General features: G+C 59.8%; 55 protein-coding genes (1 of these 55 only partly in view). 25 read left to right on the forward strand and 30 right to left on the reverse strand.

The features are described from left to right. The 7 genes from BEN48_RS04515 to BEN48_RS04545 all read left to right on the forward strand — a co-directional run. Positions 1–748: DNA translocase FtsK (locus BEN48_RS04515; protein ID WP_141764579.1), on the forward strand; the 748-nt coding region annotated here is incomplete at its 5' end. 159 nt (positions 749–907) lie between these two features. After that, positions 908–1,552, forward strand: a complete 645-nt coding sequence (locus BEN48_RS04520) for a LolA family protein (RefSeq protein ID WP_070733348.1) — start codon at positions 908–910, stop codon at positions 1,550–1,552. 147 nt (positions 1,553–1,699) lie between these two features. Further along, positions 1,700–3,001, forward strand: coding sequence for a DUF2851 family protein (locus BEN48_RS04525; protein WP_070733351.1), 1,302 nt, complete (start codon positions 1,700–1,702; stop codon positions 2,999–3,001). Then, entirely contained in the window at positions 2,998–4,374 is a 1,377-nt protein-coding gene (locus BEN48_RS04530; protein WP_070733353.1) for a hypothetical protein, read from the forward strand. Before BEN48_RS04525 ends, BEN48_RS04530 begins: the two co-directional genes overlap by 4 nt. A 72-nt stretch (positions 4,375–4,446) precedes the next feature. Further along, positions 4,447–5,079, forward strand: coding sequence for a NeuD/PglB/VioB family sugar acetyltransferase (locus BEN48_RS04535; protein ID WP_070733355.1), 633 nt, complete (start codon positions 4,447–4,449; stop codon positions 5,077–5,079). An 88-nt stretch (positions 5,080–5,167) separates the two neighbouring features. Beyond that, positions 5,168–6,112 (forward strand): oxygen-dependent tRNA uridine(34) hydroxylase TrhO, encoded by a 945-nt coding sequence (gene trhO / locus BEN48_RS04540; protein WP_070733357.1) that lies wholly within the window; start codon positions 5,168–5,170, stop codon positions 6,110–6,112. Between the two features lie 110 nt (positions 6,113–6,222). Further along, positions 6,223–7,092 carry a nucleoside phosphorylase gene (locus BEN48_RS04545; protein WP_070733359.1) on the forward strand — a complete coding sequence of 290 codons (870 nt, stop codon included), beginning with the start codon at positions 6,223–6,225 and terminating at the stop codon, positions 7,090–7,092. Between the two features lie 36 nt (positions 7,093–7,128). Here BEN48_RS04545 and BEN48_RS04550 read toward each other — a convergent pair whose 3' ends face one another. The 3 genes from BEN48_RS04550 to BEN48_RS04560 form a co-directional block, all read right to left on the reverse strand. Further along, on the reverse strand, positions 7,129–7,347 hold the full coding sequence (locus BEN48_RS04550) for a hypothetical protein (RefSeq protein WP_070733361.1): 219 nt from the start codon (positions 7,345–7,347) through the stop codon (positions 7,129–7,131). A 36-nt stretch (positions 7,348–7,383) separates the two neighbouring features. After that, positions 7,384–7,689, reverse strand: coding sequence for a hypothetical protein (locus BEN48_RS04555; protein WP_070733618.1), 306 nt, complete (start codon positions 7,687–7,689; stop codon positions 7,384–7,386). 106 nt (positions 7,690–7,795) lie between these two features. Continuing rightward, a complete protein-coding gene (locus tag BEN48_RS04560) occupies positions 7,796–8,809 on the reverse strand; it encodes an acyl-CoA reductase (protein ID WP_070733362.1) in 1,014 nt (337 codons plus the stop codon). A gap of 197 nt (positions 8,810–9,006) precedes the next feature. Between BEN48_RS04560 and BEN48_RS04565 the strand changes: the two genes are divergently transcribed. Continuing rightward, entirely contained in the window at positions 9,007–9,357 is a 351-nt protein-coding gene (locus BEN48_RS04565) for a 4Fe-4S dicluster domain-containing protein (RefSeq protein ID WP_070733364.1), read from the forward strand. Between the two features lie 152 nt (positions 9,358–9,509). Here the strand turns inward: BEN48_RS04565 and BEN48_RS04570 are convergent, their stop codons facing one another. Then, complete coding sequence (locus tag BEN48_RS04570) at positions 9,510–10,718, reverse strand: N-acetyl sugar amidotransferase (RefSeq protein WP_262490078.1); 1,209 nt, start codon at positions 10,716–10,718, stop codon at positions 9,510–9,512. Positions 10,719–10,784: 66 nt separating this feature from the next. Further along, positions 10,785–11,705, reverse strand: a complete 921-nt coding sequence (locus BEN48_RS04575; protein ID WP_206599819.1) for a carbon-nitrogen hydrolase family protein — start codon at positions 11,703–11,705, stop codon at positions 10,785–10,787. A gap of 377 nt (positions 11,706–12,082) precedes the next feature. Here BEN48_RS04575 and BEN48_RS04580 point away from each other — a divergent pair, with 377 nt between their 5' ends. Beyond that, complete coding sequence (locus tag BEN48_RS04580) at positions 12,083–14,713, forward strand: valine--tRNA ligase (protein ID WP_070733368.1); 2,631 nt, start codon at positions 12,083–12,085, stop codon at positions 14,711–14,713. A gap of 84 nt (positions 14,714–14,797) precedes the next feature. On the opposite strand, the gene BEN48_RS04585 is transcribed toward BEN48_RS04580, so the two are convergent. The 13 genes from BEN48_RS04585 to BEN48_RS04645 all read right to left on the reverse strand — a co-directional run bounded on the left by BEN48_RS04585 (position 14,798) and on the right by BEN48_RS04645 (position 26,220). Continuing rightward, positions 14,798–15,025: a hypothetical protein gene (locus BEN48_RS04585; protein WP_125932475.1), complete on the reverse strand. Its 228-nt coding sequence runs from the start codon at positions 15,023–15,025 to the stop codon at positions 14,798–14,800. A 108-nt stretch (positions 15,026–15,133) separates the two neighbouring features. Further along, complete coding sequence (locus BEN48_RS04590) at positions 15,134–16,498, reverse strand: dihydrolipoamide acetyltransferase family protein (RefSeq protein ID WP_070733370.1); 1,365 nt, start codon at positions 16,496–16,498, stop codon at positions 15,134–15,136. A 99-nt stretch (positions 16,499–16,597) separates the two neighbouring features. Further along, positions 16,598–16,999 carry a hypothetical protein gene (locus BEN48_RS04595; protein ID WP_070733372.1) on the reverse strand — a complete coding sequence of 134 codons (402 nt, stop codon included), beginning with the start codon at positions 16,997–16,999 and terminating at the stop codon, positions 16,598–16,600. Between the two features lie 164 nt (positions 17,000–17,163). Further along, a complete protein-coding gene (locus BEN48_RS19605; protein ID WP_241502175.1) occupies positions 17,164–17,520 on the reverse strand; it encodes a hypothetical protein in 357 nt (118 codons plus the stop codon). Between the two features lie 77 nt (positions 17,521–17,597). After that, positions 17,598–18,944, reverse strand: a complete 1,347-nt coding sequence (accC, locus tag BEN48_RS04605; RefSeq protein WP_070733378.1) for an acetyl-CoA carboxylase biotin carboxylase subunit — start codon at positions 18,942–18,944, stop codon at positions 17,598–17,600. A gap of 151 nt (positions 18,945–19,095) precedes the next feature. Continuing rightward, complete coding sequence (accB, locus tag BEN48_RS04610) at positions 19,096–19,566, reverse strand: acetyl-CoA carboxylase biotin carboxyl carrier protein (protein ID WP_070733382.1); 471 nt, start codon at positions 19,564–19,566, stop codon at positions 19,096–19,098. A 98-nt stretch (positions 19,567–19,664) separates the two neighbouring features. Beyond that, positions 19,665–20,228: an elongation factor P gene (gene efp, locus BEN48_RS04615; protein ID WP_070725634.1), complete on the reverse strand. Its 564-nt coding sequence runs from the start codon at positions 20,226–20,228 to the stop codon at positions 19,665–19,667. 133 nt (positions 20,229–20,361) lie between these two features. Continuing rightward, positions 20,362–21,366, reverse strand: coding sequence for a beta-ketoacyl-ACP synthase III (locus BEN48_RS04620; protein ID WP_070733384.1), 1,005 nt, complete (start codon positions 21,364–21,366; stop codon positions 20,362–20,364). 150 nt (positions 21,367–21,516) lie between these two features. After that, a complete protein-coding gene (gene plsX, locus BEN48_RS04625) occupies positions 21,517–22,458 on the reverse strand; it encodes a phosphate acyltransferase PlsX (RefSeq protein WP_070733386.1) in 942 nt (313 codons plus the stop codon). A gap of 114 nt (positions 22,459–22,572) precedes the next feature. Then, a complete protein-coding gene (rpmF, locus tag BEN48_RS04630; protein WP_070733388.1) occupies positions 22,573–22,803 on the reverse strand; it encodes a 50S ribosomal protein L32 in 231 nt (76 codons plus the stop codon). A gap of 68 nt (positions 22,804–22,871) precedes the next feature. Beyond that, the gene (locus BEN48_RS04635) at positions 22,872–23,429 is read right to left on the reverse strand and encodes a YceD family protein (protein ID WP_241502176.1); all 558 of its coding nucleotides are present in this window, start codon (positions 23,427–23,429) and stop codon (positions 22,872–22,874) included. Positions 23,430–23,596: 167 nt separating this feature from the next. Further along, positions 23,597–24,628 (reverse strand): 4-hydroxythreonine-4-phosphate dehydrogenase PdxA, encoded by a 1,032-nt coding sequence (gene pdxA, locus BEN48_RS04640; RefSeq protein WP_070733621.1) that lies wholly within the window; start codon positions 24,626–24,628, stop codon positions 23,597–23,599. Positions 24,629–24,762: 134 nt separating this feature from the next. Next, the gene (locus BEN48_RS04645) at positions 24,763–26,220 is read right to left on the reverse strand and encodes a leucyl aminopeptidase family protein (RefSeq protein ID WP_070733389.1); all 1,458 of its coding nucleotides are present in this window, start codon (positions 26,218–26,220) and stop codon (positions 24,763–24,765) included. 201 nt (positions 26,221–26,421) lie between these two features. Between BEN48_RS04645 and rsmA the strand changes: the two genes are divergently transcribed. The 5 genes from rsmA (at position 26,422) to BEN48_RS20035 (ending at position 30,244) form a co-directional block, all read left to right on the forward strand. Then, a complete protein-coding gene (gene rsmA / locus BEN48_RS04650; protein ID WP_070733390.1) occupies positions 26,422–27,255 on the forward strand; it encodes a 16S rRNA (adenine(1518)-N(6)/adenine(1519)-N(6))-dimethyltransferase RsmA in 834 nt (277 codons plus the stop codon). Positions 27,256–27,272: 17 nt separating this feature from the next. Beyond that, on the forward strand, positions 27,273–27,695 hold the full coding sequence (locus BEN48_RS04655) for a hypothetical protein (protein ID WP_125932477.1): 423 nt from the start codon (positions 27,273–27,275) through the stop codon (positions 27,693–27,695). Next, a complete protein-coding gene (locus tag BEN48_RS04660) occupies positions 27,689–28,657 on the forward strand; it encodes an NAD(P)-dependent oxidoreductase (RefSeq protein ID WP_070733395.1) in 969 nt (322 codons plus the stop codon). Before BEN48_RS04655 ends, BEN48_RS04660 begins: the two co-directional genes overlap by 7 nt. A 100-nt stretch (positions 28,658–28,757) precedes the next feature. Further along, entirely contained in the window at positions 28,758–29,234 is a 477-nt protein-coding gene (gene greA / locus BEN48_RS04665) for a transcription elongation factor GreA (protein WP_070733397.1), read from the forward strand. 176 nt (positions 29,235–29,410) lie between these two features. After that, positions 29,411–30,244, forward strand: a complete 834-nt coding sequence (locus BEN48_RS20035) for a nuclease A inhibitor family protein (RefSeq protein WP_070733399.1) — start codon at positions 29,411–29,413, stop codon at positions 30,242–30,244. 83 nt (positions 30,245–30,327) lie between these two features. Here BEN48_RS20035 and BEN48_RS04675 read toward each other — a convergent pair whose 3' ends face one another. The 5 genes from BEN48_RS04675 to aspA all read right to left on the reverse strand — a co-directional run bounded on the left by BEN48_RS04675 (position 30,328) and on the right by aspA (position 38,141). Further along, a complete protein-coding gene (locus BEN48_RS04675; protein ID WP_070733402.1) occupies positions 30,328–31,797 on the reverse strand; it encodes a DNA/RNA non-specific endonuclease in 1,470 nt (489 codons plus the stop codon). 179 nt (positions 31,798–31,976) lie between these two features. Beyond that, entirely contained in the window at positions 31,977–33,575 is a 1,599-nt protein-coding gene (locus BEN48_RS04680; protein WP_070733622.1) for a protein adenylyltransferase SelO, read from the reverse strand. 7 nt (positions 33,576–33,582) lie between these two features. Continuing rightward, a complete protein-coding gene (locus tag BEN48_RS19030; RefSeq protein WP_070733403.1) occupies positions 33,583–35,550 on the reverse strand; it encodes an SWIM zinc finger family protein in 1,968 nt (655 codons plus the stop codon). 124 nt (positions 35,551–35,674) lie between these two features. After that, a complete protein-coding gene (locus tag BEN48_RS04690) occupies positions 35,675–36,541 on the reverse strand; it encodes an alpha/beta hydrolase (RefSeq protein ID WP_070733623.1) in 867 nt (288 codons plus the stop codon). 193 nt (positions 36,542–36,734) lie between these two features. Next, positions 36,735–38,141, reverse strand: a complete 1,407-nt coding sequence (gene aspA, locus BEN48_RS04695; RefSeq protein ID WP_070733405.1) for an aspartate ammonia-lyase — start codon at positions 38,139–38,141, stop codon at positions 36,735–36,737. A 111-nt stretch (positions 38,142–38,252) separates the two neighbouring features. Between aspA and BEN48_RS04700 the strand changes: the two genes are divergently transcribed. Then, positions 38,253–40,058, forward strand: a complete 1,806-nt coding sequence (locus BEN48_RS04700; RefSeq protein WP_241502178.1) for a DUF885 domain-containing protein — start codon at positions 38,253–38,255, stop codon at positions 40,056–40,058. A gap of 173 nt (positions 40,059–40,231) precedes the next feature. Next, complete coding sequence (locus tag BEN48_RS04705; RefSeq protein ID WP_070733406.1) at positions 40,232–40,999, forward strand: YdcF family protein; 768 nt, start codon at positions 40,232–40,234, stop codon at positions 40,997–40,999. Positions 41,000–41,012: 13 nt separating this feature from the next. On the opposite strand, the gene BEN48_RS04710 is transcribed toward BEN48_RS04705, so the two are convergent. Beyond that, entirely contained in the window at positions 41,013–42,407 is a 1,395-nt protein-coding gene (locus tag BEN48_RS04710) for an NAD-dependent succinate-semialdehyde dehydrogenase (protein WP_070733407.1), read from the reverse strand. A gap of 242 nt (positions 42,408–42,649) precedes the next feature. On the opposite strand from BEN48_RS04710, the gene BEN48_RS04715 reads away from it, so the two are divergent. The 4 genes from BEN48_RS04715 to BEN48_RS04730 all read left to right on the forward strand — a co-directional run bounded on the left by BEN48_RS04715 (position 42,650) and on the right by BEN48_RS04730 (position 45,467). Continuing rightward, positions 42,650–43,210, forward strand: a complete 561-nt coding sequence (locus BEN48_RS04715; protein WP_070733408.1) for an RNA polymerase sigma factor — start codon at positions 42,650–42,652, stop codon at positions 43,208–43,210. Positions 43,211–43,215: 5 nt separating this feature from the next. Next, positions 43,216–44,133, forward strand: a complete 918-nt coding sequence (locus BEN48_RS04720) for an anti-sigma factor (RefSeq protein WP_070733409.1) — start codon at positions 43,216–43,218, stop codon at positions 44,131–44,133. Positions 44,134–44,254: 121 nt separating this feature from the next. Beyond that, the gene (locus BEN48_RS04725; RefSeq protein ID WP_070733411.1) at positions 44,255–44,800 is read left to right on the forward strand and encodes a heme NO-binding domain-containing protein; all 546 of its coding nucleotides are present in this window, start codon (positions 44,255–44,257) and stop codon (positions 44,798–44,800) included. A 160-nt stretch (positions 44,801–44,960) separates the two neighbouring features. Next, positions 44,961–45,467, forward strand: a complete 507-nt coding sequence (locus BEN48_RS04730) for a rhodanese-like domain-containing protein (protein WP_241502179.1) — start codon at positions 44,961–44,963, stop codon at positions 45,465–45,467. 12 nt (positions 45,468–45,479) lie between these two features. On the opposite strand, the gene BEN48_RS04735 is transcribed toward BEN48_RS04730, so the two are convergent. Together BEN48_RS04735 and BEN48_RS04740 are read right to left on the reverse strand one after the other, a co-directional pair. Then, entirely contained in the window at positions 45,480–46,850 is a 1,371-nt protein-coding gene (locus tag BEN48_RS04735; RefSeq protein WP_125932478.1) for a glycosyltransferase 87 family protein, read from the reverse strand. A gap of 36 nt (positions 46,851–46,886) precedes the next feature. Next, positions 46,887–47,585, reverse strand: coding sequence for a glycosyltransferase family 2 protein (locus tag BEN48_RS04740; protein ID WP_070733416.1), 699 nt, complete (start codon positions 47,583–47,585; stop codon positions 46,887–46,889). A gap of 136 nt (positions 47,586–47,721) precedes the next feature. On the opposite strand from BEN48_RS04740, the gene BEN48_RS04745 reads away from it, so the two are divergent. Both BEN48_RS04745 and BEN48_RS04750 read left to right on the forward strand, forming a co-directional pair. Further along, positions 47,722–48,177: a peroxiredoxin gene (locus tag BEN48_RS04745; RefSeq protein ID WP_083320763.1), complete on the forward strand. Its 456-nt coding sequence runs from the start codon at positions 47,722–47,724 to the stop codon at positions 48,175–48,177. A 49-nt stretch (positions 48,178–48,226) separates the two neighbouring features. Next, positions 48,227–48,805: a hypothetical protein gene (locus tag BEN48_RS04750; protein ID WP_125932479.1), complete on the forward strand. Its 579-nt coding sequence runs from the start codon at positions 48,227–48,229 to the stop codon at positions 48,803–48,805. A gap of 49 nt (positions 48,806–48,854) precedes the next feature. Here the strand turns inward: BEN48_RS04750 and BEN48_RS04755 are convergent, their stop codons facing one another. From BEN48_RS04755 to BEN48_RS04770, 4 genes are all read right to left on the reverse strand, one after another. Continuing rightward, on the reverse strand, positions 48,855–50,216 hold the full coding sequence (locus tag BEN48_RS04755) for a 4Fe-4S binding protein (RefSeq protein WP_070733421.1): 1,362 nt from the start codon (positions 50,214–50,216) through the stop codon (positions 48,855–48,857). An 85-nt stretch (positions 50,217–50,301) separates the two neighbouring features. Further along, positions 50,302–50,532 carry a hypothetical protein gene (locus BEN48_RS04760; RefSeq protein ID WP_070733627.1) on the reverse strand — a complete coding sequence of 77 codons (231 nt, stop codon included), beginning with the start codon at positions 50,530–50,532 and terminating at the stop codon, positions 50,302–50,304. A 48-nt stretch (positions 50,533–50,580) separates the two neighbouring features. Next, the gene (locus BEN48_RS04765) at positions 50,581–52,464 is read right to left on the reverse strand and encodes a gamma-glutamyltransferase family protein (protein ID WP_070733423.1); all 1,884 of its coding nucleotides are present in this window, start codon (positions 52,462–52,464) and stop codon (positions 50,581–50,583) included. 160 nt (positions 52,465–52,624) lie between these two features. Next, a complete protein-coding gene (locus tag BEN48_RS04770) occupies positions 52,625–53,959 on the reverse strand; it encodes an NAD(P)/FAD-dependent oxidoreductase (RefSeq protein ID WP_070733425.1) in 1,335 nt (444 codons plus the stop codon). 568 nt (positions 53,960–54,527) lie between these two features. Here BEN48_RS04770 and BEN48_RS04775 point away from each other — a divergent pair. The 3 genes from BEN48_RS04775 to BEN48_RS04785 form a co-directional block, all read left to right on the forward strand. After that, a complete protein-coding gene (locus tag BEN48_RS04775) occupies positions 54,528–55,292 on the forward strand; it encodes a DUF547 domain-containing protein (protein WP_070733427.1) in 765 nt (254 codons plus the stop codon). A gap of 109 nt (positions 55,293–55,401) precedes the next feature. After that, complete coding sequence (locus BEN48_RS04780; RefSeq protein WP_070733429.1) at positions 55,402–55,833, forward strand: hypothetical protein; 432 nt, start codon at positions 55,402–55,404, stop codon at positions 55,831–55,833. Between the two features lie 312 nt (positions 55,834–56,145). Then, positions 56,146–56,493 carry the beginning of a carboxypeptidase-like regulatory domain-containing protein gene (locus tag BEN48_RS04785; RefSeq protein ID WP_070733438.1) on the forward strand. The gene runs 387 nt beyond the window's last position, so 348 of the gene's 735 nt are visible here — the first part of the coding sequence; the start codon lies at positions 56,146–56,148; the stop codon falls past the right edge of the window.

Here is a 56,493-nt window from a genome sequence, read left to right on the forward strand (position 1 = left end):
GAAGGAGTACAACGCCAAGTTCATCGAGCGGCGGCTCAACCCCAAGAAGGGCCACCGCTTCCTGCCCTTCATCGTGCTCGTCATCGACGAGCTGGCCGACCTGATGATGACGGCCGGCAAGGAGGTGGAAACCCCCATTGCCCGCCTGGCCCAGCTGGCCCGCGCCATCGGCATCCACCTCATCGTGGCCACAAGCAGGCCATCCGTGTCTGTGCTTACAAAAAATATCAAGAATAATTTTCCGTGCCGAATTTCTTTTCGCGTTACCAGCAAAGAATCTTCGCTCCTTATTTTAAATGGTAGTGGTGCCGAGAAGCTTGTATCACCAGGCGATATGCTTTTTTCGGATGGCTCAGACCTTGTTTGGATTCAATGCGCCTTCATCGACACGCCGGAAGTGGACCGCGTCTGCGACTTCATCGGCGGGCAGCAGGGCTATTCCGACGCCTACCTGCTGCCCGAAGTGGCCGGCGCCGACGGCGACGCCGGCAGCGGCAACGAGGACATGGACCCCACCGAGCGTGACGCCATGTTTGAGGAAGCCGCCCGCTGCATCGTGCTGCACCAGCAAGGGAGCACCAGCCTGCTCCAGCGCAAGCTCAAGCTGGGCTATAACCGCGCTGGGCGCCTCATCGACCAGCTCCAGCACGCGGGCATCGTGGGCCCGTTTGATGGCGATAGGGCGCGGGACGTGCTCATTCCCGACGAGTACCAGCTTGAGCAATTGCTGAACACCATGAGCAAATAGGGGAGGGGCTGGCGAATCCTGTACGGTTCAGGCGGCCCCTTTCTAATTATTTTTGCCTGTGATGGGGTGAAAGTAGCACTTTGGCCGGGCGTTTGTTATACGAAATCCGTATCAGGCCATCAAAGTGTAGCTAACTCGCTTCAGTTCTTACTCCTTCTAATGAAAAAATCATTCTCTCTGCTCCTGCTCGCGGCTTCGTTGGCATTGCCCGCCGCTGCCCAGCAAGACCCCAAAGCAGGCAAAATTCTTGACCAAATGAGCGCCAAATACCAGGCGTTAAATGCTTTCCAGGCCACCTTTACCCAGACGCTAGAAAACCCCAGCGCCAAAGTGAAGCAGAACATCAACGGCGACATCACGGTGAGCGGCCAGAAGTTCCGGCTGAAAATAAGCGGTCAGGAGGTCATCAACGATGGCAAAACCACCTGGACGTATCTGAAAAATGAGAACGAGGTGAACATCTCCGATTCCGACCCGGACTCGCAGGACATGTCGCCTTCCCAGATTTATACCATGTACAAAAAGGGGTACAAGTACTCCTATGTGCAGCAGGTGCAGGAGGGCGGCGAAGCCATTGACATAATTGAGCTTTCGCCCGAAAACCGCCAGAATGACGTGTTCAAGGTGCGGCTTAAAGTACGCAAAAAGGATGCGTCGGTTAAGAGCTGGCAGATGTTCAAGAAGAACGGCAACCAGTATACCTTCCTCATTCGCAAGTTCCAGCCCAACCCACCTGTCGATGCCAGTTCATTTGCTTTTGATAAAGCCAAGTACAAAGGCGTGAAGGTGGTGGATTTGCGCTAATTATTTAGTTATTAGCTATTTGTTGTCGATTATTAAATTGATAATAATTGCGGCCCGCTTCGAAAGAGGCGGGCTGTTTTTATTTTGCGCGGTAGCCAGTTTTACCGCTGACAACGGACAACCAACAACTGACAACTAATTTGCGCCATGCGCGAAGATTTCCTCCACTACGTCTGGCAGCACCAGTATTTTGACAAGGCCGACCTGCGCACGGCCGCCGGCGAGGAAATCCAGGTACTGCGCCCCGGCCAGCGCAACGCCGACGCTGGGCCCGACTTCCTGAACGCCCGGCTGCGCCTGGGTGAAGTGGAATGGAATGGCGCCGTGGAAATTCACCTGCGCGCCTCCGATTGGGCCCGGCACAACCACCAAACCGACCTCAAGTACGACCAGGTAATCCTGCACGTAGTGGGCAGCCACGACGCCGACGTGGCCCGCACCAACGGCAGCCTGATTCCGGCGCTGGCCCTGCAGCCGCGCCTGCTGCCCGAGCTGCTGGCCCGTTACCAGGCCTTAGTAGAAGCCCCCGCCGCAGCGCCGCTACCCTGCGCGCCCCTGCTCAACCTGGTGCCCGAAATCACCAAAACCATGATGACGGAGCGCGCCTTGCTGGAGCGCATGGAAGGCAAAGCCGACGTCATCGCGGCCCTGCACCAGCACCTGGGCCAGGACTGGGAAGCCACAGCCTACCACGCGCTGATGGCTGCTTTTGGCTTTCAGAAAAACAGCGAACCGCTGGCGCGGCTGGCCAAGGCCGTGCCGCTGGCAGTGCTGCGGCGGCACCGGCACGACCAGCGGCAGCTGGAGGCGCTGCTTTTCGGACAGGCCGGGTTTCTGGCTGATAATGAGGAGACCATCAGCGACGACTACATCCAGGACCTGAAGCGCGAATACGATTTTCTGAGTCACAAATACAGCTTGGGGCCCACGGCCATGCGGGTGCACGAGTGGAACTACCTGCGGCTTCGGCCGGCAAATTTCCCGCCGGTGCGGCTGGGGCAGCTGGTGGGGTTGCTGCATGCCCGCCCGGCTTTGTTCGATGCGCTGCTCACGGCGGACAGTACCACCGCACTCACTGAGTTTTTCCAGGCCCCCACGCCGCAGTATTGGCGCACGCACTTCCGGCCCGGCCGGGCCGGCAAGGTACCTGCCCTGGGCAAGGCCAGCATCGCCTTGCTCATCACCAATGTGGTGGTGCCACTGCGGGTGGCCTACGCCCGCCACGTGGGCCAGCCCGCATTGGTCGAAAGTAGCCTGGCCTTGCTAAGCGAGCTACCGGCTGAGCACAACCAATACACCGACGTATACGAGGCCTTGGGTTTCACGCACCGCACAGCCGCCGACTCGCAGGGGCTGCTGGCGCTGCACAAAGGCTATTGCGCCCCACGCCGCTGCCTGCACTGCGCCATTGGCAGCCGCCTGGTGCAACAACCGCGCGTGGCCCGATGAAGGTAGCCCTGGCCATTTTGCTGAATATCGGCCTGCTGGCCGTGCTGCTGCCGTGGCTGCAGCGGCAGTGGCGCTGGGCCGGCCCTACGTGGTGGCGCTGGGCGCTGGTGTTGGGCCTGTGCCTGCGGCTGGGGGTTGGGCTTGCCCGTAACTGGACCCTCAAGCTGGATGCCGAGTACATGAGCTCCCTGGCCCGCGACGTGACTACGCAACTATGGACGAACCCTGCCGCTGCATTTCAAACCTTCACGCAGGCAGTGGTGATAATTCCCTATAAAAGCCTCAGCGGCGGTGTTCTTTACGATGCCGTGTTTCAAAGTACTTCCAATACGTGGATTCTCATTAAGATTCTGGCTTTGCTGAATTTGGGGTCGTTGGGTTTTGGCTGGATAAATAGTTTTTACATTAGCGTCTTTGCGTTTGTGGGGTGCTGGCAGTTGGTGCGCTGTCTGCGTTTGGTGCTGCCGGGCACTCCCGTAGGGGCGGGTGTAGTGGCTTTTTTGCTGTGGCCCACGGCATGGTTCTGGGCCACAGGCATCAGCAAAGAAGCTGTTTTGCTCGGGAGCGGTGCGTGGCTCACGGCCAGGGTACTGGGCCCCCTTTACGGTCCGACAGATACCCGGCCGCGCCGGTGGTGGCGCTCGGTGGGGTGGTGGCTGGCCACCGGCGTTTTGGCGTGGCTACATTTTCACCTGCGGTATTTTTTCGCCCTGCCGCTGCTGGGCGTGCTGGGAGCGGTGGCATTGGCTCGCGGTATTGCTCTGCTGGGCTGGAGGCACACGCGCATGATTCAGGGGACCGTTATTATCTCTGTGCTGGCGGCTGGTTTGTGGCTCTTGCCGCAGTTGAGTGTGGCTTTCAGCGTCAACAAGTTCACGTACCAGGTTATCAGGGTGTATTCCCACGAGGTAACGCAATCGGTGGGCAAGCCGCATATTGAATACCCCAACCTGCGGCCCACCATCGAAAGCATTGCCGCGCACGCGCCCTTGGCGGCCGCCAACAGCATCACCCGGCCGTGGTTGGGCGAATCCCGCCAGCCCTTATACATCATTATGAGCCTGGAAAATGCGGGTCTTATTCTACTAATTTTACTTGCCCTGGTGGCTGCCTGGCGCGGCAGAAGCGGCCACCTGCCTTTTGAGTTAGGCGTAGGATTGGCAGTGTTCTGCGTGGTATTGGCCATCTTGATTGGACTCACGACGCCCAACTATGGCTCCCTGAGCCGCTACCGCAGCGGGCTGCTGCCGTTCCTTGTGTTCCTGCTGCTGCAAAACGATTACGCGGCCGCGCTGCTACATCGGCTAGGGCTGCGGGAGATTACACCGCCCGTTCCAAGTTCTGTTGAGGGGCTTGCCGGGCCGGCGGCGTAACTTTGTGGCTCGTTCACCTGCTGCCCCAATTGCTTTTGCCGGGGCCCGAACGCTAAACAGACCAAGCTCCTCATGGAAAATCCCGTTATCATTCTTGGTGCCCAAACCGTTGGCACCGCCGCCCTCGATGCCTTTCTATCCAACGATGTAGTAGTGTATTGCCTGCTCGACGACGACAAGGCACTGCAAGGCACCGAACTACTCGATGTGCCCGTGATGGGCAACACCGACGACGGCGAGCTGCTGAAGCTGCTGGGCAAGAAATGCGAGGTTTTTGTAGCCACCGACGACACCGCCAGCCGCCGTAGCCTCACCCAGATGTTGCGCACCGAGTACGAAGCCGTACCCGTAAACGCCATTCACCACCGCGCCAGCGTGGCGCCGCACGCCACCCTGGGGCATGGTAACTACGTGGGTCCCAATGCCGTGGTTGCGGCCACCGCCACCCTGGGCGACGGCTGCCTGCTGGGCGCCAACGCCGTAGTAGAGGCTCGCGCTACCATTGGCGACTTTGCCCAGCTTGGCAGCGGCGCCCTGATTGGGGCCGATGCTTCAGTTGGGGAACAAGCCTTCATCGGGGCCGGTGCCGTGGTGGTTTCGGGCGTAAAGGTTGGCGATAAGGCCCGCGTAGGCGCCGGCTCGGTGGTCGTGTCCGATGTGGCCAACGGCCAGACGGTATTCGGCAACCCAGCGGTGAAAGTTTGAAAGAGTTAAGAGTTATGAGTTAAGAGTTTTCGTTCTTCCCCAACGCCGCTTTCAACCTTAATTCTTAATTTGCAATTTTTAACTCGTTATGTATCAGGTTCTACTTTACTACTGCTACACGCCCATCGACAACCCCGAACAGTTCCGGGATGAGCACCACCGCTTTTGCCTGGAGCTGGATTTGCGCGGGCGCATCATCGTGGCTGCCGAGGGGTTGAATGGCACCGTATCGGGCACGGCGAAGAGCTGCGCCCGCTACATGGCGGCGGTGAAAGCCGACCCGCGGTTTGCCACGCTGGAATTCAAAGTTGACGAGGTGCCGGCCCATACCTTCCAGAAGCTGCACGTGCGCGTGAAGCCGGAAATTGTGCACAGCAGCCTACGCCATGTGCGTCCCCACGAAAAAACCGGCCAGCACCTCTCACCCGAAGAGTTCAAAGCCCTGAAGGACCGCGACGACGTGGTGGTGGTGGACGTGCGCTCCGACTACGAATACAACCTCGGCCGCTTCAAGAACGCCGTGACGCTGGACATGGAGAACTTCCGCGACTTTCCAGAGCGGGTGGAGCAGCTGAAGCAATTCAAGGACAAGAAAATCCTGACCTACTGCACCGGCGGTGTCAAGTGCGAAAAAGCCAGCGCTTTCCTGCTCGAGCAGGGCTTTGAAAACGTGTACCAGCTGCACGGCGGCATCATCAAGTACGGCATTGAAGCCGGTGGCGAGGACTTCGACGGCCAGTGCTACGTGTTCGACAACCGCGTGGCCGTGGACGTGAACCGCGTCAACCCCACGGTTATTTCACGCTGCCAACACTGCCAGGAGCCCAGCAACCGCCTCGTGAACTGCGCCAATCCTCAGTGCAACGCCCACCTGTCGCTCTGCGAAGCCTGCGGCGAGCAGCTGCAGGGTGCCTGCTCCGCGGCCTGCGCCGCCCACCCCGACAAACGCACCTACGACGGCACCGGCGCGTATCCCAAACTCAGCAATCACTACAACCCCGCCCAGGGCCTGGCCTCTTATGCCAAGGCTTAATTAAAAATTTTGAGTTATAAATTAAAAATTCATTACTGCCTACTGTAGGGCTCCTATAGGCGGCAATTTTTAATTCATAATTACTAATTCATAATTACCAACTCCCTCCTATGATTCCTTCCTCCGAACTCATCCTGAATCCCGACGGCACCATTTACCACCTCAATCTGCTGCCAGACCACATTTCAGATACCATTCTCACCGTGGGCGACCCCGCCCGCGTGGCGCAGGTGAGCCGGCATTTTGATTCGGTGGAGTTCGAGACCACACACCGCGAGTTTGTGACGCACGTGGGCTACTACCGCGGCAAGCGCATCACCGTGCTGAGCACCGGCATGGGCACCGACAACATCGACATCGTGATGAACGAGTTGGATGCCTTGGTCAACATCGATTTTATGTCGCGCACAGTGCGCCCCGTGGAAGAACGCATCAACCTACGCATTATCCGGCTGGGCACCAGTGGCAGCTTGCAGGCCGATGTGCCCATCGGGGCCATGTTGGCCACTGAGTACGCCGTGGGCCTCGACAGCCTCATGCAGTTCTATCCGTTGATGGAAACCGGCCTGGAAACTGAAATTGCCACCGAACTACAGCAGGCAATTGGGCTGCCCTACGCCCCCTACGTGGTGCGCGGCTCCGACCTGCTGCGTGAGCAAGTGGGCGCGGGCATGGTGATGGGCAACACCCTCACGTGCCCCGGTTTTTACGGTCCGCAGGGCCGCGTGCTGCGCCTCGACCTGCGCCAGCCCGACTACATTGCCCGCCTGCAGAATTTCCGCCACGAGAGCGCAGAAGGCCAGTTCCGCCTCAGCAACTTTGAAATGGAAACGGCCGGCTACTACTCGCTGGGCCGTATGCTGGGCCACGAAGTACTTTCCCTCAACGCCATTGTAGCGAACCGGGCCACCGGCGAATTTGCCGAAAACGCTGGTGCCGTGGTCGATGCTATGATTGAGCGCGCCCTGCAGCGCCTCTAGTCACGAGCTGACGCCTCGCTTCTATAATTCAATACCCTAAATGATGCCGCCGCCAATGAACAGGCGGAAGCAGGCAATGAGGATGGCAACGCCGTTGAGCGTCATTCCGGTCTTACGTTTGCCAAAAGCGCCGATGATAAGGCCAACGATGGCAAAAATGAGGATAAACCAGTTGGCCCAGCCCAGAAACGGGAACAACGCCAATATGGCCAGCAGGAGGGCCACAATGCCCCAAAGCGTTGAAATGATATTCATTGGGAGAGTTGAGTTAAAACAGGCGCGGAGAGCTTCCTAATAAAAATCAAAGCCCAGAACGGCCCGCATGGGCAGCGAGCCGCCTGATTTGAGGGTGAGGTGGTCCGCATCGGCGGCCCAAACGGTGGTCGCCACGCGCTTGGTTCTGCCGTCGGCGGTCTGGAAATAGATGTCCAGCTTGCCGTGGTAGGCGTTGCCGAGCGTGGCGGCCCGGTCGGCATCGGCCCGGCGGCGGCGCTGCGCGGCTTCATCAGGCAGCACATCGTCGCGGCCGAAGACCATTGCGACAATATCTTCTTTCTCAACAATTTCGACGGTCGGCGAGGCGGGCAAAAAAGACATGGCGAAGGGGTTAAGCGAAAAGGTGGTGTTGCCAGATATGAACACATTCTGGACCTGTTCTATGAACGAAAATTAAGCCTGGCAGGCCGTGATTTTCTGCAAAATACTAGGGCAGTTCCGCCAGGAACTCCATGGTATCTACCCGGTCGGCGTACTCCTGCACCCCGGGCGATTGGGCCTGGCCGAACGGCAGGCTGCCGGCAAACCGGCTTCCGGCCGATACCACGCACTGCGTCCGGGCCGCAATGTCGGTGAGCTGGTCGACCAGGTCGATTTCACTTGTGTACTCGGCGTAGTGCACAACCGAGATGGGCGACACCAGGGCCGGGCTCTCCCGCAAAAGCAGGAAGCCGCTGTCGAAGTGAGGCACGCGGTTTACTAGTAATATGCTCTTGTTGTAGTCGTAGTTATTGTTGTATTTGTGGTGGTGGAGCACCCCTTCGTGGGGTTGCAGCGCATCCAGCAGGGGCACAAAGCTGTAGCCGGTGGGCACGAAGAGCTTGCTCACGTTGCGGCACCCCAGGCCGTAGTACTGGAAGATATCGGCCCCGAGGCGGGCCAGCTCTTCGTCGGTTTCCTGGCCCGTGAGCACGGCCACGCTGGTGCGGTTGCGCCGAATGAGATGAGGCTTTTTGCCGAAGTAAAATTCAAAGTAGCGGGCCGTGTTGTCCGAGCCGGTGGCAATAAAAGCGTCGGCCGCATTCAACCGCGGCAGGATTTGGATGAAGCCGGCGAAGCGGGGCTCCAGGCGCGTGAGTTCTTCGATGAGCCAGGTCATGAGCACGGTGTCGTCGGCGCTGAGCTTGGCCAGGAGCACATGGCCGCTGAGCAGCACGCACAGCAGGTCGTGAAAGCCCACCATGGGGATGTTGCCGGCCATCACCACGCCAATCTGGTGCACCGTTGTGGGCTCGGGGGGGTAGCGCGCCGCCCACTGGCGCAGGGGCTGCTCCGCGAGCATGTGGACCAGGCCCCCCACGGCAGCCGTCACGCTGGGCTCGTCAAACCAGGCATTTTGGTTGCGGGCCCGAGCCGCCAGCGTCGTGATTTCTTCGGGCAATAGGCTGCTGAGGCGGTGGCCCAGGGCCACAAAAGCAGCTAAACGTTCGGAATGATTCATAAGGAATAAAAGCAGGCCAAGAGACCGTAGTCTGGGAAAAAAGCAGGCACTTGCCCGGCAAAATTGGGCAAAACCATGCAAACCCCACCGCTGTTGGCTAATTTTGTACCACCAAAGAACGGCGCTGGCCGGGCGTTTTACGTAAAGCCAGCTAGTTCTCCTTTGGTTTACCCTCACTCCCTGACCCCCGACGCCCCATGGCCATCATGATAACCGACGAGTGCATCAACTGTGGTGCCTGCGAGCCGGAATGCCCCAACAACGCTATTTACGAAGGCGGTGCCCAGTGGCGCTGGGCCGATGGCACCACCCTGAAAGAGGTGGCTACTCCCGACGGCAGCACCGTGAACGGCACCACCCCGCAGACGCCGGTATCGGACGAGTACTACTACATCGTGTCTGACAAGTGCACCGAGTGCGTGGGCTTCCACGAGGAGCCTCAGTGCGCTGCCGTGTGCCCCGTCGACTGCTGCGTGGACGACCCCGACTATCGCGAAACCCGTGAGCGACTGCTCGAAAAGAAAGACTGGCTGCACATCGCCGCTTAAGAAATCAAAACCCGAAAAAAGCCCCGTAGCAATTGCTACGGGGCTTTTTTCGGGTTTAAACAGTTGGTAAAAGGGTTCTGCAAGAGCTATTGGTGGTAGCCTAATGGAGTGCCCATATCATGATTAGCAGGAAATAACCGAAGGTTCAGGACTCAAGTACCGCAATTAAAATATTTGTCGTAAGCTGATTCTGGAATCAGGTTCAGGCGGCTCATCACCTTAATGGGCCACCGGCACAGCCGGAGCAGCCGGTAGCTGTTGGGGTAGTCGTGAAAAGTTTTGGGGGGCGTGGCCACAATGGCCTCAAACTCTGCGCGAGTCAGGCCGAGGCGCTTGATGCATAGTGCAATGACCGCCTCGTCTTCAATGGAATTGATGCGCAAAACCCGGTCCAGGGCCACTTCCCGGCTCATTTGCCCCGAGCGCACCAGCGCCGAATAGTTGAAAAGGCGTCGGTCGATGCCAAACTTGACGCGGTTGAGGTAATAAATCACACTCTGGTATAGGTCATCGAAATAGTGAGCACCGGGATTTTTCCAGTCCAGTTCGCGGACCAGCAACTCGTCCACTTCGCTCCGCACGTAGTTTAGGTGGTACAAGAGGGTGACGGTTTTGATGCCCCGAATAAAAGCGTAGTACACCATCTCCTTAATGCCCAAGTTGAATCCGGGGTCGTTGGGTTGCCACGGGCGCAGCGGCACAGTGCCAAACTGCTTATGTACGGCGCGCAAGTACTTGCCATCCAGGAAATTCCAGCTGAGCGGCGCGATGCCTTCGGTGCGGAAAGATTGCCCGATAACTAGATGCTGCACGCCTTCCTTGGCCGCTACGCCATAGAGTGCGGTGGCAATACCGAGGTCGGTACCTTCTTCCATGTCAGGCACCGAGGCCTTTAGGAAAGCAATTTTCAGGTCCTTCGACTCGCGCCAGTCCGAGGTGATGGTGCGCAGCTCTACGTCCAGGCGCTGGCACATACGCAGCATGTTTTCACCGGCAATGGGGTTGCCAAAGCCGTCGTTGAAGTGCACGGCCAGCGGGCGCAGTTGCAGTTGGGTCACGCAATACCACAGGGTATAGGTGCTGTCGCGGCCACCGCTCACGCCCAGCACGCAGTCGTAGCGCCGGCCCCGGCCGGCTTTGCGCATATCGGCGGCCAGGCGCTGCACGGTAAGCCGGCCGGCTTCTCCCAGCGGGAAAGACGCATCGAGCCGGTCGTGCAGGTCACAGAAATTGCAGGTGCCCGTGGCATTGAAAGTGATGCCAGGAGCCGTGGTGTCCATAATGCACCGGGTGCAACGCTGGTATGTCGGGGGAGTGTGAGTTACAGCGGGCCGTTCTGCCGTGAGGATATATGTCTGCAATTGATAATGCTAAATCGGCTGCTGAGTAAAAGGCGGTAGCAGAATGGAAGAGTGAGGTGTTGACAATTAAAGCGAAGGCATTTTGTCGAAGTGGTACCCTTTGGCCTGGAGCATTTCGCCAATGGCTGTGCCGCGTTCGGGGCGGTGGGGCCGGGCCAGGTCGGCTACTATAAGTTGTCCTGCAAACTCATTAAAAGCCCCCTGGGCCTGCACGCCATTGGCATCCACGGCCAGTGAGCAGCCGATGCTCTTTTTACCCTCGTAAGGGCCGCCCACAATGTAGCCTACGGAAGTGGTTCCCACCACTACCACATTGTAGAGGTTTGCCAAAATGGAAAACGGCTTAATCCACTTTTCCTCGTAGGGGTCGTGTTCTTCGGTAACGGAGTAATCCACCGTCCAAGACGACGGCGCCAGAATAAACTCCGCACCCATTCGGGCCAGGGTATGGCCAATGGAGAGCCCATCGAGGTAATTATCGGCGCAAATATTTACGCCGATTTTACCCAGGGGTGTATCCACTACGTTCAACGTCTGGCCCACGGCATAGTAGGGGAGCTCCACTGCCAGCAGGTTTATCTTGTGGTATTTCACAATGATGTGGCCCTGCGGGTCGATGAGGATGGCAGCGTTGTAGTTGCGGCCATCGGTACCGCGCTCAGTGAGACCCGCGCATACGTACACGCGGTGCTGGAGCGCTGCCTGGCATAGTTGGTCACTGAAAACGCCCGGAATTGGTTGGGCTTCCGTCAGGGCGCTGGGGTGCGTCCAGGCAAAGTCGAGGGTTTCGGGCAGAAGCACAAGGTCGCACTGTTGGGCAGCAGCTTGCGCTATTTGCTCCACGGCCCGGGCTAGGTTCCGCATCGGCTCGCCACCTTCTACCAGCAACTGGCCCAGCCCAATGCGCATGGTGCCCAGCTGAACCGGCGCATCGGCAGCAATTGGAGCTGCTGGAGCAGATTTGAAAAAAGAAAAAAGCGAAGCCATCCGGGATTAGAGCGAAATAAGCGGTTTTGGATTCAAATTACAGTATTTGAATTAAACCTAAGGCACTAATTTTTGTCGCGTGGTCTCGGTAAAAGTATCAGTCTGCCATTCAGTTGATGTAGAATGCTGGCTGAATGATTCTGCATGGCGGATTGAATCTGATTCATGACTGATTTCTCCCTACTACCTCGGGTGAGTAAATTTTCTGTGCCGGGCCTGTATTGCCAGGCTGCCTGGGCCTCTGACGGCCCTGAACTATACCGTTTGAAGCTGCCAATGCTTAATGCCTTACTTACCGCCGCATAAGTTCTCGCGCAGACGTCGGAGGCCACTTTTCTAATGCCTATTTTTGGGGCTTCTGATTCTAGCATCATTTTATGTCCCTCGCCACCACGTACTCGCCCACCGACGTTGAAGCCAAATGGTACCAGCGCTGGCAGGAGCAGGGCTTTTTCAAGGCCACCGCCAATCCCAAAAAAGTCCCTTATACCGTCGTCATTCCCCCGCCCAACGTGACCGGCGTGCTGCACATGGGGCACATGCTGAATAATACCATCCAGGACGTGCTGGTGCGCCGGGCCCGCATGCAGGGCAAGGAAGCCTGCTGGGTGCCCGGCACCGACCACGCCAGCATTGCCACCGAAGCCAAGGTAGTGGCCCAGCTCAAGGAGCAGGGCATCGCCAAGAGTGACCTCACCCGCGAGCAGTTCCTGTCCCACGCCTTCGATTGGAAGGAAAAATACGGCGGCATTATCCTGGAGCAGCTCAAAAAGCTGGGCGCCTCCTGCGACTGGGACCGCACCCGCTTCACCATGGAGCCCGACCTGACCGACGCCGTCCTGCGCGTGTTTGTAGACCTCTACAACAAAGGCCTGATTTACCGCGGCGTGCGCATGGTGAACTGGGACCCCGAAGGCCGCACCGCCATCTCCGATGAAGAGGTGATTGCCAAGGACGTGCAGGCGAAGATGTATTACCTCAATTATGCAGTGGTAGGGCAGGAGGGCCAGTTCCTGACCGTGGCCACCTCCCGGCCCGAAACCATCATGGCCGACGTGGCCGTGGCCGTGAACCCCAACGACCCGCGCTATGCGCACCTGGCCGGCGCTACCGTGCGCATCCCGCTGCTGGGCCGCGAAATCCCGGTGATTTTTGATGAATATGTATCGATGGATTTCGGTACGGGTGCCCTGAAGGTGACGCCCGCGCACGACCTGAACGATTACGAGCTGGGCGTGAAGCACAACCTGCCCGTTATCGACATTCTGGCCGACAACGGCACGCTCAACGAAAAGGCTGTGCTCTACGTGGGCCAGGACCGGTTTGCCGCCCGCAAGCAAATTGCCAAGGATTTGCAGGAGGCCGGGCTGCTCGAAAAAATCGAGGAGTACGCCAGCATCGTGCAGACATCGGAACGCACCAAGGCCGTGATTGAGCCCAAGCTCAGCCTGCAGTGGTTCATGAAGATGGAGCACCTGGCCAAGCCCGCGCTGGACGTGGTGGAAAACGACACCGTGCGCCTTCATCCGCCCAAGTTCAAAAACATGTACCGGGCCTGGATGGAGAACGTGCGCGACTGGTGCATCTCGCGCCAGCTCTGGTGGGGCCAGCAGATTCCGGCCTATTACCTGCCCGATGGCACCTTCGTAGTAGCCCTCACCGCTGAGGCTGCCCTAGCCCAGGCCCGCACCCAGAGCGGCGACGCCGCCCTGCAGCTCAGCGACCTGCGCCAGGACGAGGACGTGCTCGACACCTGGTTTTCGTCGTGGCTGTGGCCCATTTCGGTGTTCGATGGCTTCAAGGACCCCGACAACGCCGACATTAACTATTTCTACCCCACCAACGACCTGGTGACGGGGCCGGACATCCTGTTCTTTTGGGTGGCCCGCATGATTATGGCCGGCATCGAATTCCGTCAGGAAGTGCCGTTCAAAAACGTGTACCTCACCGGCATCGTGCGCGACGCGCAGGGCCGCAAAATGAGCAAGCAGCTCGGCAATTCGCCCGACCCGCTGGACCTCATCGCCCAGTACGGCGCCGACGGCGTGCGCACCGGCATGCTGTTTTCGGCCCCGGCCGGCAACGACCTGCTATTCGACATAAAGCTGGTGGAACAGGGCCGTAACTTCTCCAACAAGCTCTGGAACGCCTTCCGGCTCGTGAAAGGGTGGGAAGCAGATGCCAAGCTGCCGTTTGTGAATGAAAAGGCCGTGCTTTGGTTCGAAGCCCGGCTACAAGCCGCCATCATCGAGCTCGAAGACCACTTCGAGAAATTCCGCATGAGCGACGCCCTGATGACGGTGTACAAGCTGGTCTGGGACGATTTCTGCGCCCTGTACCTGGAAATGGTGAAGCCCACCTACCAGCACCCCATCGACGCCGAAACCCTGCGCCACACCACGGCCTACCTCGAAACCCTACTCAAGCTGCTGCACCCGTTCATGCCCTTCATCACCGAAGAGCTGTGGCACGAGCTGGCCGAACGCGGCCCCCGCGAGTACGTGTGCGTGGCCCCGTGGCCCAAGGCCAGCGCGCCCGCCGCGCCCGCCCGCATCCTGGCCGATATGGAAAAATCGCTGGCCATCGTGGCCGGTATCCGCTCCGTGCGCAACCAGAAAAACATTGGCCCCAACAAGCCGCTGGCGCTGGTTGCCAAGACCGACGATGCGGCCCTGCTCGCCGAGTTCGACGCCATTATTCGTAAGCTGGGCAATATTTCTGAAATGAGCTTTGCCGATGCCGGCCCCGCCGCCTCAGTAAGCTTTGTACTGGGCGGGAGCGAGTTCTTCATTCCCCTCGAAGGCCATATCGACATGGCCGCCGAGCGCACTCGACTCGAAAAGGAGCTGGAGTACGCCCAGGGCTTCCGCGAATCGGTGCAGCGCAAGCTGGGCAACGAGAAATTCGCCCAGAATGCCAAGCCCGAAGTATTGGAAAAGGAGCGCCAGAAGCTAGCTGATGCTGAAGTGAAAATAGTGGCCCTGGAACAAGCCCTGTCGGCACTATAAGAAGTCATTTGAATGCAAAAAAAAGCCACTTCCTGTAACGGGAAGTGGCTTTTTGATTTTTAAGCGAGGTCATAAACGACGACCTTATTTCGCTACCTCACTGCTTGCTTTCTTCTGTAGCATAGCCAACTGGTTTTGCAGCTGAAAGGTGACCTTCTCACAGTCTGAAAAGCGCTGCTCAGACGTCTGCAGTGCCTTCTGAGTAACCGAAAGTTGCTGATACAAATAGCCAATTAACCCAAGTGCGAGCACCAGCGCGCCAATAACAAAAACGTTTTTCATTGTCCTTTCAAAATGATAAAAGAACGTCATGCTGAGTTTGCCGAAGCGTCTCTACTGCAATACTAAAATCGATTAGTAGCGTACCAGAGATGCTTCGGCAAGCTCAGCATGACGTGCTGATAATTGGCTTGGCCAGAATTAAATTGCCGTGTTCGGGTCGAATTGTTCGAGGTAATCGGCCACTTTACGCACGAACATGCCGCCCAGCGAGCCATCCACCACGCGGTGGTCGTAGCTGTGGCTCAGGAACATGAACTGCCGCACGCCAATCAGGTCGCCCTGCGGCGTCTCAATCACGGCGGGCTTTTTCTTGATGGCACCCACGGCCATGATGGCTACCTGCGGCTGCATGATGATGGGCGTGCCCATCACGTTGCCGAAGGAGCCCACGTTGCTCAGCGTGTAGGTGCCGCCTTCGAGGTCGGCGGGCGTGAGCTTGTTGGCCCGGGCCCGGTTGGCCAGGTCGTTCATCTTCTTGCTCAACCCGTTGAGGTTGAGTTGGTCGGCGTTGTGAATGACCGGCACAATCAAGTTGCCACTGGGCAGGGCCACGGCCACGCCAATGTTGATGTCGCGCTTCTTGATGATGTAGTCGCCATCAATCGACACGTTTATCAGCGGGTAATCCTGAATGGCGCGGGCCACGGCCTGAATGAAGAGGGGCGTGAAGGTGAGGTTCTCGCCCTCGCGCTTCTTGTAGGCGTCCTTGTGCTTGTTGCGCCAGTTCACCAGATTGGTCACGTCGGCTTCCACAAAGCTGGTGACGTGGGGCGAAATGCGCTTGGAGTCCACCATGCGCTGCGCAATCATCTTGCGCATGCGGTCCATCTCAATCAGCTCCTGGCCGCCGCTTACGCTGGGCACAGGTTTCACGCTGGCTGCTTGCGGGGCCGCCGCCTGGGGTTTTGGTGCGGGGGCAGCAGGTGCTGCGGCCGCGGCCGGTGCGGCTGCTGCAGGAGCCGCGCTGGCCGTGAAGGGCTGCTTGCCGCCAGCCACGTAGTCCAGAATGTCTTTTTTGGTCACGCGGCCCTCCTTGCCAGTGCCGGGCAGGTACTCCAGGTCCGTCATGCTCACGCCTTCTTCGCGGGCAATGCTGAGCACGAGCGGAGAGAGAAAGCGGCCGGGCTGGTGCTCGGCACCTCCTCCGGTGGCAGCGGCTTCGGAAGGCACAAAGGGCACAGCGTTACCATTGCTCGAAGCGGCAGGAGCAGCTTGCGGAGCAGCGGGGGCAGCGGCCGGCGCAGGGGCACCAGCAGCCGCCACGTCGGTTTCCATGATGGCGATGGGCGCGCCCACGGCCACTACCTGGCCTTCCTGCACCAGAATTTCCGTCAGCACGCCCGCATAGATGGCGGGGACTTCAGTGTCAACCTTATCAGTGGCCACTTCCAGTACTGATTCGTCCTGCTCAATGGTGTCGCCAATTTGCTTGAGCCACTTCAGGACGGTGCCTTCCATGATGCTTTCGCCCATTTTGGGCATCGTCATTTCCACTCGTGCCATATAGGAGGGGTATTTTGGGAGTTAAGGTGGGATGGGAATTTGGTGGCACAAAGGTAGCCAGAAAGCTGAACGCCCCCGGCGCGAAGCGGCGGGGGCGTTTCAATCAATATTTTCATTCATCACATCCTGCGCGGTGCGGTGGAAGTGCTTGCGTTTCAGCTTCCGGCGTATGCCCGGTGGAATGGAACCACCGGCCCGGTAATGCCGAACAATGGCGGCCTCGTTCTCGGCGCTGAACTCACTGGCCCGCGCGGCGCCTACCAAAAGGAAGACGGTACTACCCAGGTAATCCGGTTTCTTATCAACGTTTACGAAACGACTTGCGCTCTGCTGGACGTAGCCAGTGGTGCTGGCCGCGCTGTCTGCCGCCGCCAACCAGCCGTTGCCTCTGCCGCGCTTCTGATAAAACAGCTTGCGAACCGCAAAAACAGTGTCACGGCCTTGACTGAACGCTGGCAGGGCCAAGCTCATCAATAAGAATATCCCCCAGTATTTTTTCATGCAGGAGCTTTTTGGCGGCGAGGTCAATGGCGTAAGTGGTAGTGCCCATGGCTAGCTCTGAGGTTGCACATCCTTGCCGGTTTTGCTCAAAAAAACAAGTCGTTTCGCGCACAAAGCTGTCATAATAGCCTGAACGGTACCTTAGAAGGTGCCAGCCGCCCTTGCTACTCCACAGTAATAACCGGGAGCCCTTCCTCCATCAAGTCGCCGCCGGTAGTGGCGGCCTCCTGCCGGAACTTCGAGAAGCAAATGGTGCGATTCGACGCGAACCGGTTGGTGGGGTCGTTGATGATGACCACGTTCTCAAACGTGCCAAACTCCTTGCCCTCGTACATCAGGCTTTGCTTGATGCCCAAGTCAGGCTTGTTCACCACGTTCACGTAAATGGACCGGCCCACCGCTTTTGGTCCCGGCTTGGCGTAGAGCACCAGGGTTTCGATGCTGCCCTCGCAGCTGTCGGCGCAACTACCAAGCAATAGCGAAGCACTGAGGCAAAGCATCAATCGAAGTGAATTTTTCATGACCAGAATGAAAAAGCGTAAACGGCTGCGCCTAACCATGAGTGGCTAGGCGCAGCTGTCAAATCAATTTTTAAATCTTAAATCGTCGAGAAATCAAACGACTGCTCCAGAAACGCCGTCGTGAAATTGCCTTCGTTAAACTGAGCGTTATCCATCAGCGCCAGGTGGAAGGGAATGGTCGTTTTCACGCCTTCTACCACAAATTCGCTCAGGGCGCGCTTCATTTTTACGATGCACTCCTCCCGGGTTTGGGCCACGGTGATGAGCTTGGCAATCATCGAGTCGTAGTTGGGCGGGATGGTGTAGCCCGCGTACACGTGCGTATCCACGCGCACGCCGTGGCCGCCGGGAATGTGCAGGGTCGTGATTTTGCCGGGCGCCGGGCGGAAGTTGTTGCGCGGGTCCTCGGCGTTGATGCGGCACTCCATGGCGTGCATCTTCGGGAAGTAGTTTTTGCCCGAAATCGGGATGCCGGCCGCCACCTTGATTTGTTCCTTGATGAGGTCGTAGTTGATGATTTCCTCTGTCACGGGGTGCTCCACCTGAATACGGGTGTTCATCTCCATGAAGTAGAAGTCGCGGTTGGCATCCACTAGAAACTCAATCGTGCCCACGCCCTCGTAGCCAATGGCCGAAGCGCCCGCAATGGCCGCCTTGCCCATCTTTTCCCGCAGCGCATCGGTCATGAAAGGGGAGGGCGCCTCTTCCACCAGCTTCTGGTGGCGCCGCTGAATGCTGCAGTCGCGCTCCGAGAGGTGGCACACGTGGCCGAACTGGTCGCCCACAATCTGCACCTCAATGTGGCGGGGCTCCACTACGAATTTCTCCAGGTACATCCCGTCGTTGCCAAAGGCCGCCTTGGACTCCGTCCGGGCATCGTCCCAAGCCTTCTGGAATTCGTCGTCGGAGTGAATGATGCGCATGCCGCGCCCGCCGCCCCCGGCCGTGGCCTTGATGATGACGGGGTATTTGATTTTATTGGCAATTTTCTTGCCCTGCTCCACCGAATCCAGCAAGCCCACCGAGCCGGGAATGCACGGCACGCCGGCCTTTATCATGGTGGCTTTGGCCGTGGCCTTGTCGCCCATCTGGTTTATCATCTCGGGCGAAGCCCCGATGAATTTGATGCCGTTTTCGGCGCAGATACGGGAGAATTCCGCGTTTTCTGACAGGAAGCCGTAGCCGGGGTGAATGGCGTCGGCGTTGGTGATTTCAGCTGCCGAAATCAGGCTCGGCATGCTCAGGTAAGACTGGGCCGAAGCGGGTGGGCCGATGCACACGGCTTCATCGGCAAATTTCACGTGCAGGCTTTCCTTGTCGGCAGTCGAGTACACGGCCACCGTTTTGATGCCCATTTCCTTGCAGGTGCGGATGATGCGCAGGGCAATTTCGCCCCGGTTGGCGATGAGTATTTTCTTGAACATGGATGGTGGGGTCTTGGGAACTTAGGGTCTTGGGAACTTGGTTTTTTGCGCCTTTAGGAAGGCGTTAAAAAAAGCTTGGGAACCTGAAGGAGGGTTTTGCGCCCTACGGCGTGCAACCAAGTCCCCAAGTCCCCAAGCTCCTAAGTGCCTGTTATTCTATCAAAAACAACGGCTGGTCGTACTCAACGGGAGTCGCGTTTTCCACCATTGACTTCACAATGCGGCCGCTTTCCTCGGCTTCAATCTCATTGAACAGCTTCATGGCTTCGATGATGCAGATAACCTGGCCTTTCTCCACCATGTCGCCTACCTGCACGAAGGCCGGCACATCAGGACCGCTGCTGCGGTAAAACGTGCCAATCATCGGGGCTTTCAGGGGGCGGTGGGTGGCACTTGCTTCGGCCGCAGGGGCAGCGGCTGCTGGGGCAGCGGCTGCTGGCGCGGGCGCCGCGGCAGCTACCGGAGCGGGCGCTTGGGCAACGGGCGCCGCCGCGCTCATCACGTGCTTGGTAGTGGGGTCGCGCTGTACCGAAATCTTAAACTCTTCGGTTTCAATATTGACCTTGTTAAGGCCCGATTTGGCGATAAAATCGAGCAACTCCTGTAATTCTTTGGCTTTCATGGCAGCGTCCTTTTTGGGCGAATTTGACATTTGATTAGCTGCTAGCATTTAGCTGCTAGCTGTCGGCTTTATTTGGAGTATCAGCTACTGGCTAAAGGCTATTTAACGCGCTCTACGTAGCTGTAGTCGCTGGTTTTGATGCGAATCTTGGTGTCCGTATCAATAAACAGCGGCACTTGTATGCGCGCGCCGGTTTCTACCGTGGCCGGCTTCAATGTATTGGTGGCGGTGTCGCCACGCAGGCCGGGCTCGGTGTAAGTCACCATCAGGTCAACGGTAGTGGGCAGCTCGGCCGTTAGCGGCATCTCCGTTTCGGCGTGCATGAGAATGGTCACCTCCTGGCCTTCCTTCATCAGGTCGGCAAAAGGCAGCATGGCTTCGGGAATCACCACCTGCTCGAAGGTCGCGTTGTCCATGAAGTTGTAGCCGTAGTCGTCCTTGTACAGGAACTGATGGGGGCGCTGCTCCACGCGGGCAGTTTCCACCTTCACGCCAGCGTTGAAAGTGTTGTCGATGGTGCGGCCGGTTTTGATGTTGCGCATTTTGGTGCGCACAAACGCGGGGCCTTTGCCGGGCTTCACGTGCTGAAACTCGGTGATGACGTGCAGCTCGTTGTTGTAATTGAGAACGAGGCCGTTGCGGAAGTCGGCGGTACTTGCCATTGGGTTGAAGCTTTTAGCCGATAGCCGTTAGCTATTAGCTTGTTGGGTGGGAATGTTTTACTGCTGTTAACGAACAGGTGTTGGCCAACGGCTGCTTTTTTGAGCAAAGAAAAGGGCTGCCAGCTTATAGCAACTAGCTAACGGCTTTGTAGTCGTAGGCCCATTTCAGGTAAATGGAACCCCACGTGAAGCCGCCTCCGAAGGCCGCCAGCACGAGGTTGTCGCCGCGGTTCAACTGGCTTTCGTAGTCGGCCAGGCACAGCGGAATAGTGGCGTTGGTGGTGTTGCCGTAGCGGTCTATGTTGAGCATCACCTTATCGGGGCCCACGCCCATGCGGTTGGCGGTGGCATCAATGATGCGCTTGTTGGCTTGGTGCGGCACCAGCCACGCCACGTCGTCGTTGCTGAGGTGGTTGCGTTCCATAACCTGCGCGGCCACGTCGGCCATGCTCTTCACGGCAAACTTGAACACCGTGGCACCCTCCTGGTAAAGGTAGTGCTCCTTGTTGTCCACGGTGGCGTGCGACGGCGGGCGTCGGCTACCCCCGGCTTTCTGGTGCAGGTAGGCCTCGCCGCTGCCATCGGTGCGCATCACGTGGTCGAGCATGCCGTAGCCTTCGGCGTTGGGCTCCAGCAGCACAGCCGCCGCGCCGTCGCCGAAGAGGATGCAGTTGGCGCGGTCGGTGTAATCCACGATGGACGACATCTTGTCGGCGCCCACTACAATTACTTTCTTATAGGTGCCGGCCTGAATGAACTGGGCCGCCGTTACCAGCGAAAACAGGAAGCTGGAGCACGCCGCGTTCAGGTCGTAGCTAAACGCCTTGGTGATGCCCACGCCGTTGGAAATGATGTTGGCCGTGGCCGGAAACAGTACATCGGGCGTGGTAGTGGCACAAATAACCAGTTCAATATCCTCCGGATTGGTCCCGGTCTTGTCCAGAAGCTGCTGCACCGCCTTGATGCCCATAACGGAAGCGCCCTGGTTTTCTCCTTTCAGAATGCGCCGCTCCCTAATGCCGGTCCGGGACAAAATCCACTCATCGGTGGTATCTACCAGTTTTTCAAGCTCGGCATTGGTAAGCACATAGTCGGGCACGTAAGCACCCACGCCGGTGATGGCAGCAGTAATCTTCATATGGGCAAAAGTAGGCGGGGCAAGCGAGAAATGGGCAAAGCAGAATAAAAAAGCGCAACCAACGCGCCCGTTTTGCCCTAAGGAGATAAAAGAGGTTGAGGAAAAAAAATCCGGCCGAAGCCGGATGTTTTTCTCAGCCTAAGCAAGCAGCTACGACTTAAAAGTAGCTTTTATTTGGTCGACAATCCCGGATTCGGCCATGGTGCAGCCCTGCACCAGCATGTTGCATATGGCCAGCGGCGTACTCCGGCCGTGGCCGATAATGGCGTTGTCGTTGATGCCCAGAATAGGGGAGCCACCCACGGCCTCGTAGTTGAACTTGTCAAAAAACGGGTCGTGCATGTTCTTATCGTCCAGTATCTCGTAAATGGATTCCGCCATTTTCAACAGGATGTTGCCCGTAAAGCCGTCAACCACCACCACGTCGGCCTTTTCGTTGAACATGTCGCGGCCTTCCAGATTACCCACAAATTGAATGCGCGGGTTGGCCTTCAGCAGTTGGTAAGCGGCCTGGGTGTTGGGGGTTCCTTTGGCTTCTTCTTCCCCCAGGTTTACCAGGCCAACCTTGGGCCGTTCGATACCCAGCACGTACTGGGCGTAGAGCGAGCCCAACTCACCGAATTGCTCCAACATCTCGGGCTTGCATTCGGCGTTGGCGCCCACGTCGAGTAGGATGCCCATTTTATCTTTTTTCTTGGGGACGAAGTTGGCAATGGCGGGGCGGATGACACCGGGCACGGCCTTCACCGTAAACATGGCGCCTACGAGCATGGCCCCGGTGTTGCCAGCCGAGCAAAAGGCTTCTACCTCACCTGACAAAAGCAATTTATAACCAATGGCAATGCTGGAATCCTGCTTTTGCTGGAAGGCCTTGGCGGGATGCTCGGCCATTTCAATGACCTGGGAGGCGGGCACAAATTCGAGGGCAGTACCTGCGGGGCCGGCGGCCTCAAGCAGGGGCCGCACGGCATCTTCCTGGCCAATGAGGACGATGGTGGCCCGGCCGGCTAGTAGTTCGGCGGCCATCACGGCACCCGCCACGGCGGCTTGGGGGGCAAAATCGCCGCCCATTGCGTCGAGGGCTATTTTCATGTAAAAGGTGTTTGGGGAAGTCAGGTGAAGGGTGGTAACCAAAAGTCCGGCCTCGCTGGCTTACAAAAGCGCGAAGCCGGACCGTAAGGTACCGCGAATTAACAACCTGACGCGCTATTCGTCGTCGCCGGTAGTGTCGGCGGCGGGCGCAGAGCTCACCTTCGAGTAGTTTTTGATAGCCAGCTGGCCGTTGTGGTACAGGTCGCCATCTACCACATACGCCTTGTGGCGCAGGTGCAGCTCGCCCGTGTTGGGGCACAAGGTCACCGCCTTAGGAATCAGCTTGTAGTGGGTACGACGCTTGTCGCGAACGGAGGAGGAGGTGCGGCGCTTAGGATGAGCCATGGTATTGTTACGTTATGAGTGTTGAGTTGTAAATGTTGAGTGGGGGAGCGACTCGGGGCGCTGACGGATTAATTGAGGTTGCGCAGCGCGGCCCAACGCGGGTCGGCCGGCTCGTCGTCATCGGGCGCATCGTCAGCAGGACGGGTGCTGAAGATGAGCTTGGTGGGAGCATCAGGATTGTCGTCGGCTTCGTTCTGGAAGCGCGGGTGCAACTTCTTCATCGGCAGCGCCAGACCAATGTAATCGTAGAGGTGCTGCGCCAGGGGCAGGGACTGAGTTTCGGGCGTGATTTGCAGCACGTTGTCGTCCAGTTCCTTGCTTTCGTCGCCGAAGCGCACCAGCAGCTGCTCCTCAATGTCCATCGGCTGGTCGAACTCGTCCAAGCTGCGGTCGCAGGTCAGGCGCACGGTGCCGCTAATGTGGAAGTTGAGGGTCATTACCCGCTCGGTTTTAATGAGCTCCACATCGGCGTGCAGGTCGCCTTGCTCCACCAGAGGCTGGTCGAATAAGGCAAAAAAGTCGGGGCCCAACTCGAACTCAAAGTGGTGCGTTTTCAGCGCCAGCTTGGCTAGGTTGATGTCGTATTGGCTTTCTTTTTTCACGGTGGGCTGGATAGCAGGGGGCAAAAGTAGTGAAAATTCGGCTTTTTGCCAAAAGAATGGCTCAACTTTCTCGGCGGTTTCAGCTAGAAACGGCGGGTTGTTGCGCTGAGCATCAGCCATTCTTTGGCAAGTTGCGCGAACCTCTATACGTTGCGCACCCGGCAATGGTGCCCGCAACGACCGGGCGGGCCCTACCGCGCAGAGCGCGGCTGGGCCGCTTCCCAGCGTTGCTTCCACACCTCACAAGCCAGGTAAACTGCTGCCCGAAAGGAAGATTCGTTGGCTTTAAACTGCCCTGCCAGGCCATAGGCCGTGCCGTGGTCGGGGGAGGTGCGCACCACTGGCAGGCCGGCCGTAAAATTCACGCCCTGCTCAAAGGCCATCAGCTTGAAGGGAATCAGGCCCTGGTCGTGGTAGAGTGCCAGGGTAGCGTCGAACTGCCGGAACTGCTGGGTACCAAAGTAGCCATCGGCCGGATAAGGGCCCATTACCAAGTGGCCGTCGTGCGCAAACTGTTGGATTACGGGCGACACGATGTCGCCTTCTTCCTTGCCCAGCAGGCCGTTTTCGCCCGCGTGCGGGTTGAGGCCCAGCACCGCAATGCGCGGCTTCAAAATGCCGAAGTCCTGCTTTAAGGATTTCAGGAGCAGCGTGATTTTGGTGCGCAGCAGCTCGGCGGTAAGGCGGGCGGGCACGTCCTTGAGCGGCATGTGGCCGGTGACGGTGGCAATGCGCAAGCCGCTCTCATCTACCAGGAACATAAGGCTTTCGGGCGCTCCAAAGTAGCTGGTCAGGAATTCGGTATGGCCGGGAAAGCGGAAATCGTCGGCCTGGGTATTGTCCTTACTGATAGGCGCGGTAACGATGGCATCGAGCTTGCCGTCTTTGAGGTCGCGGCTGGCAGCCAGTAGGCTTTCGCGCGCGGCCTGGCCCGTGGCGGCCGAAGGCTGGCCGGGCGCCAGCACAAAGTCCTCGTCCCAGCACGTCACGGCGTTGAGGCGGCCGGGCGCGATGTCGGCCGCGTCGCGCAGCTGCCGGAAGGTGAGGGGTTCCGCGTCCGGCTCGGTCGGGAAATCATCAAACAGCGCCGTGGCCGTGCCGTAAATAACCGGGGTGCAGATTTTAAGAAGCCGCTCGTCGAGCAGCGTCTTGTAAATGACTTCGGGGCCGATACCGGCAAGGTCGCCCACGGAAAAGCCGAGGCGGGGAAGGTTTTGGGGCATTTTATCTGTCATCCTGAGCATTCCGCGGATGGAGCGGCGACGAAGGACCTTATCACGTCCGCATCGCAGGGGTTAGTAAATCTGACAAAAGAAGCCGTGATAAGTTGCTTCCTTCGTCAGCATGACAACCATTCCTAGCTCAGTTTCTTGGTCAGGAACTCATACAGCAGGCGCACGCCCATGCCGGTGCCGCCTTTACCGCGGTAGTTCTCCGCAGCAGTGAGGAAGGCCGGGCCGGCAATGTCGAGGTGAATCCAGGGGTAGCCTTCGGCAAAGCGCTCCAGGAACTTGGCGGCCGAAATCTGGCCGGCTTCGCCCTTGCCCAGGTTGCTGAGGTCGGCGATGTCAGACTTGATGTGGTCGGCGTACTCGTCCCAGAGTGGAAACTCCACGAGGCGCTCGTGCACGCGGTAGCCCGCAGTAGAAAGCTCGGCCAGCGTTTCAGCACCGGCCGTGCCCATCACGGCGGTTGCTTCGGTGCCCAGGGCACGCACGGCGGCACCGGTGAGGGTGGCCAGGTCGATAACCAGCTCGGGGTCGTACTTCTTGGCGAAGCTCAGGGCGTCGGCGAGGAGCAGGCGGCCTTCGGCGTCGGTGTTTTTTACTTCCACGGTGAGGCCGCTGTGCATGGTGATGACGTCGCCGGGCGCGTAGGCGAGGCCGCCGGGGCGGTTGTCGGTGGCAGGCACCAGGCCGATGACGTGCAGCGGCACGTTGTTTTTGGCCAAGGCGTAGAGCGTGCCGGCCACGGCAGCGCCGCCGGCCATGTCGCACTTCATCATGTCCATGCTATTAGGGGTGGGCTTGAGGCTGAGGCCGCCGGTGTCGAACACCACGCCTTTGCCCACCAACACGTAGGGCTTGGCATTTTGGGCACCTTCGGGCTTCCATTCCAGGATGCTGAAGGTGGGCGGCTCGGGCGAGCCCAGGTTCACGGCCAGCAGGCCGCCCATGCGCAGGGCTTCAATTTTGGGCAGGTCGAGGATGTCGGTGGTGAAGCCGGCTTCGTCGCCCGCTGCGGCAATGTTTTCGGCCAGCTGCAGGGCGTTAAGCTTGTTGAGCGGGGCATTGACCAGGTTGCGCGCCAGAATTACGCCTTGCAGCAAGCCTTCAAGCGCGGTGAGCGCCTCGGGCGTGGCCGCGTCGCCGACCACCGAGATTTTGGTGAGGGCGGCGGGCTTCCGGGATTTCTCATCGGTTTTGTAGCCTTCAAACTGGTAGGCCGTCAGGGCCAGGCCTTCGGCCAGGAGCAGGGCGGCGTCCGGAGTTTCGCTCAGGTTGTGGATGAAGACTTCGGTGGTTTTCTCTTTTTTCAGCTGGCCGTGCAGGGCGTGGCCGCTGCGGCGCAAGGCCTCGGCTACCTGCCCGGACGTAGGTTTCTTGGCCAGCACCACAAAGTAGTGCTGGTGGCTGAAATGGTTGAGGTGAACGAGCTTTTGGTCATCGGCGAGCGCGGCGGATACGTACGCTTGGGCTTCGGCCGAGAGGTCGCCGGCAGCGCCGGTGGGCAGGGCAGAGGTGCCATTGGCCAGAATGAAAACCTGGGTAGACTGGGCCGGCGCGGCGGCTACGTGGGCAAGTGCTGGGGACATGAGCAAAATTGAAGGCCGTAGATTTGAGTCCGCAAGGTACTGTTTCGGCAGCAAGGTTTTTTCGGCTGAATTTTAAACCGCTGAGCCGGGCTGACCGAAGCAGCGCTACCGCTTGGTTGTGGTGGTATGAATTACTTGCGTCGTCGCGCGGCGCCGTCCAGCTCAGCCCACCGTTCTGTTACTTCCTAACGCCTTCCTATCGTGAACACCGTTCGCCCCAAAAAACACCTCGGCCAGCACTTTCTGGCCGACCCCAACATTGCCCGCAATATCGTGGGCGCGCTGCAGTTGCCGGACGGCGTGCAGCAGGTGCTCGAAATTGGCCCCGGCATGGGCGTGCTTACCCAGTACCTGCTGCAAAACCCAGCCTACCAGACCAGCGTGGTGGAGATTGACACCGAGTCGGTGGCCTACCTGAAAGTGCACTACCCGGCGCTGGCCGACCGCATCTACGCCACCGACTTTCTGAAGCAGAGCCTGAGCACGATGTTTCCGGACCAGCCACTGGCCATCATCGGCAACTTCCCCTACAACATCAGCAGCCAGATTTTCTTCGCCGTGCTCAACAACCGCCAGCAGGTGCGCGAGGTGGTGGGCATGATTCAGAAGGAAGTGGCCCAGCGCCTGGCCGAGCCGCCTGGCTCCAAAACCTACGGCATTCTGAGCGTGCTGCTCCAGGCTTATTATAAGATTGACTACCTCTTCACGGTGCCGCCGCACGTGTTTGTGCCGCCGCCCAAGGTGGAGTCGGCCGTGGTTCGCCTCACCCGCAACGACACGGAGCGGCTGGACTGCGACGAGAAGCTGTTTTTTCGGGTGGTGAAGCAGGCGTTTCAGACGCGCCGCAAGACGCTGCGCAACGCGCTCAAGCCCTTCGGCCTGCCCCCCGAAGCCACCACCGATGCCATTTTCGACAAGCGGGCCGAGCAATTGGGCGTGGCCGAATTTGTGGGCCTGACCCAACGCATCGGGCAGCACAACGCCGGCGCCAGCGCCGCCCTGCCCGATTTGGACCTCAACGACCTTGCGGACTAGCAGGGGATGTGTTTGACATGAAGCAATTTCGTACTGCCAGACTTCTATTGCCACTGACCTTGCTGTTGGCTGGTTGCTTCTGGGGCGACGAACGCGAGACGAGGCACTTGGTCGGTAATTATTACCTGAATGAAACCGGACCTGATTCCGGTGCCTGGTACCTGCACTTTGATGACGAAAATTTCGGCTTGGCCGATGCGCTGTTTAATTGTCAGATTGTAGAGGCTGGCTTCAATAAGCAATGCATCATTATGCGAGCCACCTGCACCAACCCTCAGTTTTATATCGCACGCATAAACAGGGCCAATGACCGGGAAATTGCCCGTAATGCAATACAAGGCCCTTATACTAGTCAAGAGCTTCAAGCGAAATTACAGCGGCTGTCTGGCGATGATGTGCTCAGCTTCGATGCAACCCTGACCAACCCAAGTAGATGGTAAGTACCTGCTTAGTAATAGATGAAATGCACCCTTCGCTGCCGGAAATGCTGCGGGCCGTTGGGGTTGAAATTCATTACCAGCCCACGCTCAGCGCCGCCGAAGTTCCCGCTGCCCTGGCTGCATTTCCTTACGATGGCCTGATGGTGCGCAGCAAGTTGCGCGTGACGGCCGCTCTGCTGGCCCACGGCCCGCACCTGCGCTACGTAGCCCGGGCTGGTGCGGGGGTTGATAATATTGACGAAGCGGCCATGGCAGCGGCCGGGGTCACGCTGCTCAACGCGCCGGAGGGCAACCGCGACGCGGTGGGCGAATACGCCTTGGGCCTGCTGCTGGCGCTTTTCCGCAACGTGACGCGGGCCCACCAGGAAGTGCGCCAGGGGCAGTGGCACCGCGAAGCCAACCGGGGCGAAGAAATCGGCGGCAAAACCATTGGGCTGCTGGGCTACGGGCACATGGGGCGGGCGTTTGCGCGCCGGCTCAGCGGTTTCGGCTGTACTGTGCTGGCCCACGACACGGACCCAAATTGCGCCGCCGCCGACCACGCCACGCTGGTGAGCCTGGCCGAGCTGCAGGCCCGGGCCGAGGTGCTGAGCGTGCACATTCCGTACTCTGTGGCCAACCATCACTACGTGAATGCGGGCCTGCTTCAGGGATTTCGGGCGCCGCTATGGGTGCTCAATACGGCTCGCGGGGAGGTGCTGGACCACGCCGCATTGGTAAGTGGCCTGCAAGCTGGCACGGTGCGCGGCGCGGCGCTCGACGTGCTTGAAAACGAACGGCTCGGCGCGCTCACAGCTGAGCAGCAGCAACGGTTCGACTTTCTGGCTCAGGCCCCCAACGTTGTGCTCACTCCCCACGTGGGCGGCTGGACGCATCAGAGCTACGCCCGCATCAACGAGGTGCTGGCCCAAAAGATTGCGGCTTTCCTGCGCGCCGGCAAACCGGAGTTGGCGGGGAGCTAGCCGGTTTTGCGTATCTTTGCAGGGAACCTAAGAAGGGAGAACGGTTGGCAGTGCCAGCCGTTCTCCTTGCTTTTTAGCCAAACCGTCAGCATCTACTCCCATGGCCACCACCATCAATTATTACACTCCCGAGGGCCTGCAAAAACTGAAGGATGACCTCCAGGACCTCAAGGTTCGGGGCCGTGCCAAGGCCGCCGAAGACCTGCGGGAAGCCCGCGACAAGGGCGACCTGAGCGAGAACGCCGAGTACGACGCCGCCAAGGATGCCCAGGGCCTGCTCGAGCTTAAAATCTCCAAGCTCGAAGAAGTAGTGGGCAATGCCCGCGTCATCGACGAAACCAACATGGACTTTAGCAAGGTGCTCATCATGAGCAAGGTGAAGCTGAAGAACCTGAAGAATAACATGGTGCTCGACTACACGCTGGTGGCCGAAGAAGAGGCCAACCTGGCCGCCGGTAAAATCTCAGTGAAGTCGCCTATCGGCAAAGGCCTGCTGGGTAAATCGGCCGGCGACATGGCCGAAATCATCGTGCCAGCCGGCAAGCTGCAGTTTGAGATTCTGGAAATCAGCCGGTAGATTTTTGAGCTATTAGCTGATGGCGGTTAGCTGTCAGCTTTTTCAACAAAGGCCATTGCGTTGCGCAATGGCCTTTGTTGTTGTTGGCGGTAACTTGCCGGCGGTAAACAAGGCCGTTAGCTATTGGCAAAAAAGCTAATAGCTAACGGCCATCAGCTAATAGCTTAAAAAAAACCATGCCTTCAATTTTCTCCCGCATCGTTTCCGGCGAGCTGCCGGCCTACAAAGTAGCCGAAGACGGCCGCCACCTGGCTTTTCTCGACATCACGCCGCTGGTGGAAGGGCACGTACTGGTGATTCCCAAGAAGGAAACCGACTACATCTTCGACCTGCCCACCGACGAGCTGGCGGCGCTGCACGCGTTTTCGCAGCGCGTGGCCAAAGCCGTGAAAGCCGCCGTGACGTGCAAGCGCGTGGGCGTGGCCGTGATTGGGCTGGAAGTGCCGCACGCGCACATTCACCTCATTCCGATGACCAGGGTGTCGGACATGAGCTTTGCCAACCCCAAAATTAAAGTAGCCGAAGCCCGGATGCAGGAGCTGGCTACCGCCATTGCCGCCCAAGTGGAAGGCGGCAGTGGCCTGAGCGAGACCAAAGCAGGAGCAGCCAGCGCCGCGAGCGCCGCCGTACCAGCCCCGCTGGAAGCTGCGGTGAAAGGCCTGCACTTCATGAGCGAATCGGAGGCGCCACTGGAAGCGGTAGCGTACCCGGCGCCGGGCGGCGAACTATCGGATGCCGTGCTACTAAAGCTGCTGGGCGAGCCGGGCGATGCCAAAATAGAAACGGTGGAGCTAACCAAGTTCCTGCGCAACCACACCGCCGACGATGGCGTGCTGGGCGACGTTACGCTCGCCAACCGCTTCAAGGCCCTGCAAATGTTTATGAAGCAGGAAATGGACGGCGTGCAGGTGTACCGCGTGGGCAGCGAGCCGAAAATCCACGCCTACGCCCTGGGTCGGATGATGGACGGCACGCTGGCCGGCTTCAAAACCGTGCTTACCGAAACGTGATAACCAATTAAAAATTAACCAAATAGGCAGTCATGCTGAGCGCAGCCGAAGCATGACTGTTCAACTTTTTAAAGCCCAGGATATCAACGCCCTTGGCCGCTGTCCACCAGCTTTTGTAGGCGGGACTGAGCATCGCGTGGCAGGGCACTGAGCAAATCCAGGCCGGTGGCGGCTTCTATTTTATCCACAGAAGTCAGGTAGGAGCGCCAGTCGGGGGTGATGGTGTTGTCGTTGGGCGTGTCGATGGCCAGTACGCGCACGTTGGGGTCGGTGCTGATGCGCTGGAGGTCGTTCTGGCCTTCGGACAGGATAACCATGACTTTCCAGATGCGGGCGGGGACGGTAACGCGGCCCTGGTCAAGGGTTTGGGCGAAGCCGTTGGAGCCGGTGCCACCGCGGCCGTAGCTGCCCATAATGATATAGATTTCCTGACCGCGTTGCACCTGGGCGCGGCCATACTCTTCGAGCTGGGCCCAGGCTTGCTGGTTGTTGCGCGGGGCCTGGGGCACCATGTTGGACATGAGAAAAGTGGCGGAGTTTGCGTCGAGGTCGGCGGTGCGGTCGCCACTGGGGCAGTTGTGGCCTTTGTCGAACCCCGATCGGCTGTAGCTGCCGGCCGAAACCTGATAGAATTGCCGGGGTAGGGCCGGGTCGGGGCGGAAGTTGTTCTGGCGGGGCGCTTTGCCGATGTCGGCCCGACCCAGGTGCCAGCTCACCCAAGTGGGGATGCCGCGCCCGGCGTGGTATCCGATGGTGAATTCGGGATGGACGAGTAGGTAGTTGGAGGCGTTGGCGGGGTCGGAAGTTGCGCCGCTGGGGTTGCCCAGCGCCAGGTTGTCCGCAGAGGTGCTGGATGCCTGGGTTCCGGCAGGAGCGGGGGCTGGGCCGGAGCTGGGCGGTATAGAGGGGCGCGGGGCCGTGGTGCTAGGTTGCGGAGCGTCGCGGTTCTCAAAGTAGCCGCCCGTGACGCTCGTACCAGTGGCTACGGCGGGGCCGGCCGTAGTTTCAATGCGAATGTCGTCGATATTCAGCCGGGCGTTCTGGCCGCTGGTTTTGCGAATTTCGAGCCGGATGGGCTGGTTGGCAATGCCCTCAAATACGTGCGGCACCAGCCGGGGGCCGCGCGTTTCGATGCGCTGGCCGGTTTGCGCGTAGCTGCGGCCGCCGTCGCGGCTCAGCCACAGCTCCCAGGTGCTGGGGGCGTCCTGGCCATAAGCCGCCGCGCTGATGGTGATGCGCTGCACGCCGGCCGGCACGTCAAATTGCATGGCAATGCGGCCCAGGTTGTGCAGGCGAGCAGCGCGTTGGCCGTTCTTGTGGTCCTGCGGGCTGCTGCCAATCAGCGCTTCGGCAAACTTCCAGGAACCGGTGGCCAGGGGCTCGTCGGCTTCGGCATAAGCGCCTTTACTGCCTATTTCAAATGTTTCGGGGAAGGGGGAGGCTTGAGTGGTGGGTTGCTGCCGGGAGGGTGCCTGGGTGGTGGCGTTTTCGGCAGTTTGCTGCGAGCACGCTAACAGGCCAAATGCGATAAGGAGCAGTGAGGGACGATACATGGGGCGAAGATATGCAGCCAGCCAGCGCCCTGGTGTGCGCCGCCATGCACCATCTGTCATGCCGAGCGCAGCGAAGCATCCTCTCACCGGCGAACAAATTGTTGGGAGGTGAAAGGATGCTTCGCTGCGCTCGGCATGACAGAAGATAAGTTGTTCTGTACCGGACAAGAATTTGCTCCCTACGAGCTACACGACAGCGTAGCGCAGCCGGGCATGTCCCAGGCCCAATCAGGCCGTTTTGCGGCCAGCTCCTCGTGTTCGGGTTGCTCGTCAAAAGGTTTTTTCAAAACTTCGAGCAGCGTGTGCAGGTAGGTAAGGTCGCCTTTTTCGGCGGCTTCAATGGCCTTTTGGGCAATGTAGTTCCGCAGCACGTACTTGGGATTGGCAGCCAGCATGCGGGCCTTGATTGCTTCGGGAGTGCTGCTTTCCTGGCGCAGGCGGGGCAGGTAGCGGTGCAGCCAGTCCAGCAGCGGCGTGTGGGCTGGGTTGGGCAGCGGGGTGTAAGATGCCGCTGCCAGAAGCTCCTGGAAACGGTCTTGCTCCTGCTCGGGCGCAGCAAGTAGCGCGGGCGCAGTATGCGAGAGCTGACGGAAGAAAATGGTCATGTCCACTTCGGAGGTGGCCAGCGCATCTAGCAGGCTCTGTATCAACTTGCTATCGGCCTCAGCGCTGTCGGGCGTGAGGCCCAGCTTCTTTAGCAGTATTCCCTGGCGGGTACGCTCAAACGTGGCCCTGTACAAATCCAGGCCTGGGCGCAACTGCTCGATATCCGGAATCAGCAGCGCGAGGGCCTCGGCCAGGCGGGCGAGGTTCCAGAGGGCCACCTGCGGCTGCTGGCCGAAGGCGTACCGCCGGTGGCCAAAGTCGGTGGTGTTGGGCGTCCAGGCGAGGTCGTAAGGCTCCAGCCAGCCGTAAGGGCCGTAGTCAATGGTGAGGCCCAGGATGGACATGTTGTCGGTGTTCATCACGCCGTGCACAAAGCCCACGCTCATCCAGTGGGCCACCATCAGGGCGGTGCGGCGGCAGATTTCCTCGTACCACTTCACGTAAACTTCGGCCGACGGAGTGCCCAGCTCAGGGTAGAAGTGGGTAATAACGTAGTCGGCCAGTGCGCGCAGGTTGTCGAGCTCGCCAGCCGCGACCATCATCTGGAAATTGCCGAAGCGGACGAACGTGGGCGCCACACGGCACACAATGGCGCCGGGCTCGGCCTTGGGGTTGCCGTCGTAAAACATGTCGCGCACCACTACGTCGCCAGTGCCGGCCAGGCTCAGGGCCCGGGTGGTGGGCACGCCCAGGTAGTGCATGGCCTCGCTGCACAAAAACTCGCGAATGGAGGAACGGAGCACGGCCCGGCCATCGGCACGGCGGGAGTAGGGCGTGGGCCCGGCCCCCTTTAGTTGCAGCTCCCAGGAGCTGCCATCGGTGGCTTTGAGCTCGCCCAGCGAAATGGCGCGCCCATCGCCCAGCTGCCCGGCCCAGTTGCCAAACTGGTGGCCCGCGTAGCGCGCCGCAAACGGCTTCATGGTGCCGGTGACGAGGTTGCCAGCCAGTACGTCCACGCTGGGGCCGCGCTCGGCGGGCTGGGCCAGACCCAGAAGTTGGCCCAGGTCTGAAGACCAAGCCAGCAAATGCGGGTCGGCCACGGGGGTGGGGTTAATGCGGGAATAGGTGTAGCCGGGTACCTGGCGGGGGCGGGCATCGGGGGCGACTTCACCACGCAATTCATCGACGAGGGTGTTGGTAAAATCGGCTTCGTGGAGGTGTTGGGAAGACATGGGTTTTTCAGGGTGCATGGGTTTGGGATAAACCGCTATCAGAGGAAGGCGGTTCGGTGCGGGCTGTGCGCGCACCACTGGACGCGCGTTGACTCACCACTGCAAAACAGCAATTCAAATACCGTTTTTTCACTGCGGCGCTACTTCCCGCGCCGCCCTTTAGGCTTTGGTTTTTCCGTTGGTAACTCTGCCGGGGGCAGCAGGCCGGCCGCGCGCAGGGCATCGCGCAGGCCGTGCAGGGTGCGGAACTCCTCGCGCAGCTCGCCGGCCAGGCGCAGCACGGGGCTCGGTGAGGCGGGGGCGCGGCGCGGCGCGTGGTGGCCAGCCAGCTGGCCAGGCGCTGGTAGAGCACGTGGCCGCGCTTGGCGTTGGCGCGGCCGGCCAGGTAGGCGGGCAGGCGGGTTTCCAGCTCCAGCATCAGCGGCAGTGGGTTGAGGGCGGCGAGGCGGGCCAGGGCGCGGTCCATGTCATCGAGGCGGCTCACGCTCAGCCATTCCAGGCCCAGCACAAACTCGCGCAGGGCGTTGGGGTCACCTTGCTGGGCCAGTAGGTCGGCGGCAAAGGCTACGCCGTGCAGGCTGGCGCGGGCGCTGCCCACGGCAGCCTGCACGAATCCTGCCATCTCGGCCGTGCTCAGCAGCGGGCGTAGCAGCGCAAAGTCGGGGAGGCTGTGATTGGCCAGGGCGCGGTGGCGCAGGGCGGCGCGGTAGAGAACGGGAGCGGTTTCGGGAGTAAAGGTGTCGAGAACGATGCCACCAAAGCGGTCAGGCCAAGTGGCGAATGCTTTTTCGGCCGTGCGTAGGCGAGCGGGTGCATCACCCTGGCTGTGGTAAAAGTACAGAAGCTGCTGGGCAACATCGGCATTGGTGGGCAGCAGGGTTTCGGCGGCGGCGGCCCAGGCGGCATCGTCGGCCAGGGTGCGGGCGGTGTGCAGGGTGAGGTGGGTGCGGGCTGCGGGGCTGAGTTTGGCCTTTTGAAGGGCTTCGGCGAGTTGGGGGGCGGCACCGGCATCAGCGGCAAAGGCCAGCAGCAGGGGCAGCCAGCTTTCCTCGAAGTTGGTCCATTGACCGGGTGGGTTGGCCAGGTAATCGCCGAGCCAGTGGAGGGCAGCGGCCAGCTCGGCGGGGGGCAGCACGGCGGCCAGCAGCACCTGGGGCCAGCCGGCGGCTTGCAGGTCGGTTTCCCAACGTTCGAGCACGTCGGTGCCGTAGTCGCCGAAGATGCCAAAGTCATCAAGCGCCGGCTCTTCCACCTGAAAAATGGCCAGGCTGGCGGTAGCCCAGTAGCGCAGGGCCAGTACCAGCTGCCCGGCGCGGGCCAGGCCCAGCAGCTCCCGCACGAAGGGTTCGAGCTCGGTACTAATTTCCTCCAGCCCGGCAGTGTAGAGGCCGTTGCCCTCGTCGTAGGCATCGTAGGCCTGGCTTTGCTCCCAAAAATCCTCATCAAAGACCATCGCGCTGAGCGTGTCGGTGAGGCGTTCGGCCAGGGTGTTAAGCAGGTCGGCAGGCGTAACAGAGGGCGTAGCGGACGGAACTGGGGCCGCCCCGAACGCCACAAACTGCCGGGCCAGGTCGTCGCTCTTACTCAGGGCCTGGTGCAGAAAACGCAGCTTATCGATTTCGGGAAAGGCGGCCCAGGCGGCGGCCAGAGCCGGGACAAGAGCATCGGTAGGTTCACCGGCAACAGTGGCGACGGGCGATAGCGAGGCGCCGTAGGTATCAATAATGGCCAGCCCCAGCGCCACGCAGTGCTTGCAGATGCCCTCAAAATCATAGGGACAGTCGCAGCTGAATTCTATGTCGCCGCTGGCCAGCCAAGCCATTGTGTTGTAGGGGTAGGTGCCTTTTACGCGGGCCAGGAAGCGGGTAGGGCCGGGACGTTCCAGTTTTTTTACCGCGCCAGCCTCGTATAGGTCCTGGCCCCGGTCGAATACTTTGTCGGTGGCGAGGCCGCGCAGGGTTTGGCGGGTAAGCATGGATAGGTGCTGGTTAAGTAGTTCGTGCGGCCGAAAAACCTCACCCCCAACCCCTCTCCCCAAGAGAGGGGAGCCGGATAAAAGGTTTTTTTAAATCCTAAACGAATCAAAAATACAGGAGTAGCTAGAGGGTGGCCCCGTTGGCTTTCAGCACCAAGTGCAAAAACAGCACTTGGTAGGGCAGCGCGTTCTGCCAGTAGTCCCAGGTGTGGGCGCCGGGGCGCTCGGTGTAGTCGTGCGGGGTGTGGTTGTAGAGCAGCCGGCGGTGTACTTCGCGGTTAATATCGATAAGGCCGTCGTCTACGCCACAGTCAATGAGCAGGGGCAGGTTGTTGCGCTGCATTAAGTCCGTCAGGTTCACCACCGAGTTAGCGCTGAAACGCTCGGGGTTAGCGGTTTCGGAGCCGAGGACGGGCGCCCAGAGCTGGGCGCGTTGCGCTGCGGCTTCGGGAGTGAGCTTGCGGTTTTTGGTCTGCAAATCGAGGGCACCGCTCATGCTGCCGGCGGCGCAGTACAGGTCGGGATGGCGGGCCGAGAGGTAGAGCGCGCCGTGGCCGCCCATCGACAGGCCGCTGATAACGCGGCCCTTGCGGTCGCGAATGGTGCGGTAGGTTTGGTCGATTTTGGGAATAACCTCCTTAGTCAGGTAAGTTTCGAATTGGCTGCCGGGGTTCACGGGGCTGTCGAGGTAAAAGGCAAAGGTTTCGCCTTCGGGCAGCACGATAATCAGGTTATACTGGTCGGCCAGGCGGTGCACCAGCTGTTTGTCGGCGGGGCTTTTCAGCCAGTCGGCAAAGTGGCCGTAGGCGCCGTGTAGCAGGTAGAGGACGGGGTAGCTGGCTTTTTTATTCTTGGCATAAGAAGCGGGCAACACCACCGCGGCGCGGTAGGTCTTGTTCATGGCCGCGCTGGGAATGGCCACAGTGTCTACTCTGGCGGCGTGGGCGGTGAGGGCGGTGGTGAGCAGAAAAAGGGCGAGGATGATGCGCATGAGTAGGACTGTTTTGGTTTCGGCTGGCGTCAACCTCACCCCCTGACCCCCTCTCCAAAAAAGAGGGGGCACCGGCTCGTGAGGACGATTATCCAACTGAAAGCATATAAGAGCAATTCCGGTGCCCCCTCTTTTTTGGAGAGGGGGTCAGGGGGTGAGGTTGACGAGAGGGGTGAGGTTGACGCCAGCCGAACTACTGAATAAACACTGGCCGAATCAAATTCTCAAACGTGAAAATCTCGTCCCACTTTTCCTGCGTCAGGAGCCCGCGTTCCTTTACGGCGATGTCGTGCACGGTTTTGCCGGTGGCCAGGGCTTCTTTCGCAATGCCGGCCGATGCCTCGTAGCCGATAACGGGGTTGAGCTGGGTGACGATGCCGATGCTGTTGCGCACCATTTGCTCGGCGTGGGCCACGTTGGCGGTGATGCCCACCACGCATTTGTCGCGCAGGGTGCGGCAGGCATTGGTCATGTAGCTGATGCTGGTGAACAGGGCGAAGCTGATAACCGGCTCCATCACGTTGAGCTGCAACTGACCGGCTTCGGCGGCCATGGTCACCGTGAGGTCGGCCCCAATGACGTAGAAGGCCGTCTGGTTCACCACTTCCGGAATCACGGGGTTCACCTTGCCGGGCATGATGCTGGAGCCGGGCTGCAGGGCGGGCAGGTTGATTTCGTTGATGCCAGTGCGCGGGCCGGAGGAAAGCAGGCGCAGGTCGTTGCAGATTTTGGAGAGCTTCACGGCCGTGCGCTTGAGCACGCCGGATAGCTGCACGTAGGCGCCGGTGTCGTAAGTGGCCTCAAAAAGGTCGCCGGCCAGCACCAGATTCAGGTCCGTGATGGTGCGCAGTTGCTCGGTTACGAGCTCAGGGTAGCCAGCGGGCGAGTTTACGCGCGAACCGATGGCGGTGGCGCCCATGTTGATTTCGTTGATAAGGCGCCGTGAATCGTCGATGCGCAGCAGCTCCTCGCGCAGGTTGGTGGCGAAGGCCTTAAACTCGTCGCCCATGCTCATGGGCACGGCGTCCTGCAGCTGGGTACGGCCCATTTTGAGCACGTTGCGGAATTCATCGCCCTTGGCCGCGAAGGCTTCGGCCAGCGCGCCCAGGGTTTCGCGGTAGCCCACCAGCTTGTTGTTGAGGGCAATGCGGAAAGCCGTGGGGTAGGCGTCGTTGGTACTTTGGGAGCAGTTGACGTGGTTGTTGGGGTGGCAGAAATCGTACGCGCCCTTCTGGTGGCCCAGGATTTCGAGCGCCACGTTGGCAATGACTTCGTTGGCGTTCATGTTCACCGACGTGCCGGCTCCGCCCTGAATCATGTCGGTCAGGAACTGGTCGTTGAACTCGCCGGCGGCCACCCGGTCGCAGGCGGCTACAATGGCATCGGCAATGGGTACGGGCAATACCCCAAGCTCCTTATTGGCCAGGGCTGCGCCCTTTTTCACGTACGCCAGCGCCTGCACAAACAGCGGTTCCGTGTTGATGGGGATGCCGGTGATGGAGAAGTTCTCCAGCGCGCGCAGCGTCTGGATGCCATAGTAAGCAGAGTCCGGCAGCTGGCGTTCGCCTAAAAAATCGTGTTCGGTGCGAAAATCATTCATGAAACAGGGGGCGGGTGGGATGGTGGAGCTTGTACGATCAGCCAGTGGCGGCAGACAAACCTACTGCCGGGCGCCGCAACGTATCGGGTTTGCGCTGTTCCTTTACGGCACTTGCCCGCCGGGCAAGGCATCCACACCACCGCTATTTCGCCCCGTTTGATGAAATTTAACTACCTGCCTTTGCTGGCCCTAGCTGTGGTCAGCTGCTCGCCGGACGCCAAGTCCGGCGCCGACGCCTCTGCTGGCGCCGATGCCTGGTTTGACGCTTTCAAAGGCAACTTTATTGAAGCCTTGTGGAAGCAAAACCCGGAGTATGCCTCCAATCAGGGCTACCATAAGTACGATTCGCTGCTAGTGATTCCCAACGCCGCCCAGCGCCAGCGCGACGCCGCTTTCTCCCAGAAATACCTGGCCGAAATGGGCACCTTCGCCCTCGACAGCCTTTCGCCCAATAACCAGATTGACCTGCGCCTGCTCCGCAACGAGTTGCGTGCCAGCCGTTGGTACGCCGACACGCTCAAGAACTGGCAGTGGAACCCCGCCAGCTACAACCTGGGCGCCTCGGTGGGCGACTTGCTCAACGGCCGCTACTACCCGCTGGACCGCCGCCTGCGCAACATTTCCGACAAAATCAGCCACGCGGCCGACTACTACGCGGCCGCCAAAGCCAACCTGAGTACGCCCACCCGCGAGCACACGGAGCTGGCCATTAAGCAAAACGCCGGCGGACTGGCCGTATTCGGCGCCGCCCTGGCCGATTCGGTGCGCAAATCCGGATTGAGCGAGGCGGAGAAAAAGACATTTGCCGACCGCGTGGCCGCCACCCGCGCCGCCGTGCAGGGCTACATGGACCACCTGAAATCCAATGTGCTGCCGGCCGGCAAGTTCCGCTCGTTCCGCATCGGCAAAACCTTCTACGACCAGAAATTTGCCTACGACATTCAGTCGCATTTCACGGCCACCGAGATATACGAGCAGGCCCTGCAGCACAAAACCGAGCTGCTGCACGACATGGGCCGCCGCGCCGCCCGCCTCTACCCCAAGTACTTCCCGGAGCAGGCCGCGCCCAAAGACACCCTGGCCCTGATTACGGCTGTTATCAACCAGCTCACCCTGAAACACGCGCCGCGCGAAGGCTTCGTGGATGCCGTAAAACGCCAGATTCCCACGTTGGTGGCCTTCGTAAACGATAAAAAGCTGCTCACCCAGGACCCCAGCAAGCCGCTGGTGGTGCGCGAAACTCCGCTCTACATGCGCGGGAGCGGCGCGGGAGCCAGTGTATCATCACCCGGCCCGTACGACACCGGGGCCAATACTTATTATAACGTGGAGCCCATTCCGGGGGAATGGACGCCGGCGCAAGCCGAAAGCTACCTGCGCGAATACAACGACTTCACGCTGCAGATTCTCAACATTCACGAAGCCATTCCCGGCCACTACACGCAGCTGGTGTATGCCAACCGCTCGCCCTCGCTGGTGAAAAGCATTTTCGGCAACGGCGCCATGATTGAGGGCTGGGCCGTGTACGCCGAGCGCATGATGCTGGAAAACGGCTACGGCAACAACTCCGACGAAATGTGGCTGCTCTGGGACAAATGGAACATGCGCGTGACCCTCAACACCGTCATCGACCACATGATACAGGTAGACAACGCCAAGGAAAATGACATCGTGACCTTGCTACGCCGCGACGGTTTTCAGGAAGAAGCCGAAGCCCGCGGCAAGTGGCTGCGCGCCACCCTCAGCCAGGTGCAGCTCAGCAGCTACTTCACCGGCTACACCGAAATCTACGCGCTACGCGAAGAGCTAAAGAAGAACCAGGGAAAGGATTTCGACCTGAAAACCTTCCACGAAAAGTTTCTCAGCTACGGCAGCGCCCCGGTGAAATACATCCGGGAATTGATGCTGGCGAAGTAGGGGCAGGACTCTGGAACCATAAAACCCGTCTGTCATCCTGAGCTTGCGAAGGACCTTATCGCGTTTGAACTATACTTGTTCAATGAAATTCCCTTCGTGCTAAGGTCCTTCGCAAGCTCAGGATGACAGACGGGTTTTGACTGCTCAAACCGCCCATTATTCAACCTCTGCCCTTGTTTTTCCTGCTCTCAAAAGTCCTGGATTTCGTACTGCTGCCCACGGTATGGCTGCTGGTGCTGCTGGTAGCCGCGCTGGTGGCCCGGCAACCGCGCCGGAAGCGGCAGTGGCTGGTGGCCGCGCTGGTGGTTTTCCTGCTCAGCACAAATACTGCTTTGGTAAACGAGGCGATGCTGGCCTGGGAACGGCCGCCGGTGCCCTTAGCCGCGTTGCCTGCACAGGCCGACGCCGCCGTGCTGCTCACGGGCATTACGGGCGTCAACAAGTCGCCGCACGACCGGGTTTATCTGGGCCAGGGCGCCGACCGCCTCACCCACGCCCTGTGGCTGTACCGCGCCGGTCGCGTCCGGCGCATCATCATCTCCGGCGGCTCGGGCGCCCTCCTCCGCAAAGCCCACACCGAGGCCGACGACCTGGCCACGTTGCTCCGCCTAACCGGCGTGCCGGCCCGCGACCTGCTAATTGAGGAACAGAGCCGCAATACCCACGAAAACGCCCATTACACCAAAGAGCTGCTGGCCCAGCACCCCGATATAAAGTCGTTGGTGCTGGTTACCTCCGCGTTCCATCAGCGGCGGGCCATGGGCTGTTTTGAGAAGGTTGGCCTGCATCCCGTAGCCTTCCCCGCCGGCTACCGCAGCTCCGACCGGCTCGCCACCCTAGAATATTGGCTGCTGCCCAGCCCCGGCGCCATGCAGGAGTTCAGCGTGCTGGTGCACGAGGTAGCCGGCTGGCTGACATACCGGCTCCTGGGCTACCTGTAGCGGAACTTCCGGGCTATTCCGTTTTGGCTGTTGGAGCAGCTTCTTTGCCAATCCAGATGGATTTCTGGTTAACAAACTCGCGGATGCCCAAATAAGAAAGCTCCCGTCCGTAGCCAGACTTTTTCACGCCGCCGAAAGGTAATTCCGGCATTGATTTCACGAGGCCGTTGACGAAAACGGCGCCACTTTCAATCTGCCGGGCCATTGCCTCGCCCTTCTTGGGGTCGGCAGTCCACACGCCCGCACCCAGGCCAAAGCGCGAGTCGTTGGCCAGGCGCACGGCATCGTCCGCGCTTTTAGCTTCCAGTACCAGGGCCACGGGACCAAACAGCTCCTCTTCATAAGCACGCTGGCCGGGCTTGATATTCGACAAAATAACAGGCCGAAACAGGGCGGTGCCGGGCTTGGCCTGGCCACCAAACAGCTCCACCTTAGCGCCTGCAGCCACCGAATCTTCCACTTGCTGGGTAAGCTCGTCGGCCAGGTCGGGGCGAGCCATGGGGCCATATTGCGTTGATTCTTCCAAGGGGTCGCCGGGGCGCATGGCCAGCAGGTGGGTTTTTAGCTGGCTGATAAACTCTTTAATAACTGGCTTTTCTACAATGAAGCGCTTGGCGGCAATGCAGCTCTGGCCGCTGTTTATCATGCGGGACTGGGCCGCCGTTTTGGCGGCCAGGGCCACATCGGCATCTGCCAGCACAATAAAGGCATCGGAACCGCCCAGCTCCAGCACCGTTTTTTTAATCTGAGCACCGGCTATGGCCGCTACCGAGGCGCCCGCGCCTTCGCTACCCGTGAGCGTCACGGCCCGCACCCGGTCGTCGGTCAGCAGCTTTTCTACCAAGTCTGACCCAATCAGCAGGGTGCGAAAACATGCCGCGGGCAGCCCTGCGTCATGAAATATTTTCTCCAGGGCCAGCGCGCACTGCGGCACGTTGGATGCGTGCTTGAGCAGGCCCACGTTGCCGGCCATCAGGGCCGGGGCGGCAAAGCGCACCACCTGCCACAGCGGAAAGTTCCAGGGCATCACGGCCAGCACCACGCCCAGCGGCTGGTAGCTGATGAAGCTGCGGCTGGCGTCGGTTTTCACTACTTCATCGGTCAGGAAGCCTTCAGCGCTCTCGGCGTAGTACTCGCAGCAGGCGGCGCATTTTAGCACTTCGGCGCGGCCATCGGTCACGGGCTTGCCCATTTCCAGGGCCATCAGGCGGGCTAGCTCGTCCTGGCGCTCGCGCAGCAGGGTAGCGGCCCTCCGCATGATGCCGGCGCGGTGCGCAAACGTGGTTGCCGGCCATGTGGCCGCCGCGCGGTGTGCATGGCCGAGGATTTGTTCGGTTTTTGCCCAGCTGAAGGCTTTGAAGCGGCGGAGCACGCGGCCAGTGTGGGGATTGTAGGATTCGATGGGCATGGCAATGAAGAAAACAGAGCGCTTGGGCGGGCCTAAGGGCGTCCGAAAGAGGGTGAAAAGACAAGCCCTGCTCAGAAAATGCAGCGGCCAAGGTAATTTACTGGCTACAAGGTTCAACTTGTGGTGGGGTAATTCGGTTACGCAATGCCCAGCCGTATGGTGGCGATTAGGTGCCAGCGCGTATTTTCGTGCACTTACGATAGCACCGGCCTAGGTCCTGTTTCTCACTTTCTGTCACTCCCGTGTCCGATACCTCCCTTATTTCCTTACCACCCGCCGCCGAGGCGGAACTCGTCCGGCGCCTCCAGGCGCGCGACGAATCGGCCATGACGCTGTTCTACGAGCGGTATTCATCGGCGCTCTACGGCGTCATCTTTCGCATCGTGAAGGCCGAGGACGAGGCCGAAGACGTGCTGCAGGAAGCCTTGGTCAAAATCTGGCACGCTTTTGCCAGCTACGACCCCGGCAAAGGGCGACTCTTCACGTGGGTGCTCAACATTTGCCGAAATCTTAGCATCGATAAAATCCGTTCGCGGCAGCACCGCGTAGGTTCTCGTACTCAGGGACTGGATGATAGTCTGACGGCGCAGCGCCAAGCTGCTCCCACGACCTTCCGCCCGGAGCACATCGGCCTACAGGAAATTACCCAAAAGCTAATTCCTGAACAGCGTCTGATTATCGACCTGCTCTATTTCGAGGGCTTCACCCAAAGTGAGGTGGCCGAGGAGCTGAACATTCCTCTGGGAACGGTGAAAACCCGGGCCCGTACCGCCATCAAAGTCCTTAGCAAACTTATCCGCTGAACCACGTGGAAAATATCCAACAATATATAGAATCCGGTATCCTGGAGCAATACGCTCTCGGAGAGCTGTCTTCGGCCGAACAAGCTGCTGTAGATAACAACGCCGCCAGCCATCCCGAAATCCAGGAGGAACTGCAACAGGTACAAGCGGCACTAGGTTTTTACGCCGAAGCCCACGCCATCACGCCGCCAGCTGGTATGCGTGAACGAGTATTGGGCAACGTGCTGGCCCAGATTGCCAAGCCTGCCAGCACCCTGCGCGCCGATGTAGACGCCGTGGCGCAAGCCAGCACAGCCAGCAACCAGCCCACGCACGTAGCAACGCAGCCCGTGGCGGCTGCCTCCGGCGAAGCCGTGGTTCGGCCCATGGCAACGGCGCCCGCAACCCAGCCGGCCAGCCGGTCGGTGTGGGCCATGGCGGCTTCGGTGGCGCTCATTATGAGCCTCGCTGCCAACGCCCTGTTCTACTCGCGGTGGGTAGAAGCCAGCGACGAGGTTGTGGCCCTGCAAAGCTCCCAGGCCCGTTTCGCCGCCACTCAAAACGTGGTGCAGAAGCAGCTAGGTGCGTTGCGCGAAGACAACCAGGTGCTCCGCAGCGACGAGTTCCGCGCCGTAGCCCTGGCTGGTACCAAAACGTCTCCCTCGGCCCGGGCCAAGGTCCTGTATAACGCCACCACCCGCAAGGTGTACGTGGATGTGCGCAGCCTGCCCGCGCTGCCTGCCGGCAAGCAATACCAACTGTGGGCCCTCGATAACGGCAAACCGGTAGATGCCGGCGTGCTGCTGGCTTCCACGGCCACCGGCGAAGGCATTCAGCAGATGAAGGACATTGCCAGTGCCCAGGCTTTCGCCATGACGGTGGAGCCCATGGGCGGCAGCGTCAATCCTACGTTGAGTACCATGACCGTGGTGGGGACTATCTAAAGCAGGACCAGCCTGCAGCTAACATTTAACTGCATGGTGCTGTGAGTTGAATTACCGCTTGTGAGCCAAACCGGCCTGCAAGCGGTAATTTTGTTTAGTCCAATCTTCCTTACATCATTTTATGCACGGTTCCATTATTACGTTGCTAAAGCGCTACGTGCAAACGCAATACGACCACAGTACCTGGGTGAAGCTCATGGAGTTATCCGGTCTCGATACCGTTGTTTTCGACCACAAAACAGTTTATCCCGACGAGCATATGTATGCTTTGGTAGGCCATGCGGCGGAGATGACAGGCATTCCGGCCGGCGAGCTTCACGAGAAATTTGGGGAGTACCTCGTACCCGACCTGATGTACATGTACCAAAAGATGGTGAAGCCCGAGTGGAAAACACTTGACATGATAGAGCACACTGAGCAAACCATGCACAAGCAGGTACGGCTCGAACATACCCAAAACATGCCTCCTGTGCTCAACGTTACCCGGCTGGGCGCCAATGAACTGGTCATAGACTACGTATCGCCGCGCCGTATGGGCGGGCTGGCCGTAGGCATTGTGCGCGGGTTGGCCACTTATTTCGATGAGAGCGACCTGATAGACGTGCAGCCCACTACATCCGAAGACGGGGAACGGGTGCGCATTCACGTGCGTCGCTCTTCGCTTTAAACTGTGAAGGCGGCTTTGTCAGTAATTCCAGACTTTGGCAACGGCTATTTTTTGGCTGTTTAAAGAAGGCTTGAACCACCCGAAACGCGCAAACCGAACAATTTACAGTGGTTTCGTCGTTACCTTATTTATGGCTATAAAACGTGCTTTCCTCGCTTACATGGGTATCTGCTTAGGCTCCCTGACAGCCTGTGGCCAAACCGAGCCGGGCAAAGCCGCTGGCCCAAGCCCTGGCTATACCCGGCTCCTGCAGACGTTGTACCGCAACACCGTTCCAACCGTAATGCCGGCTGCTTTGGCTAAAGAGCTGCGCCAGCCAGCAGACGTGCTGCTCCTCGATTCGCGTACGCCGGTGGAGTACAAGGTGAGCCACTTGCGCGGCGCCCGCTTCGTGCATTACGACTCGATTGCGACCGAAAAATTTGAAGGAGTCGACCGCAGTCGGCCCGTGGTGGTGTACTGCTCTGTGGGCTACCGCAGCGAGCGGCTGGGCGAAAGACTCCATGCCCTGGGGTTTAAGCAAGTACGCAACCTCTACGGCGGGTTGTTTGAATGGGTGAACGAGGGCTACCCGGTGTATAATGCGCAGGGCCCGACCAAAAACGTGCATCCGTATTCGTTGCTGTGGAGCCCCTGGCTGAAGCAGGGGAATAAGGTCTACAAGTAACCCTAGCCCGCGTTAAGCAGACGCTGGCAGCGCGGGACTTTGCTCCGGCTTGCCGCGAAAAACCTCCCAGCCCAGCATTACGAAGACCACCGTGTACTCCAGCGCCACCAAGCCCAGCTGCTCCTGGTACTGGCTGTTGGTGTACGCTGAGTAGGATAGTATGGCCACGCCGCCCCACACCAGCGGATACCGGAAGCGCGCGAACACACTCAGGGCAATGAGCTGGGTGAGGTACCACGGATGCACCGTGGTGGCGCACGCATAATAGACCGTGAGCATCAGCAGCAAGGTTTGAGGGAGGGCCGCTAGGGCGTGTCGGCGCTCGCGCCAGGCAATCAGCAGGCCCGTGAAGCCACTTGCCAGGGCCAGTGCCGGGCCAATGATGGCAATCTGGTTGTAGCCCGTAAGCCAATAGCCCACTGACCGGAGCAGGTAGTACAGGCTGGCGTTGAACTCGAAATTACGGAAGTACAACCGCAGGCTGCGGCTGATATTAACCGCCAGCTCTACGGACACGAAGGGACTAAAGAGCAGCGCCAGCGTGCCCAGGCTAAGGGCTGCGTAGACTGCGGCCATGCGCCACCCCAGCCGGCGCACCAGCAGCGGCAGCGCCAGCAGCGGCAGCAGCTTGGTGGCCACACCCAGTCCCAGGGCCACTGCCGAAGCCATCCGCCGGTGCCGGCTCAACAGCCACAGCGCCAGCAGCACAAAAAACACCATGACGCCTTCAAAATGCAGGTTGCCAGTGAGCTCTACTACCACCAGCGGGTGCAGTAGGTAGCGCAGGGCCCATTCTCGCGGCATGCCCCAGGCCGCCAGCAGTGCCAGGAGCAGGCCAGCCGCAGCGGCCTCAGCCGCCAGAATAAGTACGCGCAAGCCGTACACAAAGCCCGGTGTGGAAGTGGGAAACAGCCACGCGGCGGCCCCAAAAATGTATTGGCAAACCGGTGGGTACAGTGAGTAATAGTGCGGGGAGTTCAGCTGCTGGTACAGCTGCTGCAGCTCCGGCAGGGCCTGGCTGCGGGTGGCGGCATCGGGAATGGCAGTACGGGCCCCATCGGCGATGATTTCATCGGGGCGAAACCGGAATGGATTGGCGCCGTGGGCCACCAGCATGCCATCCCAGCGGAACCGGTAGACGTCGTCGGACAGCGCCGGCAGGGCCGGCAGCCACAGCAGCCGGAACACCAGCGCCGCCCCCACGCCCCAGCGCCAGCTCAGCCCGCTGCGCAGGAGCCACGCATAGGCCAGCAGGGCCCCCGCAAACAAGCCCGCCAGCTGCAGGAAATGGGTGCGCGGCGTGGCATAAGCCAGCACCAGATAGGCCCCAGCAGAAAGCAGCAGCGCCAGAACTTGCGAAACGGAAGGAAAAGTGACTCGCACAGAACGAATGAAAGCGGGGCACCCGGCCACGTGTGCCTACCAGTACCGGAATATGGTCCATAATATCTTGTAGCCGGCCCCCAGCGTACCCCGCACTGTGCCCGATACCTTGCTGGTGCCGATGCGCTTGCGGTAGCGCACGGGCACTTCCACGGTGCGCAGGCCCTGGCGGGCGGCTTTTACCTGCATCTCTACGGTCCAGCCATAGGTTTTGTCCTCCATGTGCAGGCTGAGCAGGGCAGGGGCCAGGATGGCCCGAAAAGGCCCCAAATCGGTGACGGTGCCGCCGTAGCGCAGGCGTAGCAGCCGCGACGCCAGCCAGTTGCCGAAGCGCTGCTGGGGCAGCAGCGACCCGCGCTCCCGCACCCCCAACGCCCGCGAGCCAATCACCATATCGGCGGTGCCGCTCAGCAGCGGTGCCAGCAGCTCGGGTAGTTGCTCGGGGTAGTCGGAATGGTCTCCATCGAGAAACACGACGATGTTGGGCTGCTGGGATTGGGGTTTGGCAAATGCGTAGGCCATGCCCGCCAGGCAGGCGTAGCCGTAGCCGGGGCGGGCCTCGTACAGCACCGTGGCGCCCGCCGCACGGGCAGCGGCGGCGGTACCGTCGGTCGAATTATTGTCGACTACAATAACTTCCGTGACGAGGCCGGCCGGGATTTCAGCCAACACCAGGCCAATTGCGCTGGCCTCGTTGTGGGCCGGGATGATGACGTTGATGCGGGGCTGGGGCATGAAAATGAAACGCGGAACCAAGCCGCAACTACTCAGGAAACCGGACAGCACACGCCTACCGCAGCACAAAGATGCCGCTACCTCCGTAAAGCAGCGCAGTGCCGCTATCTTGCGGCTGATATTCACGTGCCCTATTATGCTGCAAGTAGGCCAGCCAGCCCCCGATTTCTCGCTGAAAACCACCACCGGAACCACATTCCGCCTGCACGAGCTGCGCGGCCGCCACGTGGTGCTGTATTTCTACCCCAAGGACGATACCCCCGGCTGCACCACCCAGGCCTGCTCGTTCCGCGACCAGTACGAGGACTTCAAAGACCTGGGGGCCGAGGTGGTGGGCGTGAGCTCCGACAGCGAGCAGTCGCACCAGAAATTCACGGCCAAGCACAGCCTGCCGTTTGAGCTGCTGGCCGACGAAAACGGTGCGGTGCGTAAGCTCTACGAAGTGCCCCGCGCCATGCTCGGCCTGCTGCCCGGCCGCGTCACCTTCGTTATTGACAAAGAAGGCGTTATTCAGTATATTTTCAACTCGCTAACCGGTGCCACCGACCACGTGAGCAAAACCAAGGAGGTGCTGCGGGGATTGCCGGCTTAAGCCCGGTGGGCAGAATCTAGAACGAAATACACAACCGAGTAGAGTCGCAATGAGAAAATACCTAGCGCTAGCGGCCATCGTGTTGGGCATGCCTGCATGCGACCTTCTGGGCAACGAGTGCGGCCGGACCCGGCCCGCTACGTACTACGACGTGCAGGGAGTAGAGGCTGTTGTAACCCTTCAACCCATGGACCAGCCGTGGACGGTGGTGGCGCCCAATGGCACAGTGGCCAGCCGCGAGTTCCGCCTGCGCATTGGGCTGAAAGAACGGCACTATACCGTTGTTCCGGTCTCAGGATTTATCTCAGTTGCTTACGCTTGCTCCCCCGTGCCGGCCGGCAGTCTGGGCTCGGTCGAGCGCATGGACAGCCTGAGCATCACCAGCCTGTATAATTACGATGCCCAGCACCCGGCTGGCACCCCGCTCACCGATTTACTGGTGGTTGACGGGCGAACCCGGATTCCGGTGCCATCGCGTCAAAACCCGCTGGAGCCTTTCCGGTTCGCGGAAATCAGTTTGCTGAATCCTCCTGCTGCCACAGGGCCGCAACAGTTCCGGGTGTATTACCGCCAAACAAATGGAGAGACTTACATCGCAGAAACCGATTTAATTACCCTGGTGCGGTAAGCGGGCCCCGGTACCGAGCCGGTACGTGCAAGCGGGCACAGCCCGTAGCTTAGCTCAGTATCCGCAACGAATCGGCGTGAATGAGCTGCGAGCCCTGGTAGCGGCCTTCTTTTGGGCCATTTTCCAGGTTGAGCACGCCGCGGGGGCAGGCGGTGCTGCACATGCCGCAGCCCACGCAGGAGGCCCGGATGATGGGCTCGCCGCGCTGGGCATACTGCTGCACGTCGATGCCCATCTCGCACACGTTGGAGCAGTTGCCACACGAAATGCACTGGGCGCCGTTGGTGCTGATGCGGAAACGCGAGAAGTGCTTCTGGAGCAGGCCCAAGTAAGCGGCCATGGGGCAGCCAAACCGGCACCACACCCGGCTGCCCATCAACGGGTAGAAGCCCACCCCAATCACGCCCGAAAACACCGCGCCGATGGCGAAGCCGTACCACTGGGCGGCCACCGTGCCGGCCTCGCCAAGCAGGGTGTTGCCCGTGGCAAAATGCACCCACAGCAAGGCCGTGAGCACGATGATAATGCCGAGAATAGTATAAATCAACCGGACTTCCCAGCGCCAGGCGGTGCGGCTTTTGTCGGAGAGGTGGCGGTACGGGTCGCCGGCAGTTTCGGCCAGGCCACCGCAGCCGCACACCCAGGAGCAATACCAGCGCTTGCCAAAAAAGTAGGTGAGTACCGGGGTGGCTACCAACGACATCACCGCCCCCCAAAACACCATGAACACCCCCAGGCCGCCGTTTTGCACCAGCGACGTGACGGTGCCCGGAAACAGGTAGTCGTACTTGAGTGGCCAGAAGTATGAGAAGTAAAACTCCGGCTGCTGGAAAAACTGCAGCAGGCCGGGAATGATATAAGCAAACCCCAGCTGAAAAAACATCACCGACGCCGTGCGAACTACCTGGTAGCGGGAATGGCGGTATTTCCAGATGGCGCGGCCGCCCATGAGCAGGATGGCCAGCGTGTAAAACGTGCCGTAGAGAAACCACTGGTCGGCGGGCCGGGCGCGCAGCCACTGGCTAAAGCCGTCCAGGGCATGCACCAGGTTGTTGAGCGGCCCAAAGTTGCCCTGGCCGTCGTTGCCGCTGTACCAGTACAGCACCACGTAAAAACCGGTGAGCACCAGGCCCGTTACCCACGCCACTGCGCCGCGGCCGGTGCTGGCGCGCAGCCACAGATTGTTCTGCTGCACCCCGGCCGGGTGGCCGCCGTATTTCACCCAGCTCCAGGCCAGCGTGCCGCCGCTGACCAGGGCCAGCGCCGCGTAAAACCAGGTTTGCCGGCGGCCGAGTTCGCCGTCGGTAAGGGCGAGCACCAGGGCCAGCAGGCCGGCCGCCACAACGGCTAAGCTTAGCTTTTCGGCGGGGGAGGAAGAGGGAAGCGGGGGCGAGGCAAGGGTTGGCGACATGGGGGAAGCGGTGGGGAGCAGAGCAAATGAAAGCAGCAGGAGCCGCGTGGCTCACCGGTGCAAGCGCCGGTTTTCCGGAGCGGGCTTAGTGGTGGTGATGGTGTCCTTCGTTGGGCTTGCCAAACAGGTTTATGAGCGTGCCCACGGCGTAAAAAGCTGCCCAGCACACGTAAAGCCAGTTGAAGCCCGCGGGCATGGGTCGGCTCACAAAATAGAATAGTATCAGGTGGGCGCCGGCACTCATTAGCAAGCCCGTGAGAGCAATAAACTGGAAGCTGTTGAGGGCCGAAGGCCGGTATAGTTTGGAGTAGTCCACGGTAAGAAACAAGTTAAAGTATAAGATGAATTAGCTAGTGTAAATAAGCTACCAGCCAATGCCGTAGTCCTCGCCGTGATTGCTGGAGCCACCCCAGAGGCTGCCGTGCTTCCAGTCGAAGTAAATGGCGTTGATGGGCCCACTGGTGCGGTCTTCAAAGCTTAGGGTGTACCCCATCTTTTTCAGCTCATCGCGCACCTGCTCCGGGGTGGTTTTGTTGAGCAGAATGTGGCCGGGCTTGGGTTTGCGGTCGTCAATTTTGGTGCCGCCCAGTGAGAGCCACAGCTGGTTGGTGTTGAAGTTGGCGGCCTCGGAGGCCTGCTGCACGGTCATGCCAAACTCCACTACGTTCAGGAAAAACTGCAGCAGGTTCTGGTCCTGGGTGTCGCCGCCCTGCACGGCAAAGGACAGGAAGGGCTTGCCGTCTTTGAGCGCCATGGAGGGCGTCAGGGTCACGCGGGGCCGGCTGCCGGGCGCCACCACGTTGAAGGGATTAAGGGAGGGGTCCAGCACAAAGCTTTGCATGCGCTGGCTCATGCCCACGCCGGTGTTGCCCGCCACGCAGGCCGGCAGCCACCCGCCGCTGGGCGTGATGGACACCACCCAGCCTTCTTTGTCGGCTGCCTCCATGGTCGTGGTGCCCATCCACAGGCGCTCCTGGTACTCGGCGGCGGGGCTGGTGTTGCTGCCCAGGTCGTGGGTGGGGGCGAAATTGCGTTTGGTGGTGTCCATTTCGTAGCCCCGGCTTTTCAGCAGGTCCAGGTACGGGTTTTTCTTGCCCTCAAATGGATACGGGTCGCCGGGGCCAATGCGGGGGTCGTTTTTCTGGTACTGAATCAGGCGGGCCCGTTGCTTGGCGTAGGCCTTGCTGAGCAAGCCTTTCATGGGTTCTTCGGGGCCTGCGTGCGAATCGCCGTAGTAAAAATCCCGGTCTGCAAATGAGAGGTTCATGGCCTGGTACACCGTATGGATGTACTTGGTGCTGTTATAGCCCATAGCCTTCAAGTCAAAGTTTTCCAGAATGTTGAGTCCCTGCAGCATGGCGGGTCCCTGGGTCCATTGCTGCATTTTGTACACGTCCACTCCCTTGTAGTTCACCATCAAAGGCGATTCTTCCAGGGGTTTCCAACGGGCCAGGTCCTGCATCGTTATTAGCCCGCCTTGCTCAGTGGAACCGCGCACAAACTCCTTCGCAATGTCGCCGGTATAGAACCGGTCGTAGGCAGCCATGATGGCCTGCTTGCGGGTTTTGCCTTTTTTGAGGGCTGCTTTTTCGGCGTCCACCAGCTTGGTCAGCGTCTGCAACAGGTCTTTCTGCACGAATATTTCGCCGGCTTCGGGCGCTTCCCGCGTCTGGCCGGGGTGGGTCAAAAACAGCTTTTTGCTGTATGGCCACTGCTTTAGCAGGTCTTTGTTTTTCTCAATGCTGTTGGCCGTCTGGGCTTCTATGGGGTAGCCGGCGGCCATTTCCAGGGCCGGGGCCAGCACCTGCTCCAAACTCAGGGTGCCGTAGTTGGCCAGCATGTGCATGAGTCCGCCGGGCGTGCCGGGCGTGGTGGCGGCCAACGGGCCGTTCTGCGGAGGAAAGTTGTAGCCTTTGTTTTTGAAAAATTCGGGTGTTGCGCCGGTGGGGGCCACGCCCATGGCGTTGATGGCAATTACCTTTTTGGTCTTGGGGTTGTAAATGAGGGCCTGGGTTTCGCCGCCCCAGCTCAGCACGTCCCACATGGTGCAGGTGGCGGCCAGCATGGCGCAGGCCGCGTCCACGGCGTTGCCGCCTTTCTGAAATGTCATGGCCCCGGCCGTGGCCGCCAGGGGCTTGCCGGTTATGGCCATCCAGTGCTTGCCGTGCAGGGGCGGTTTCTGGGTCTGTTGGGCCACGGCGGGCAACGAGAACACCAGTTGGGCCAGGAAGATGTACAGAATTTTCATACCGGGAAAGCTTATGGGGTTGCGGATGAGGTGTTTAGAAAATCAATCGGGACAGAAGCTTGCACTTACGGGTGGCGGGCAGGCTACGTGGTGGCCTGCTTTGCAAAGCATTGGCAACCACAAGCAGCCGGATACAAGGCTGAGCCCCAACAGCTCACCGTCACCGGTTCATTGAAAACAACCCCTTGCGCCGCTTAAGTGCAATGGGCTGCGTGGGAAACTGGATATTGTAAGCGGCCACCATAGCCTTCTCGTGCTGCGTAAAGAATTCGGGGTCGAAATTGGCCCGGCCAAACTCGGCCATTACCGCGGCAATGGGTACCTGCTGTGCAATCCACTGCTCACATACGGCGTGGCGCAGGCGCAGGCCCATGGCGTTGAAGCCCAGCACGGCGTGCGGGGCCTCGGCGCGGTAGTACACCCGCAACGCTACCCGCGCCGATGGATGTTCCCAGTACAGACTTTCCACGCCCGCTTCGGCCTTGGCCGGGGCTTGGCCGTAGGTCTGGTATTCGAGGTTGAAGAACTTGGCCGAGTTGAACCAGATGCCGCGCCGGTAGGCAGTATCCTGCCCGCAAATGGTGTGAGCCACGGTTTCGCCCTGCATGCGGCCGGTGTACCAGAGCTGCTCCACCGGCACCTGTCCGGCGGCAGGCTGGCGGTGCTGGGCACAGTCGCCGGCGGCGTACACCTGCGGCGCGCTGGTGCGCAGGAACTCGTCGACCAGAACACCCCGGTCGGTTTCAATGCCAGACGGTTTGGCCAGCCCCAGGTTGGGCGCGACGCCAATGGCGAGGCCCACCCACTGGCAGGCAATTTCTTCGCCGGCGGTGGTCACCACGGCCCGCACCCGACCCTGGTCGTCGCCCAGAATCTCGCGCATCTCGGTGCCGTAGCGCACCAGCACGTGGTTTTCGGCAAACTGCCGGTCTACCAGGTTGCCTTCGGCAGGAGGCAGCACCGCCGACCAGTAGTAGGCTTCACGCACTAGCACCACGGGCTCTATGCCGCGGGTGTGCAGCATTTCGGCCAGCTCCACGCCAATGAGGCCGCCGCCCACCACCACGCCCCGGCTGATGCCGTGGGTGTCGCGGGTAATGGCGGCCAGGTCGTTCAGGTTATACAGCCCCTGCACGCCGGCCAGGTTCTCGCCGGGCCAGCCAAAGCGCTTGCTCTCGGAGCCGGTGGCCAGCAGCAGGTGGGTGTAGGGGAGGGTGGTGCCGTTGTCGAGCGTGACGTACCGGTCCGCGGTATCCAAGGCCGTGGCCGTGGCGTGCACCAATTCCAGACGGTTCTCGGTCCAGAACCAGTCCTCATACGGCTTGATGTCTTGCGGCCGCATGTGGCCCATGTACACGTACATGAGCGCCGTGCGCGAGTAGTGGTGCGTGCTTTCCGACGAGACGAGCGTAATTCTCGCTTCCGGACGCAGGCGGCGCACCGTGAGCGCACAGGTCACGCCCGTGATGCCGTTGCCAATGATAACCAGATGCATGACGATGGGCAGCAGGATGTAAGTGAGAAGCTAATAGCCAAATGTAGGCGGTGAGGCCGCAAATTTCACTGCCGGAACCCGGCTGGTTTGTGGCTCATTCACAGGATTGCTGGTATCTCAACACTGCCGCTTCGGTCTTGTTCAAAATCCCTAGACACATCCGCCCGGCTTTGTGAACGGGACTTAAAGTGCCATTCGCCGCCCCGATGCATGGTAGTTAGTGCCGCGCTTTTTCAAGATTTAAGGCAATAGCCTGATGCAAAATGTTGCGTCTGTTCAATACTGCTCTATCAGCAAAAAAATGTGGTAGCAGCAACGTACTAAAGGCCCGCTAATAGATAAGGTGACCAAGCTGCTAGCGCAGCTAAACCGGCCCAAAAGGTATATTATGCGCAAAAAGCCCCAGACTATTTTTGGGAATCAACCAGCCTTAAAACGGGAAAGCAGAACAATGGCGCACTTCTGAAATTCAGCATTATTCCCTAAACGGGAATGTTGTTGCTATCTGAATCCTGGAAGGGTGCAAGGCAGTAGTTTCAGCATTAACAACTGCTTCAACCCTCCCGCTATGAACAACCTTTTCTCTTCGATTAAGCGTTGGGCCACGTTTCTCACCTTGGTCCTGATTTGTGATTTGCCCGTGCCTGTGGCTGCGCAGCAAGCGCCAGCTACGGACGTTATTACTGCCAAAACCACCGCCTTCCTGCATAAATATGTGAACAAGGAAGGCAAGGTAAATTATGCAGGAATCAAGCGCAGCCCCGCGCAGCTGAACGAGTTGCAGCAGGCCATAGCCGCATTTGATGTGACCAAGGCTGAGATGGCCGACCAGTACGCCTTTTACCTCAATGCCTACAATGTGCTGGTAATAGGCGAAATCGTGGCGCATTACCCGTTGCAATCGGTGCAGGACATGCCCGGCTTCTTCAACAGAACCCAACTGGAGGTGGGCCGCGAGCAGCTCACCCTCGACCAGATAGAAAACGATAAGCTGCGCAATATCTACGCCGACCCGCGCCTCCACTTTGCGCTGGTGTGCGGCACCAACAGCTGCCCGCGCCTGAGCCGCACCGCTTACGTGGGCAAGAACCTATTCGTGCAACTCAACGACCAGGCGAAGTTTGTGCTGCTCGACCCCGCTTACGTGAAGGTAGACGAGGCCCGGCAGGAGGTGAAGCTGCCCGAAATTTTTAAGTGGTATGAAGCCGATTTCAGTACCGCCACCAAACCCGGCGTGATGTTCGTGAACCAGTTCCGCAAAGACGCCCGCGTGCCCACCTGGTACGCCGTAGACTACCAGCCTTACAACTGGGGCCTGAACGACCAGAAATAGCGCGGTTCTCAAGGGCGCTGCTGCCCAGCGGTATCGTAACTGAATGCAAGGGGATTCGTAAGCCTGAGAAGTAAAAAAGAACTTCCTCATCCACTTTTCCCCCACATATATGATACCCGATGATATTTCCGGCAACGGCACCGATACCGACGAAGGCGAGCACGCCCGCATAACGGAAAACAAGGATTTTGTTAAAAACGAAGAGCTCGAAAAGCAGAAAGAGTACAAGCAGGACCAGAGCAACAACAAATCGAGCAACGACCCCTCGGCGGCCCGCAACACCGGCGCCAACGGCTACACCGAGCGCAGCAACCAAAAAGACCAGCTCGAAAACCTGCACATCGGCGGGTCAGAACTTAGTCCCCAGGGCGGCAACGACCATACCGGCGCCGGCGAGCAGGCACAAGGCCCTGGCTTTGAGGTGGAGGGCAGCGTCGAGTTGGACCACAAGCTGCGCACCCGCGAGCAGCCCTTTGGCGCTCCTGCTCCTACCGGCCCGGCCACGCCCGCCGGCCCAAGCGAAAGCATCAGCGACAACTAAGCCCACCGGCAGCCGCCGAACGAGCTACAAGCCCACGAGCGGGGCCGGTGCGCAAGCGCCGGCCCCGCTTCTTATGTGGCAGCCACGCGGCCCTTATGCCGTTCTCCCCCGAAGCAGATGTTGCAAATTCACCCGTGGAGACATCAGTGGGGAATTGGATAGAACCAATGACGGGTACATAAAAATTATTTGACTAATATTGAGGATAATGTGCTAAAATGTTAACTTGCGTGTCGTATGCGGGCTGATGCGTTCAATCAGCTGTTAATTATGACTTGCGTTTAATGTCCTTTTAAATTTCATTTTGAAACTATGAATCAGGAAAATCTACCCAAATTGGAAGAGGAAGTATACAACCCCAACCTGGACGCCCAGGACGAGGAAGTAACCTCAGGCGGCAACAGTAAGCTGCTGTATATGCTGGCGGCATTGGTGCTGGCGCTGGTGGTGGGCTACGTGGCCCTGCCCAAGGGCGGCGGCGATGGTCTTGCTTCCGTGACGCCCTCATTTATGCTCGACGACGCCGCGGTGATGGCCACGGCCCCCACCGCGGCCGATAGCATCGCGGCTGGCTTAAAGCCCGTAGCGCCAGTGGCCCAGAGCGCAGTGACCGAAGACGTTAAAGCCGCTGCCAAAACAGAGGCAGTGGTTCGCTCCGTA

This window comes from Hymenobacter glacialis (genome assembly GCF_001816165.1).
GTDB classification, from domain to species: Bacteria; Bacteroidota; Bacteroidia; order Cytophagales; family Hymenobacteraceae; genus Hymenobacter; species Hymenobacter glacialis.

Excerpts from the sequence above, each read along its gene's own strand:
- BEN48_RS04765 (WP_070733423.1), bottom strand. The coding sequence starts at position 52,464 with ATGAAAATTCTGTACATCTTCCTGGCCCAACTGGTGTTCTCGTTGCCC.
- efp (WP_070725634.1), bottom strand. The coding sequence starts at position 20,228 with ATGGCAAGTACCGCCGACTTCCGCAACGGCCTCGTTCTCAATTACAAC.
- plsX (WP_070733386.1), bottom strand. The coding sequence starts at position 22,458 with ATGAAAATAGCCCTCGACGCAATGGGCGGCGATTTTGCCCCCCAAGCC.
- BEN48_RS04590 (WP_070733370.1), bottom strand. The coding sequence starts at position 16,498 with ATGGCACGAGTGGAAATGACGATGCCCAAAATGGGCGAAAGCATCATG.
- greA (WP_070733397.1), top strand. The coding sequence starts at position 28,758 with ATGGCCACCACCATCAATTATTACACTCCCGAGGGCCTGCAAAAACTG.
- BEN48_RS04745 (WP_083320763.1), top strand. The coding sequence starts at position 47,722 with ATGCTGCAAGTAGGCCAGCCAGCCCCCGATTTCTCGCTGAAAACCACC.
- BEN48_RS19605 (WP_241502175.1), bottom strand. The coding sequence starts at position 17,520 with ATGAAAAATTCACTTCGATTGATGCTTTGCCTCAGTGCTTCGCTATTG.
- BEN48_RS04725 (WP_070733411.1), top strand. The coding sequence starts at position 44,255 with ATGCACGGTTCCATTATTACGTTGCTAAAGCGCTACGTGCAAACGCAA.
- BEN48_RS04520 (WP_070733348.1), top strand. The coding sequence starts at position 908 with ATGAAAAAATCATTCTCTCTGCTCCTGCTCGCGGCTTCGTTGGCATTG.
- BEN48_RS04620 (WP_070733384.1), bottom strand. The coding sequence starts at position 21,366 with ATGAAGATTACTGCTGCCATCACCGGCGTGGGTGCTTACGTGCCCGAC.
- BEN48_RS04690 (WP_070733623.1), bottom strand. The coding sequence starts at position 36,541 with ATGCGCATCATCCTCGCCCTTTTTCTGCTCACCACCGCCCTCACCGCC.
- BEN48_RS04585 (WP_125932475.1), bottom strand. The coding sequence starts at position 15,025 with ATGACGTTCTTTTATCATTTTGAAAGGACAATGAAAAACGTTTTTGTT.
- BEN48_RS04580 (WP_070733368.1), top strand. The coding sequence starts at position 12,083 with ATGTCCCTCGCCACCACGTACTCGCCCACCGACGTTGAAGCCAAATGG.
- BEN48_RS19030 (WP_070733403.1), bottom strand. The coding sequence starts at position 35,550 with ATGCTTACCCGCCAAACCCTGCGCGGCCTCGCCACCGACAAAGTATTC.
- BEN48_RS04595 (WP_070733372.1), bottom strand. The coding sequence starts at position 16,999 with ATGAAAAAATACTGGGGGATATTCTTATTGATGAGCTTGGCCCTGCCA.
- BEN48_RS04755 (WP_070733421.1), bottom strand. The coding sequence starts at position 50,216 with ATGTCGCCAACCCTTGCCTCGCCCCCGCTTCCCTCTTCCTCCCCCGCC.
- BEN48_RS04575 (WP_206599819.1), bottom strand. The coding sequence starts at position 11,705 with ATGGCTTCGCTTTTTTCTTTTTTCAAATCTGCTCCAGCAGCTCCAATT.
- BEN48_RS04660 (WP_070733395.1), top strand. The coding sequence starts at position 27,689 with ATGGTAAGTACCTGCTTAGTAATAGATGAAATGCACCCTTCGCTGCCG.
- rpmF (WP_070733388.1), bottom strand. The coding sequence starts at position 22,803 with ATGGCTCATCCTAAGCGCCGCACCTCCTCCTCCGTTCGCGACAAGCGT.
- BEN48_RS04545 (WP_070733359.1), top strand. The coding sequence starts at position 6,223 with ATGATTCCTTCCTCCGAACTCATCCTGAATCCCGACGGCACCATTTAC.
- BEN48_RS04710 (WP_070733407.1), bottom strand. The coding sequence starts at position 42,407 with ATGCCCATCGAATCCTACAATCCCCACACTGGCCGCGTGCTCCGCCGC.
- accC (WP_070733378.1), bottom strand. The coding sequence starts at position 18,944 with ATGTTCAAGAAAATACTCATCGCCAACCGGGGCGAAATTGCCCTGCGC.
- pdxA (WP_070733621.1), bottom strand. The coding sequence starts at position 24,628 with ATGCCCCAAAACCTTCCCCGCCTCGGCTTTTCCGTGGGCGACCTTGCC.
- BEN48_RS20035 (WP_070733399.1), top strand. The coding sequence starts at position 29,411 with ATGCCTTCAATTTTCTCCCGCATCGTTTCCGGCGAGCTGCCGGCCTAC.
- BEN48_RS04770 (WP_070733425.1), bottom strand. The coding sequence starts at position 53,959 with ATGCATCTGGTTATCATTGGCAACGGCATCACGGGCGTGACCTGTGCG.
- BEN48_RS04780 (WP_070733429.1), top strand. The coding sequence starts at position 55,402 with ATGATACCCGATGATATTTCCGGCAACGGCACCGATACCGACGAAGGC.
- BEN48_RS04535 (WP_070733355.1), top strand. The coding sequence starts at position 4,447 with ATGGAAAATCCCGTTATCATTCTTGGTGCCCAAACCGTTGGCACCGCC.
- BEN48_RS04750 (WP_125932479.1), top strand. The coding sequence starts at position 48,227 with ATGAGAAAATACCTAGCGCTAGCGGCCATCGTGTTGGGCATGCCTGCA.
- BEN48_RS04775 (WP_070733427.1), top strand. The coding sequence starts at position 54,528 with ATGAACAACCTTTTCTCTTCGATTAAGCGTTGGGCCACGTTTCTCACC.
- BEN48_RS04550 (WP_070733361.1), bottom strand. The coding sequence starts at position 7,347 with ATGAATATCATTTCAACGCTTTGGGGCATTGTGGCCCTCCTGCTGGCC.
- accB (WP_070733382.1), bottom strand. The coding sequence starts at position 19,566 with ATGAAAGCCAAAGAATTACAGGAGTTGCTCGATTTTATCGCCAAATCG.
- BEN48_RS04680 (WP_070733622.1), bottom strand. The coding sequence starts at position 33,575 with ATGTCTTCCCAACACCTCCACGAAGCCGATTTTACCAACACCCTCGTC.
- BEN48_RS04675 (WP_070733402.1), bottom strand. The coding sequence starts at position 31,797 with ATGTATCGTCCCTCACTGCTCCTTATCGCATTTGGCCTGTTAGCGTGC.
- BEN48_RS04655 (WP_125932477.1), top strand. The coding sequence starts at position 27,273 with ATGAAGCAATTTCGTACTGCCAGACTTCTATTGCCACTGACCTTGCTG.
- BEN48_RS04740 (WP_070733416.1), bottom strand. The coding sequence starts at position 47,585 with ATGCCCCAGCCCCGCATCAACGTCATCATCCCGGCCCACAACGAGGCC.
- BEN48_RS04555 (WP_070733618.1), bottom strand. The coding sequence starts at position 7,689 with ATGTCTTTTTTGCCCGCCTCGCCGACCGTCGAAATTGTTGAGAAAGAA.
- aspA (WP_070733405.1), bottom strand. The coding sequence starts at position 38,141 with ATGAATGATTTTCGCACCGAACACGATTTTTTAGGCGAACGCCAGCTG.
- BEN48_RS04565 (WP_070733364.1), top strand. The coding sequence starts at position 9,007 with ATGGCCATCATGATAACCGACGAGTGCATCAACTGTGGTGCCTGCGAG.
- trhO (WP_070733357.1), top strand. The coding sequence starts at position 5,168 with ATGTATCAGGTTCTACTTTACTACTGCTACACGCCCATCGACAACCCC.
- BEN48_RS04645 (WP_070733389.1), bottom strand. The coding sequence starts at position 26,220 with ATGTCCCCAGCACTTGCCCACGTAGCCGCCGCGCCGGCCCAGTCTACC.
- BEN48_RS04730 (WP_241502179.1), top strand. The coding sequence starts at position 44,961 with ATGGGTATCTGCTTAGGCTCCCTGACAGCCTGTGGCCAAACCGAGCCG.
- BEN48_RS04530 (WP_070733353.1), top strand. The coding sequence starts at position 2,998 with ATGAAGGTAGCCCTGGCCATTTTGCTGAATATCGGCCTGCTGGCCGTG.
- BEN48_RS04525 (WP_070733351.1), top strand. The coding sequence starts at position 1,700 with ATGCGCGAAGATTTCCTCCACTACGTCTGGCAGCACCAGTATTTTGAC.
- BEN48_RS04560 (WP_070733362.1), bottom strand. The coding sequence starts at position 8,809 with ATGAATCATTCCGAACGTTTAGCTGCTTTTGTGGCCCTGGGCCACCGC.